General features: G+C 61.9%; 56 protein-coding genes and 1 riboswitch (1 of these 57 cut by a window edge). Of the genes, 34 read left to right on the plus strand and 22 right to left on the minus strand.

Annotation, left to right across the window (positions count from 1 at the left end):
• Positions 1-201 precede the first annotated feature (201 nt).
• Positions 202-2,079, minus strand: coding sequence for a TonB-dependent receptor plug domain-containing protein (locus VJS46_RS00040; protein ID WP_324057181.1), 1,878 nt, complete (start codon positions 2,077-2,079; stop codon positions 202-204).
• Positions 2,080-2,199: 120 nt separating this feature from the next.
• A riboswitch (cobalamin riboswitch) is annotated at positions 2,200-2,399 on the minus strand.
• 38 nt (positions 2,400-2,437) lie between these two features.
• On the opposite strand from VJS46_RS00040, the gene cobU reads away from it, so the two are divergent.
• Together cobU and VJS46_RS00050 are read left to right on the plus strand one after the other, a co-directional pair.
• A complete protein-coding gene (cobU, locus tag VJS46_RS00045; protein ID WP_324057183.1) occupies positions 2,438-2,968 on the plus strand; it encodes a bifunctional adenosylcobinamide kinase/adenosylcobinamide-phosphate guanylyltransferase in 531 nt (176 codons plus the stop codon).
• Positions 2,969-3,005: 37 nt separating this feature from the next.
• Positions 3,006-3,176, plus strand: coding sequence for a hypothetical protein (locus VJS46_RS00050; RefSeq protein WP_324057185.1), 171 nt, complete (start codon positions 3,006-3,008; stop codon positions 3,174-3,176).
• A gap of 1 nt (position 3,177) precedes the next feature.
• Here VJS46_RS00050 and VJS46_RS00055 read toward each other — a convergent pair whose 3' ends face one another.
• The 3 genes from VJS46_RS00055 to VJS46_RS00065 form a co-directional block, all read right to left on the minus strand.
• Entirely contained in the window at positions 3,178-3,975 is a 798-nt protein-coding gene (locus VJS46_RS00055; RefSeq protein WP_324057187.1) for a class I mannose-6-phosphate isomerase, read from the minus strand.
• Positions 3,972-5,636 (minus strand): amidohydrolase, encoded by a 1,665-nt coding sequence (locus VJS46_RS00060; protein WP_324057337.1) that lies wholly within the window; start codon positions 5,634-5,636, stop codon positions 3,972-3,974. The genes VJS46_RS00055 and VJS46_RS00060 overlap by 4 nt, the downstream gene beginning before the upstream one ends.
• Before the next feature lie 110 nt (positions 5,637-5,746).
• A complete protein-coding gene (locus VJS46_RS00065; protein WP_324057191.1) occupies positions 5,747-6,616 on the minus strand; it encodes an NAD(P)-dependent oxidoreductase in 870 nt (289 codons plus the stop codon).
• A 96-nt stretch (positions 6,617-6,712) separates the two neighbouring features.
• On the opposite strand from VJS46_RS00065, the gene VJS46_RS00070 reads away from it, so the two are divergent.
• Positions 6,713-7,963, plus strand: coding sequence for a threonine ammonia-lyase (locus VJS46_RS00070; RefSeq protein WP_324057193.1), 1,251 nt, complete (start codon positions 6,713-6,715; stop codon positions 7,961-7,963).
• A gap of 367 nt (positions 7,964-8,330) precedes the next feature.
• Here the strand turns inward: VJS46_RS00070 and VJS46_RS00075 are convergent, their stop codons facing one another.
• Positions 8,331-8,642, minus strand: coding sequence for a hypothetical protein (locus VJS46_RS00075; RefSeq protein ID WP_324057195.1), 312 nt, complete (start codon positions 8,640-8,642; stop codon positions 8,331-8,333).
• 540 nt (positions 8,643-9,182) lie between these two features.
• Between VJS46_RS00075 and VJS46_RS00080 the strand changes: the two genes are divergently transcribed.
• From VJS46_RS00080 to VJS46_RS00105, 6 genes are all read left to right on the plus strand, one after another.
• Positions 9,183-9,983, plus strand: coding sequence for a hypothetical protein (locus tag VJS46_RS00080; protein WP_324057197.1), 801 nt, complete (start codon positions 9,183-9,185; stop codon positions 9,981-9,983).
• Between the two features lie 76 nt (positions 9,984-10,059).
• Positions 10,060-10,434 carry a hypothetical protein gene (locus VJS46_RS00085; RefSeq protein ID WP_324057199.1) on the plus strand — a complete coding sequence of 125 codons (375 nt, stop codon included), beginning with the start codon at positions 10,060-10,062 and terminating at the stop codon, positions 10,432-10,434.
• On the plus strand, positions 10,415-11,122 hold the full coding sequence (locus VJS46_RS00090) for a C39 family peptidase (protein WP_324057201.1): 708 nt from the start codon (positions 10,415-10,417) through the stop codon (positions 11,120-11,122). The genes VJS46_RS00085 and VJS46_RS00090 overlap by 20 nt, the downstream gene beginning before the upstream one ends.
• 11 nt (positions 11,123-11,133) lie before the next feature.
• Positions 11,134-11,856 carry a hypothetical protein gene (locus VJS46_RS00095; RefSeq protein WP_324057203.1) on the plus strand — a complete coding sequence of 241 codons (723 nt, stop codon included), beginning with the start codon at positions 11,134-11,136 and terminating at the stop codon, positions 11,854-11,856.
• 46 nt (positions 11,857-11,902) lie between these two features.
• On the plus strand, positions 11,903-13,210 hold the full coding sequence (locus VJS46_RS00100) for a transporter (protein ID WP_324057205.1): 1,308 nt from the start codon (positions 11,903-11,905) through the stop codon (positions 13,208-13,210).
• Between the two features lie 185 nt (positions 13,211-13,395).
• Positions 13,396-14,223, plus strand: coding sequence for an arginyltransferase (locus VJS46_RS00105; protein ID WP_324057207.1), 828 nt, complete (start codon positions 13,396-13,398; stop codon positions 14,221-14,223).
• Positions 14,224-14,392: 169 nt separating this feature from the next.
• Here the strand turns inward: VJS46_RS00105 and VJS46_RS00110 are convergent, their stop codons facing one another.
• From VJS46_RS00110 to hemC, 3 genes are read right to left on the minus strand one after another with little or no spacing between them, the layout of a single operon-like run.
• Positions 14,393-15,265, minus strand: a complete 873-nt coding sequence (locus VJS46_RS00110; protein ID WP_324057209.1) for a hypothetical protein — start codon at positions 15,263-15,265, stop codon at positions 14,393-14,395.
• A gap of 35 nt (positions 15,266-15,300) precedes the next feature.
• Positions 15,301-15,975 carry a uroporphyrinogen-III synthase gene (locus tag VJS46_RS00115; RefSeq protein WP_324057211.1) on the minus strand — a complete coding sequence of 225 codons (675 nt, stop codon included), beginning with the start codon at positions 15,973-15,975 and terminating at the stop codon, positions 15,301-15,303.
• Complete coding sequence (gene hemC / locus VJS46_RS00120; protein ID WP_324057213.1) at positions 15,972-16,913, minus strand: hydroxymethylbilane synthase; 942 nt, start codon at positions 16,911-16,913, stop codon at positions 15,972-15,974. Before hemC ends, VJS46_RS00115 begins: the two co-directional genes overlap by 4 nt.
• Positions 16,914-16,957: 44 nt before the next feature.
• Between hemC and tsaD the strand changes: the two genes are divergently transcribed.
• From tsaD to VJS46_RS00150, 6 genes are all read left to right on the plus strand, one after another.
• Positions 16,958-17,992 (plus strand): tRNA (adenosine(37)-N6)-threonylcarbamoyltransferase complex transferase subunit TsaD, encoded by a 1,035-nt coding sequence (tsaD, locus tag VJS46_RS00125; RefSeq protein WP_324057215.1) that lies wholly within the window; start codon positions 16,958-16,960, stop codon positions 17,990-17,992.
• Positions 17,989-18,972, plus strand: coding sequence for an NAD(P)H-dependent glycerol-3-phosphate dehydrogenase (locus VJS46_RS00130; protein WP_324057216.1), 984 nt, complete (start codon positions 17,989-17,991; stop codon positions 18,970-18,972). Before tsaD ends, VJS46_RS00130 begins: the two co-directional genes overlap by 4 nt.
• Positions 18,973-19,050: 78 nt before the next feature.
• Positions 19,051-20,553, plus strand: a complete 1,503-nt coding sequence (locus VJS46_RS00135; protein WP_324057218.1) for a lipopolysaccharide biosynthesis protein — start codon at positions 19,051-19,053, stop codon at positions 20,551-20,553.
• 147 nt (positions 20,554-20,700) lie between these two features.
• A complete protein-coding gene (locus tag VJS46_RS00140) occupies positions 20,701-21,420 on the plus strand; it encodes an alpha/beta hydrolase (protein ID WP_324057220.1) in 720 nt (239 codons plus the stop codon).
• Positions 21,421-21,545: 125 nt separating this feature from the next.
• On the plus strand, positions 21,546-22,619 hold the full coding sequence (locus VJS46_RS00145; protein ID WP_324057222.1) for a Ppx/GppA phosphatase family protein: 1,074 nt from the start codon (positions 21,546-21,548) through the stop codon (positions 22,617-22,619).
• Positions 22,612-23,280, plus strand: coding sequence for an RlmE family RNA methyltransferase (locus VJS46_RS00150; RefSeq protein ID WP_324057224.1), 669 nt, complete (start codon positions 22,612-22,614; stop codon positions 23,278-23,280). Before VJS46_RS00145 ends, VJS46_RS00150 begins: the two co-directional genes overlap by 8 nt.
• Positions 23,281-23,503: 223 nt before the next feature.
• Here the strand turns inward: VJS46_RS00150 and ftsH are convergent, their stop codons facing one another.
• From ftsH to VJS46_RS00185, 7 genes are all read right to left on the minus strand, one after another.
• The gene (gene ftsH / locus VJS46_RS00155; protein WP_324057225.1) at positions 23,504-25,450 is read right to left on the minus strand and encodes an ATP-dependent zinc metalloprotease FtsH; all 1,947 of its coding nucleotides are present in this window, start codon (positions 25,448-25,450) and stop codon (positions 23,504-23,506) included.
• A gap of 69 nt (positions 25,451-25,519) precedes the next feature.
• The gene (gene tilS / locus VJS46_RS00160) at positions 25,520-26,476 is read right to left on the minus strand and encodes a tRNA lysidine(34) synthetase TilS (protein WP_324057227.1); all 957 of its coding nucleotides are present in this window, start codon (positions 26,474-26,476) and stop codon (positions 25,520-25,522) included.
• 52 nt (positions 26,477-26,528) lie between these two features.
• Positions 26,529-27,422: a hypothetical protein gene (locus tag VJS46_RS00165; protein WP_324057229.1), complete on the minus strand. Its 894-nt coding sequence runs from the start codon at positions 27,420-27,422 to the stop codon at positions 26,529-26,531.
• A 212-nt stretch (positions 27,423-27,634) separates the two neighbouring features.
• On the minus strand, positions 27,635-28,444 hold the full coding sequence (locus VJS46_RS00170; RefSeq protein ID WP_324057231.1) for a helix-turn-helix domain-containing protein: 810 nt from the start codon (positions 28,442-28,444) through the stop codon (positions 27,635-27,637).
• Positions 28,445-28,546: 102 nt separating this feature from the next.
• The gene (gene ptsP / locus VJS46_RS00175; RefSeq protein ID WP_324057233.1) at positions 28,547-30,820 is read right to left on the minus strand and encodes a phosphoenolpyruvate--protein phosphotransferase; all 2,274 of its coding nucleotides are present in this window, start codon (positions 30,818-30,820) and stop codon (positions 28,547-28,549) included.
• An 89-nt stretch (positions 30,821-30,909) separates the two neighbouring features.
• The gene (locus VJS46_RS00180) at positions 30,910-31,923 is read right to left on the minus strand and encodes an NAD(P)H-dependent flavin oxidoreductase (protein ID WP_324057235.1); all 1,014 of its coding nucleotides are present in this window, start codon (positions 31,921-31,923) and stop codon (positions 30,910-30,912) included.
• 109 nt (positions 31,924-32,032) lie between these two features.
• Positions 32,033-33,286, minus strand: a complete 1,254-nt coding sequence (locus tag VJS46_RS00185; protein ID WP_324057237.1) for an aspartate kinase — start codon at positions 33,284-33,286, stop codon at positions 32,033-32,035.
• A gap of 76 nt (positions 33,287-33,362) precedes the next feature.
• On the opposite strand from VJS46_RS00185, the gene ubiG reads away from it, so the two are divergent.
• The 3 genes from ubiG to VJS46_RS00200 all read left to right on the plus strand — a co-directional run bounded on the left by ubiG (position 33,363) and on the right by VJS46_RS00200 (position 34,895).
• Complete coding sequence (gene ubiG / locus VJS46_RS00190) at positions 33,363-34,094, plus strand: bifunctional 2-polyprenyl-6-hydroxyphenol methylase/3-demethylubiquinol 3-O-methyltransferase UbiG (RefSeq protein WP_324057239.1); 732 nt, start codon at positions 33,363-33,365, stop codon at positions 34,092-34,094.
• A gap of 233 nt (positions 34,095-34,327) precedes the next feature.
• On the plus strand, positions 34,328-34,504 hold the full coding sequence (locus VJS46_RS00195) for a hypothetical protein (RefSeq protein ID WP_324057241.1): 177 nt from the start codon (positions 34,328-34,330) through the stop codon (positions 34,502-34,504).
• 91 nt (positions 34,505-34,595) lie between these two features.
• Entirely contained in the window at positions 34,596-34,895 is a 300-nt protein-coding gene (locus tag VJS46_RS00200) for a hypothetical protein (protein WP_324057242.1), read from the plus strand.
• 9 nt (positions 34,896-34,904) lie between these two features.
• Here the strand turns inward: VJS46_RS00200 and VJS46_RS00205 are convergent, their stop codons facing one another.
• Both VJS46_RS00205 and VJS46_RS00210 read right to left on the minus strand, forming a co-directional pair.
• On the minus strand, positions 34,905-35,606 hold the full coding sequence (locus tag VJS46_RS00205; RefSeq protein WP_324057244.1) for a DUF4893 domain-containing protein: 702 nt from the start codon (positions 35,604-35,606) through the stop codon (positions 34,905-34,907).
• A gap of 310 nt (positions 35,607-35,916) precedes the next feature.
• The gene (locus VJS46_RS00210; protein ID WP_324057246.1) at positions 35,917-36,288 is read right to left on the minus strand and encodes a glycine zipper 2TM domain-containing protein; all 372 of its coding nucleotides are present in this window, start codon (positions 36,286-36,288) and stop codon (positions 35,917-35,919) included.
• 231 nt (positions 36,289-36,519) lie between these two features.
• Here VJS46_RS00210 and VJS46_RS00215 point away from each other — a divergent pair, with 231 nt between their 5' ends.
• Together VJS46_RS00215 and VJS46_RS00220 are read left to right on the plus strand one after the other, a co-directional pair.
• Entirely contained in the window at positions 36,520-36,840 is a 321-nt protein-coding gene (locus VJS46_RS00215) for a hypothetical protein (RefSeq protein WP_324057247.1), read from the plus strand.
• A 392-nt stretch (positions 36,841-37,232) separates the two neighbouring features.
• Positions 37,233-37,904, plus strand: coding sequence for a glutathione S-transferase family protein (locus VJS46_RS00220; protein ID WP_324057249.1), 672 nt, complete (start codon positions 37,233-37,235; stop codon positions 37,902-37,904).
• Between the two features lie 9 nt (positions 37,905-37,913).
• On the opposite strand, the gene VJS46_RS00225 is transcribed toward VJS46_RS00220, so the two are convergent.
• Both VJS46_RS00225 and VJS46_RS00230 read right to left on the minus strand, forming a co-directional pair.
• Positions 37,914-38,261, minus strand: coding sequence for a GntR family transcriptional regulator (locus tag VJS46_RS00225; protein WP_324057251.1), 348 nt, complete (start codon positions 38,259-38,261; stop codon positions 37,914-37,916).
• A gap of 103 nt (positions 38,262-38,364) precedes the next feature.
• Positions 38,365-38,943 carry a nitroreductase gene (locus VJS46_RS00230; RefSeq protein ID WP_324057253.1) on the minus strand — a complete coding sequence of 193 codons (579 nt, stop codon included), beginning with the start codon at positions 38,941-38,943 and terminating at the stop codon, positions 38,365-38,367.
• A 189-nt stretch (positions 38,944-39,132) separates the two neighbouring features.
• Between VJS46_RS00230 and VJS46_RS00235 the strand changes: the two genes are divergently transcribed.
• The 10 genes from VJS46_RS00235 to folP all read left to right on the plus strand — a co-directional run bounded on the left by VJS46_RS00235 (position 39,133) and on the right by folP (position 49,837).
• Complete coding sequence (locus VJS46_RS00235; protein ID WP_324057255.1) at positions 39,133-40,728, plus strand: peptide MFS transporter; 1,596 nt, start codon at positions 39,133-39,135, stop codon at positions 40,726-40,728.
• Positions 40,728-42,128, plus strand: a complete 1,401-nt coding sequence (locus VJS46_RS00240) for an amidohydrolase (protein WP_324057256.1) — start codon at positions 40,728-40,730, stop codon at positions 42,126-42,128. Before VJS46_RS00235 ends, VJS46_RS00240 begins: the two co-directional genes overlap by 1 nt.
• 113 nt (positions 42,129-42,241) lie before the next feature.
• Positions 42,242-43,513, plus strand: coding sequence for an amidohydrolase family protein (locus VJS46_RS00245; RefSeq protein ID WP_414707945.1), 1,272 nt, complete (start codon positions 42,242-42,244; stop codon positions 43,511-43,513).
• Between the two features lie 5 nt (positions 43,514-43,518).
• Positions 43,519-44,199, plus strand: coding sequence for an NnrU family protein (locus tag VJS46_RS00250; RefSeq protein WP_324057260.1), 681 nt, complete (start codon positions 43,519-43,521; stop codon positions 44,197-44,199).
• Positions 44,200-44,251: 52 nt separating this feature from the next.
• On the plus strand, positions 44,252-45,592 hold the full coding sequence (glmM, locus tag VJS46_RS00255; RefSeq protein WP_324057262.1) for a phosphoglucosamine mutase: 1,341 nt from the start codon (positions 44,252-44,254) through the stop codon (positions 45,590-45,592).
• A complete protein-coding gene (locus VJS46_RS00260) occupies positions 45,592-45,816 on the plus strand; it encodes a DUF1272 domain-containing protein (RefSeq protein WP_324057263.1) in 225 nt (74 codons plus the stop codon). Before glmM ends, VJS46_RS00260 begins: the two co-directional genes overlap by 1 nt.
• Entirely contained in the window at positions 45,813-46,565 is a 753-nt protein-coding gene (thiD, locus tag VJS46_RS00265; protein ID WP_324057265.1) for a bifunctional hydroxymethylpyrimidine kinase/phosphomethylpyrimidine kinase, read from the plus strand. Before VJS46_RS00260 ends, thiD begins: the two co-directional genes overlap by 4 nt.
• Entirely contained in the window at positions 46,558-47,154 is a 597-nt protein-coding gene (locus tag VJS46_RS00270; protein WP_324057267.1) for a ribonuclease HII, read from the plus strand. Before thiD ends, VJS46_RS00270 begins: the two co-directional genes overlap by 8 nt.
• 275 nt (positions 47,155-47,429) lie before the next feature.
• Positions 47,430-48,557: a site-specific DNA-methyltransferase gene (locus VJS46_RS00275; protein WP_324057269.1), complete on the plus strand. Its 1,128-nt coding sequence runs from the start codon at positions 47,430-47,432 to the stop codon at positions 48,555-48,557.
• 158 nt (positions 48,558-48,715) lie between these two features.
• On the plus strand, positions 48,716-49,837 hold the full coding sequence (gene folP / locus VJS46_RS00280; protein ID WP_324057271.1) for a dihydropteroate synthase: 1,122 nt from the start codon (positions 48,716-48,718) through the stop codon (positions 49,835-49,837).
• Between the two features lie 165 nt (positions 49,838-50,002).
• On the opposite strand, the gene truA is transcribed toward folP, so the two are convergent.
• Together truA and fmt are read right to left on the minus strand one after the other, a co-directional pair.
• Positions 50,003-50,749, minus strand: coding sequence for a tRNA pseudouridine(38-40) synthase TruA (truA, locus tag VJS46_RS00285; RefSeq protein ID WP_324057273.1), 747 nt, complete (start codon positions 50,747-50,749; stop codon positions 50,003-50,005).
• A gap of 90 nt (positions 50,750-50,839) precedes the next feature.
• Positions 50,840-51,748 carry a methionyl-tRNA formyltransferase gene (gene fmt, locus VJS46_RS00290; RefSeq protein ID WP_324057275.1) on the minus strand — a complete coding sequence of 303 codons (909 nt, stop codon included), beginning with the start codon at positions 51,746-51,748 and terminating at the stop codon, positions 50,840-50,842.
• A 53-nt stretch (positions 51,749-51,801) separates the two neighbouring features.
• Between fmt and recR the strand changes: the two genes are divergently transcribed.
• From recR to VJS46_RS00310, 4 genes are all read left to right on the plus strand, one after another.
• Complete coding sequence (gene recR / locus VJS46_RS00295) at positions 51,802-52,398, plus strand: recombination mediator RecR (protein WP_324057277.1); 597 nt, start codon at positions 51,802-51,804, stop codon at positions 52,396-52,398.
• An 80-nt stretch (positions 52,399-52,478) separates the two neighbouring features.
• Positions 52,479-54,128 (plus strand): M28 family metallopeptidase, encoded by a 1,650-nt coding sequence (locus VJS46_RS00300; RefSeq protein ID WP_414707946.1) that lies wholly within the window; start codon positions 52,479-52,481, stop codon positions 54,126-54,128.
• Between the two features lie 170 nt (positions 54,129-54,298).
• Positions 54,299-54,856, plus strand: coding sequence for a glycoside hydrolase family 108 protein (locus VJS46_RS00305; protein ID WP_324057280.1), 558 nt, complete (start codon positions 54,299-54,301; stop codon positions 54,854-54,856).
• 24 nt (positions 54,857-54,880) lie between these two features.
• A complete protein-coding gene (locus VJS46_RS00310) occupies positions 54,881-55,294 on the plus strand; it encodes a holin family protein (RefSeq protein ID WP_324057281.1) in 414 nt (137 codons plus the stop codon).
• A gap of 176 nt (positions 55,295-55,470) precedes the next feature.
• Here VJS46_RS00310 and rmuC read toward each other — a convergent pair whose 3' ends face one another.
• Positions 55,471-56,104 carry the 3' end of a DNA recombination protein RmuC gene (gene rmuC / locus VJS46_RS00315; protein ID WP_324057284.1) on the minus strand. The gene runs 758 nt beyond the window's last position, so only the last 634 of its 1,392 coding nucleotides appear in the window; its start codon lies beyond the right edge, outside the window — the gene reads right to left on this strand; the stop codon is at positions 55,471-55,473.

The following is a 56,104-nucleotide window of genomic DNA, read 5'->3' on the forward strand; positions in this document are numbered from 1 at the left end:
CCGCCATGGCCGTAAAGCTCGGCATATGGAAGGATTGGGGCGGCGGTTTTGGTCATGGGGCTATTCACAAAAGCTCTCTCCCTTGAGGGAAAGGGTTGGGTGAGGGTATACGGCGCTCATGGAAAAAGCCGAGGCGTCGAACCCCCTCACCCCGACCCTCTCCCCGCAGGGGAGAGGGAGAGTACGCATCGAATGCGCGGCTCAATAGCTCAACCTCACCCCGGCATAGGCCGCGCGGCCAGGCTGGCCGTAGCGGAAGGCGGTTTCATAGCGATCGTCGAAGAGATTTTCGATGCGGCCATAAAGTTCCACGCTTTTGGTTATGGGCAAGCTGGCGCGCAGGTCGACGAGGACATGGCTTTGGAGCTTTACCGTTTCGAACGTGTCGAAATTGATGTCCGTGCTGGCGCCTATATGAGTGATGGTGGCTCCGGTCTGGAGGCCGAAGGGCCAGCTATAGTCAACGGACATATTCGCGCTGTGGTGCGGGCGGCGGCGCAGGGGTTCGCCGGTGCCGAGGTCTTTGGTGTCCATCCAGCTATAATTTGCCTGGAAAGTCAGATTTTCGACAGGCTTCAGGAGCAGCGAAGTTTCAAGACCCTCTGCACGGGAGCGCGCGACATTTGCATATTGGAGAGTGAAGAAATCGAAATCGATCTGGTTCCTGGTCTTGCGGTGGAACCAGATGGCGCTCACTTCGATGGCGCCGTCCACAAGGCGCTGCGTGATCCCCGCATCCCAGCTTTTTGAAGATTCGGGCTGAAGGTCATCATTGCCGAACATGCTGAAGAGCTGAAACAGGGACGGGGCCTTGAACCCTTCACCATAGCTGGCGCGCAGCGTCGTGCGGCCTTCATTGGGGCTGTAAACAGCATTGGCAGCAAAGATCGTCTGGCCGCCGAAGCTGTCATGATGATCGTACCGGACGCCGCCGGTGGCAGTGAAGCCGGCGAGCGGGGTAACGCTCAACTGTCCGTAAAGGCTTTCAAGCGTCGTTCGCTCTTTGACGGGCGCCGGATTGGGATCGAGGAAAGAGGGAGAAGCGGTCCGCATGCGGGATCTCTCACGCTCCGCGCCGAATGTGGCTTCGATGCCTTGTGAGAAGTCGAAAATGCCTTGATATTCTAGCCGCTCATTAACGCCTTTGCTGTCAAATGTCTGCTCTGGCGTCAGGCTGCGGTCGAAATTGTCACGTTTGATATTGGTATAGGCGAAGGCGAAGCGATTGCGGAAGCGTCCATCGAACAGCGCCAGGTTGAGGCCGGAATAACCGACAAATTCCTTCGATCGGGAATATTCCGGTGTTTCCGCGAGAGTGAAGGCGGGCGGAGGCGAGCCGTCGATATCCGCCTTGCCATCGGCGTACCAAGCGCGCAGGTCGACCGACACCGCATCAGAAAGGCTGATCAGGAATTTCCCGTGAGCCCCGAAATTGCGATAGCCGTCCTTCTCCGTAGCGCCGCGATCTTCGTTGAAGGTGGAGATGCCGTCGGTCCGCAAGTAGCCCGCACCAATACTGGCGGCGACGGGACCAACTTTGCCGGACAGATTGCCCACGAGTTGTGCCGTATCGCGATAGCCATATTCCGCATTGCCATTGAAGGAGAGATCTTCGCCGGGCTCCCGAGTAATTACGTTGACCACGCCTCCGATGGCCTGGCTTCCCCAAAGGACCGACTGCGATCCCCTAACGACTTCTATGCTGCTGACATTGCCGGTCAGCAGGTTGGCGAAGTTGAAGCCTGCGCCGGGGGTCGAGGGATCGTTGATCTTCACTCCATCGATGAGCGCCACCGTCTGCTCGCTTTCGGCACCGCGGATATAGACGGCCGTTTGAGTGCCGATCCCGCCATTGCGGGCGAAGCTGACACCCGGCACCGTGCGGAGCAGGTCGACGACCGCAACGGCCTGCCGCGTTTCGATCTCGTCCTGATTGATCACGCTGATCGACTGGCCAATTTCTGACAGCGGTTTTTCTACGCGCGCGGCGGTGACGACGATCTGTTCACCGTCATCGGCCAGCGCGGGCATGGGCGCGATGATGGCGGCAGAGAGCAATAAATAACTGGAAAAACGCATGAATTCCCCTTTCAACAACGTAAAGAGGCCATGCGCGGATGGTGGTTTTCCCCGCGCGCAGCCCGACTCTGTCGTCACGCGAGGGAATCCCTCGATCGCCCGGCACACCCCGTCCGCGCGATGGATCGACTGCGTCAGGCAGGTCTCCTGGCTCCCGGGTCATCACTCGCGTCCCGCCTTCCCGGATGTGCATCCAGTGGCATGAGGGGCGCGAACTCGCCGGTCACAGTTGCGGGGGCAGCCCCGGATTGTGGACTTTTCGTCCACTTCCGGGTTCCCTTTTCATCCCATCTCTGGGAACCTGTCGCGACGCGCGTCTTAAGGGCAGGCAACATCAAGGGCAAGCGAGAAGAAGCTTATGATCAGGACGACATTGCTGCTGGGCGGTGCCCGGTCAGGGAAAAGCCGTTTGGCGCAGGCACTTGCCGAGCAGGAGGAGGGGCGGCTGATCTATGTCGCTACGGCCGCCGCGCATGACGGCGAGATGGCAGAGCGGATCGCCCGTCACCAGCAGGATCGCTGCGCACGGTGGGAAACGGTGGAGGAACAGCTCGACCTCGCCGGCGTGCTGGACCGCCATGGCCGGGAAGGAAATGTGCTGCTTGTCGACTGTTTGACCTTGTGGCTCAGCAACCTCATGCTGGCCGAGCGCGATCTTGGAGCGGCAGCGGAAGCCCTGGTCACCGCCCTTGCGCGGCAGGAAGGACATGTGATCCTGGTATCCAATGAGGTCGGCTCAGGCATCGTGCCGGAAACCCCCCTCGGCCGCGCGTTCAGGGATGAAGCCGGAAGGCTTAACCAGACGATCGCAGCAAAGGCTGATCGGGTTGCGCTGGTGGTGGCGGGGCTGCCGTTATGGTTGAAATTAGCTGATCGGCGTATGGCGTAGCTTGATACAATACGGCCTTCAGCGCATTTGCTCAGAGGTGACCGCAAAGGCACGTGGAGTCCGCATCGAAAAAGCCTTTGGGGTGTCGATGGATACGCTGATGCGGATGCAGAACAGCTATGACATTGCCCAGACCCGGAAGAGGGAAGGAGAGATCAAGGTTGCTCCTTTCAAGGGCAAGCTGGCTGATCCTCATGCAATGGTTTAGTTCAAAGCCTCGCGACCAGCACGTCCGCCTGCTCATCCACGCTAAACTCGGTCTCGCTCCTGATGAGCCAGCATTCGCTGCCTTGCCAGGGCTGATCGCCGATCTTGCCCGAGCCGCTCAGCGGGATGAACCATGTGGGGGAAGGCAGGGACAATCGGGTGCCGGACTGCAGCGATTGTATCGCCACGGAGAAGGGCTCGCCGGGCATCAACTGCGCGCTTGACCCCAGGGGAAGGCTGCGTTCAGGGAAGGGATAGGGCTCTGCCTTGCTTACCGCCACGCCGTCGTCGAGATGCAATTCGCGCGGGCGGCCATAGTCATAAAGGCGGTAGGTGACGTCCACATTCTGCTGCACCTCCACCAAGCTGATGCCCGCGCCAATCGCGTGGACAGTGCCCGCCGGAATGAAGAAGAAATCGCCGGGCTTCACCGGTTTCCAATCCATCAGCCGCTCTATCGAGCCATCCAGCGCGGCGGCCCTGAGTTCGTCTCCGCTCAAGGCGTGCTTGAGGCCGATGCCGAGCGTCGCATCCGGTTCGGCGTCCAGGATATACCAGCATTCCTCCTTGCCGCCGGGAAGGCCGCGCTCGCGGCCCTCGGCATCATTGGGGTGAACCTGGATCGAGAGCTTCTCGCTCGTGAAGATATATTTGACGAGCAGCGGCGGGCGCTCGCCCTCCGGGCCATCGAACCAGATTTCGCCGATCTTGCGCCCTTCGGGATTGGGAAAGATGGCCGGTATCTGCGTGCGGCCCCAGGGCTTTTCGACATATTTGGTAGTGAGCTTGATTGCGGTCACTGTTCGTCCTTTGGCTTTGCGGGGCTTCCTCCACGGACAAATTGCGGTTTTCCGCCGATCCAGACCTCCTCAATCTTTGCAGTCCTGATCTCGGCCGGCGAAGCTATGCTGATGTCGCTGTCGAGCAGAAGGAAGTCCGCATATCGGCCGGGCTGGAGCGAGCCCAGCCGGTCCTCCGCGCGGGCGGCATAAGCGCCTCCTAATGTGTAGGCTTTCAAGGCATCTTCAAGGGTGATGCGCTGTTCGGGCATCCAGCCGCCAAAGGGTTCGCCCTGCTCATCTTCCCTCGTCATCGCGACGGCGATCCCTGCAAAGGCATTGGCGGGCTCTACCGGTACGTCCGAGCCAAAGGCCAGCGGAACGCCATTGGCCAGCATGGATCGCCAGGCATAGGCGCTCCCCAGCCGCTCCTTGCCCATCCGCGCCTCCGCCATGCGCCAGTCGCTTGCTTCATGAAGCGGCTGCATCGAGGCGATGATGCCGTTGCGGGCAAAGCGGGGGAGGTCGGCTGAATCGACAATCTGGGCATGTTCGATGCGCCAGCGGCGGTCGCCCTTATAGGTTTCGGCAAGCTCGTCGATGGCGTCGAGAAGTTCTGCATTCGCCTTGTCGCCAATGGCGTGAACCGCCACCTGGAAACCGTCCATGGCGGCGCGGCTCATTTGGTTGCGAAGCTGAGCACCGGTCATCAGCGGCAGGCCGGTTTCTCCGGGAGCATCGCCATAAGGCGCCTTGAGCCATGCCCCGCGCGAGCCCAGCGTGCCGTCGAGCGAAAATTTGACGCCCGGCATGCGGAGGTGGCCGTCATAAAGCCAGGGCGTCGGTTCGGATCCGGCAGCGCTCAGCATGGTATCGATGCCGGCGGCATAGGAGATGATGCGGATGCGCAGATTGCCCCGGTCCCCCGCACGGCGAAAGGCCTGCCAGTCGTCCAGGCTGGAGCCCATGTCGGCAATGGCCGTAATGCCCTGGCTTAACAGATTTTGCTGGGCCTTGGAAAAGGCGAGGTCGCGTTCCTTGGGAAGCGGAGCAGGCAAGATCCTCTCAACGAGCGATGTGGCCGAATCTACGAATATGCCGCTGGGGCGTCCCGCCTCCATCTCGATGCGGCCGCCTTCCGGGGCCTTGGTGGCTGCGGTCACTCCGGCAAGCTGCATGGCTTTGCTGTTGGCCCAGGCGGCATGGCCGTCCACGCGCTCCAGCCAGACGGGGGTGTCGGGCACGACCGCGTCCAGATCAGCAGCCGCCGGAAAGCGGCGCATGCCCCAGGCTTCATGGTTCCAGCCCGTTCCGATGATCCAGCGGCGCTGCGGGTTTTGCTCCGCATAGGATTTGACCATCGCCAGGGCTTCAACCAGCGAGGCGGCTTTGCTGAGGTCCAGCGTCAGCGACTGGAAACCCAGCGCCATGACATGACCATGGGAGTCAATGAAGCCGGGCATCAGCGTCCGGCCCTTGCCGTCTGTGCGAAAATCCAGCTTTTCCGGCCGCTTGTCCTTGCGCTGCAGAAGCTTTTCGACCTTGCCGTCGCTGCCGACCAGTAGCCCGTCGAAACGGACCAGCTTGCCGTTCGCATCGAAGGTGATGCCGTTCACATTGTCGACAAGGCCGCTGGCGAGGAGCGGAGAAGGAAGGATGAGGGCGAGGGCAGACAGTAATATTCTTCTCCCCTGAAGGAGAGAGGTGACCCGAAGCCCTGGGAATGACGGTTTATGCGCTCGTGCCAAGATTCTGCCGCCGCTGATGCACGGCGTTTCGACAATGGAACCTGTCATGCCCGCGTCAGCCGCCGGACGAGAGCGCTGGTGTCCTGCCGGTTGCCGCCCATGGCCTGCACATCGGCGTAGAATTGGTCGACAAGCGCTGTGACGGGCAGGGTGGCTCCATTTACCCGTGCCTCTTCCAGCGCCAGGCCGAGGTCCTTCCGCATCCAATCGATGGCAAAGCCGAAGTCGAAACGGTCCTCCGCCATGCTATTCCAGCGATTGTCGAGCTGCCAGCTTTGGGCAGCGCCGCCGGAGATCGCCTCGAACACCTTGTCGAGGTCAAGCTCGGCCGCTTGGGCGAAACGGAGCGCTTCGGAAAGGCCCTGCAGCACGCCCGCGATGCAGATCTGGTTTACCATCTTGGTGGTCTGTCCGGCGCCTGCGCCGCCTACATGAACAATGCGGCCGGCATAGGCCTGCATCACCAGGCGGGCTGCGGCAAAGGCCTCGGGAGTTCCACCACACATGATGGAAAGCGTTCCCTTTTCGGCGCCGGCCTGGCCGCCGGAAACGGGGGCGTCGACGAAGAAAATACCCCGGCTTTCGCCCTCCACGAAAAGCTGCCGGGCGATGCGGGCAGAGACCGTGGTGTGATCGATGAACAGCGTGCCCGGCTTCATCGTGCGGTATGCGCCGTCGCGGCCCAGGGTTACAGAGGCGAGGTCATCGTCGGTGCCAACGCAACTGACGACCACCTCCGCGCCGTCTGCCGCCTTGGCGGGACTGACGGCCGCTTCGCCGCCATGCTGTTCTATCCAGGCCCTTGTCTTGGTCATGGAACGGTTGAAGACGATGAGCTCATGCCCTGCCGCCGCGAGGTGGCCCGCAACGGGGCCGCCCATGACGCCAAGGCCAATGAATGCGATCTTTGCCATAAGCTCCGCATATCGCCTGATTCCTCTGGAGGCTAGGGGCATGAAGGAAACGCGCTGCTTGATTCATCGCCTGCTTCGACCTAGGGCTTTGCGCCCATGAACGAACAGAAGATGCTCCCCGCCGACGCAGCCCCGCTGCCCGTCACGATCGATGATGTGAAGGCCGCACAGCAGCGCATCGGTGCGTCCATCGTCCGGACGCCGACACTGCACAGCCGCACGCTGTCGGAGATTATTGGCGCAAAGGTTTATCTGAAGTTCGAGAATCTGCAGTTCACCGCCGCCTATAAGGAGCGCGGCGCGTTGAACCGGCTGCTGCTGCTCGACGAGCAGGCGCGCAAAAAGGGCGTGATTGCCGCTTCGGCCGGAAATCATGCGCAGGGGCTCGCCTATCATGGCGCACGGCTTGGTGTGCCTGTCACTATCGTCATGCCGCGGACCACGCCTACGGTGAAGGTCATGCAGACCGAAGGCCATGGCGCGACCGTGGTGCTGCATGGCGAGAAATTCGACGACGCCTATGCCCATAGCCGCAAGCTGGAAAAGGAGCGGAGCCTTACCTTTGTCCATCCGTTCGATGAGCCGGACATCATCGCCGGGCAGGGGACGGTGGCGCTCGAAATGCTGGAAGATGCGCCTGACATCGACACGCTGGTCATACCGATCGGCGGCGGAGGCCTCTTCTCCGGCATGGGAATCGCCAGCCGCGCGCTGAAACCGGCTATCGGGCTCATAGGGGTGCAGGCCGAACTGTACCCGTCCATGTACGCCAATGTGAAGGGAGAGGACCTCCCTTGCGAAGGCGACACGCTGGCGGAAGGCATTGCGGTCAAGCAGCCCGGCGAACTCACCCGCAAATTCGTGCAGGCGCTGGCCGATGACATCGTGCTGGTCAGCGAACGCTATCTGGAAGAGGCGGTCAGCCTGCTTCTTCAGATCGAGAAGACAGTGGTGGAAGGCGCGGGGGCCGCAGGGCTGGCGGCGCTGCTGGCCCATAAGGAGCGGTTCAAGGGCCGCACCGTCGGCCTGGTACTGTGCGGCGGCAATATCGACACCCGGTTGCTGGCCAATGTGCTGCTCCGGGATCTGGCGCGTTCGGGAAGGCTGGCGCGCTTGCGTATCCGCCTGCAGGACCGGCCGGGTGCGCTGTTCCACGTCGCGCGTATCTTTCACGAAGAGCAGGTCAACATCATCGAGGTTTATCACCAGCGGGTGTTCACGACGCTTCCCGCCAAGGGCCTCATCACCGACATCGAATGCGAGACTCGCGACCGGGCGCATCTCGATCAATTAATGGCGGCACTGGCGGCCGCGGGTTATGAGGTTTCGCCGGTCGAGCTGGCCTGAGAAATCATGCATTTTTTGGGGACTTGCTCCGTTCTCCGGGCAAAGTCGAGGGACGAGAATCGAAGCGCTTCAAAAGGATTGCCTGCAAGGCAGCGGGGTCCCTGCCTGCGCAGGGACGACGGGGTGAATGGCTGAAAGCGGCTAGAGCATCGTGCGCAAAAGTGGGAACCGGTTTTGCGCGAAAAACGATGCGACAACAAAGAATTAGAGCGCCCGCCCGCGTCAGATTAAACGCAGCGCGCTCTAAATGCCTCTGCGCCTCTCCGTGGATTTTTGACAAGGCTGCATCTTTGAGACCCTCGTCGTCCCTGCGCAGGCAGGGACCCCGCAGCCTGGTATCGAGGGACCTTGGTCTGTTGTTCTAGATCTAGTTTGCGTCGGCAGTATAGCTTGCTGACGCATCCCGGGACGCTGGCCCGTCATTGCCAAGGATCTGCCACGCCATTCGGGCCACCATATAGCGCAGGCCGCTTTCCCGTTGTGCCATCGCGGTAAGCAGGTTGACGGTATTGGCGGCCGCGTCCTTGAACTGGATCTGGGCAGGATCGAACGAACAACCGCTCAGGATCGGCGCAGCGCCGCCGCGATAGATGAGTGTGGCGTTGCGGAAGGTGCAGCCGATGAACCGGTTGCCATCCAACTCGATGAGCCCGGACAACTCCTGTTTGAAAAAGTTCATGATGACATCCCCCTAGTACAGGCGTGACCAGTGGTTCACCCTCACATCAGCCGCGCAGCGCACGAGACTCGGATTCGCGCCCCACTTATGTCCCGGACATCTTTGCACAAAAGCGTAAATCGTGCCGCTGGGGAATGTGGCAGCTATTTACATCAAAGGGTGTATACCTTTGGAGCAGCGTGTTTTTTTTCCGGGGAGGCGGTCATTCCGGCATGAAAACAAGGCTTTAACCAGTTCTGGCTGGCCGTTCGTTACGTCCAAGGTACTATGCTGACTGATTGAAAAGGCGTCTTTTTTCTTCGTCGCTCTTCGCGGTGAGAAAAATCGTTCATCCGTAATCTCACTAACCGGACGTCCTATAGCATCAGTAATATCCGTTCACGCCTTCGTTGAAACCATCCAGGCTGGAGAGTCGCCATTCGGCTTTTCAGAAAGGGGAAGCTTTGATTGCAAGGCGGTACTGGCTCTTCAAATCGTCGGGCAGATGCTGCGCCGCGAGGTGGCAGGGCGCGTGCAAACGAACCAAACAGGAGGAATGTCATGAAGCGTAACCTACTTTTGACGGCGTCGGCGGGTGTGTTGTCATTCTGCGCCCTGGCTGCCATTCCGGCTTTTGCTCAACCGGACGTGGATGTTGAAGCGAATTTGTGGCTGGGGGGGAAGGCCAAGGCTGATGATGGCAGCAATGCCGCGAATAACAGCAGCACGGTCAACAGCACCAAGGTCGACAGTTCCTATGAAAATGAGGCCGAAAAAGGCAGCAACGCTGCCAATAATGGCGGAACTGTCACCAACGACGAATCCGACAATTCAGTCGACAATTCCATTGAAGCGGAAAAGGGCGGAAAGATCGCTCTGGGAAGCAATTTCGCCTCCAAGGGCGGAGTTAATGGCAATAGCGACGAGTCCGACAATTCCGTCTGGGCGAACGCCGAAAAGGGTTCCAACGCCATCAATGGCGGCGGCGCGATCAACGCCAGCGATGCAAGCGGCGCCGGCTCGGCCAATAATGGCGGCACGTCCAACTACGCCTACAGCAATGTTATTTCCAAATCGAAGCTGGGCGGCTTCGTGACGGGCAATTATGTTGCCTATTATGTTCCGGCCAATGGCGGGAAGGGCAGCAGCAACGAAGCCGAAAAGTGGAGCGAAGCCAATTCCGTCGGAGCCGGGGGCGCTGGCGGCAGCCCGATCATCGACAACAGCATTTCGCTCGACAATGGCGCGATGTCGAACTTTGCCGGCCTGAATGCGCAGAACCTCAACACCGGTGTCGGCGCTCTGCAGAACGCAAGCATCAACGTCAGCGCGTCGGTCGGCACGCTGAACCTCGGCCAGTAAGGGCCGCGCTGGATGAGCCGGGGGCGTGGGGCCCCGGCTCATCCTCTCTCCTCTCAACCCTTCGGTGGAGGAAGCAATGTCACGCAAATTTCACATGGCGGCCCTGGCGGCGGGGTGTGCCCTGATCCTTGCCAGCGCGCCCGCGGTATCGGCCGAAGAAGTTCCGGCTTCAGCATCGGGGCCTTTCGGTGCGGGCACGCAGGTGGGGGACGGGGCTCTTGGAGCTATTGCCGGTATGGCCGACATCCAGCTTGAAGAGCAGATCGCCTCGGCAAAAAACAGCAGCATTGTCGCGGGCAACAGTGTCAATGGGCTGTCGTTCACGGGCGAAGTCTCGATCGATGGCCAGTCGTTCCAGAATATGGCCGGACTTTCGATCCTGACGGCGAACACTGGCAACAACGTGTCCGTCAATGCGGCGATGAACGTCAATGTCTCGTTTCACCAATAGTCTTGGGGCGGTGGCACTCTGCGGTCTTGCCGCGGGGGGCTGTGCGCCGCTGCCTTCACAGGGCAGCGGCCTCAGCCTCGCGGGCACGGATTATGTGCTGCCGGTCAAAAGCATGGTGCAGCGGCGCTATCTGACCGTCGTTCGCCAAGCCTATGACTTCAGTTGCGGATCGGCGGCCCTCGCGACGCTTCTTCGCTATCATTATGGCGAAGCGCAGACGGAGCAGTCGGTCTTCGTCGGCATGTGGCGGGATGGAGACCGCGACCAGATCCGCCAACTCGGCTTTTCAATGCTGGACATGAAGCGCTACCTCGCCGCCCGCGACATTGCGGCCGACGGGTACAAGGTCACGCTCGCGCAGATCAAGGCGACGAAGGTGCCCGGCATCGCACTCATCGACACGGATGGCTACCGCCATTTCGTGGTCATCAAGGGTGTAGAGCGGGGGCAGGTGCTGATCGGCGATCCTTCGCTCGGCATCCGCCTCATCGAGGCGCGGAAGTTCGACAGGATGTGGAACCAGATCCTGTTCGTCATCAACGCACAAACCGACAAGGCCAGATCTAGCTTTGGCAGGGAAAGCGAATGGGCGCTGGTGGCGCGCGCCAGGGCGACGAGTTTCATGGAGCCGCTCAGCCTGCAAGCGCTGGCGCTGACAAGGCCGCAGGCCTTTCCTCTCGAATTGTAAGGCGACGTGCCATGGCACCTCTCTGTTATAGAAGCTCTTACCGGCCCCAATCGCTGACTTGGCTGGCGGTGACAGGCATTGGCCTCTCTTGCGTGATCGTGCCTGCAGCCCATGCCAATCCCTTCGGCGCTGCGGCGGCGGTCAGCGATGAGGAGCTGGCCAGTCTGCGAGGGGGCTTTGAGCTTCCAAACGGGATGGACGTGACGGTGGGGGTGCAGATCGATACGCGCGTCAATGGCGACCTTGCGCTCCGTACAGTGCTCAATGTCGCCGACCCCGCCCACGCCTCGCTGCGAGTTTATGCCGCGCCCGTTCAGCAGGGTACGCCGCCCGCCAATGCCAATCCTCCTCTTGCGCAGCCTGCATCGGTGAACTTGCCGGCCGTCTCGGCGCCGCAAGTATCAGTGAATGTTTCGGGTGACCGTGCGGCTGTTGGCGGACCTACGCTCTTGCCAATCGTGCAGGGGGATCAGGTGCAGACTGCGCTCGGCACAGTGCAGGTGGAGCGGGGCGAGTCCGGCACGGTGGTGGTCCTCAGGGGACCCAGCCTGGAGGTTCAGCATGTGACGGGCGGCGGCACGGGCGTTCTTATCGCCAACACCATGGACAATCGCGCGATCGATACGGTTGCGACCGTAAACATTTCGCTGAGCAACTCGGCCGTTCCGATCGGCAATGTCCTGCTCAGGGTCGAAAATGTCGTGCTCGATGCTGTTGGTGGGACAGCATATTGAATTTGAAGGAATTTGTTGAAGCCATTTACTAGAGCAGGGGGTGGGTATGATAAGGTCCTTTACCGGCGGAACATTGGCGTTCGCCCTGACGATGGCTGCGCAGGGCGCTGAGGCCGGGGAGCAGACCGCTGCCGAACCAGTGAGCCTCAATGCCGTCATGGAACAGATACAGATAGAGCGGGAAGAGCTGCAGCGGCAGGAAATGCGTATCGCCGAGCAGCGGGCGCGGCTGCAGCATCTTGAGGACCAGGTGCTTGGCCGCATGCGCGGGACCGGAGCGGGGCCGGGCAGCGGCGTGCCTGCGATGGCCAGCGCTCAGGCCGATGCGCCACCTGCGCCGGGTCAGGTCGAACAGGTCGGGGAACGTCCCGAGGAAAAGACCAGGATGCCCGAGGTGGCGGTGCTTGCCGATCAAGGCGGCATCCTTACCAAGGCGGGGCGGATCACGCTGGAGCCCAATCTTGAATATGCCCGCGCCGACCGCAACCGCTTCGTCTTTCGCGGCATCGAGGTGCCGCAATCCGTGCTCGTTGGCGTATTCGACATCAATGAGAGCCGGCAGGACATATTGACGGCCGCAATGGTGGGACGCTTCGGGGTCACCGACCGGTTCGAGGTGAGCGCCCGCGTGCCCTTCGTCTATCGCGACGATAAGGCGGTGCTGGTGCCGCTGGTGCAGAATCCTCCGCAGTCGGGTGTCGGCACGATAAACACCTCGGCTGATGGAGCGGGGCTCGGCGATGTGGAGCTGTCAGCGCGTTACCAGCTTACCGACGGCACGGGTGGCTGGCCTTTCCTGATTGGCGGTGTGCAGGTCATCGCCCCGACCGGCGAGGACCCGTTCGAAGTGCCCCGCGATGCTTTGGGCAACGCCACGAAGGCAGCCACGGGCGCGGGCTTCTGGGGCGTTGCGCCAAGCCTTACGATCCTGATGCCGAGCGACCCGGCGACCCTCTTCGCTTCGGTGGGTTACACTTATAATTTCGGCAAGGACGTCAACCAGCGGATCAGCGATGCACTGATCGAGCGTGTGAAGCCCGGCGGCGCCCCAAATGCGACCGTGGGCCTTGGCATTGCACTCAACCCGCAACTTTCCCTGAGCCTTGGCTATGCCCATACTTGGCAGTTCGCGACAAAGAGCCGCATCCGTCCCATTTCCATAAGCAACGGAGTGGAGGCTCTCGGCGATCCGATCAGGAGCAAGACCCGAGACCTTCAGGTCGGCCGCTTCCTCTTCGGCATTGGCTATCGGGTGAACCGCCGGACCACGATCAATTGGACCGTTGAGATGGGCGCGACGGACGATGCAAATGACGTGCGCACGACTCTGCGAATCCCGTTCAATCTGAACTGAGCTTCCGGCGAACGGCCGCGCAGCATTTCTCCCCCATTGGGCAAAATGCTGCGCGGAATCTCACCCGAAAGAGGCGAAAAATTGGGGATTGATCATCTTTCGTGGTAAACACGCTTTTCATATATTGATGGTGGCGGCATAGTTGTCTGGTCGGAGTCCAGCAATAAGACGAGGTCGGAGAGACGGTGACAGCGCCCTTTCGGTTCCCGCGATTTTTCGTGACCAATCCCAGTCCCTGCCCCTATCTGCCGGGGCGGAGCGAGCGGAAAGTGTTTACCGAACTCAGCGGCGAGAATGCTTCCGAACTCAATGACGCTCTTGGCCGGATCGGTTTCCGCCGCAGCCAAAACGTCGCCTACCGCCCAAGCTGTGCCGGCTGTACCGCATGCGTTTCGGTCCGCGTTGTCACGCAGGAGTTCGAACCCAATGCAACACAGCGCAAGCTGCTTCGCCGGAACGAGGATCTGGTCGTCACCGCCTGCAAGCCCTGGTCCACCGATGAGCAGTTCGAGCTTCTCCGCCGCTATCTGAAAGCGCGGCATCCGGGCGGCGGCATGACTGAAATGGACGAGATGGACTTTGCCGACATGGTCGAGCAGACGCCGGTCGAAAGCTATGTCATCGAATATCGCGAGCCTTCGGAAACCGGAACGCCGGGACGTCTGGTCGGCGCATGCCTGACCGACCGGCAGAGCGATGGCCTTTCGATGATCTATAGTTTCTTCGATCCGCACCATCCGACCCGTCCGGGGCTCGGCAATTTCATCATCATGGACCATATCCTGCGCGCACGCCGCACCGGTCTTCCCTATGTCTATCTCGGCTATTGGGTCGAAGGTTCAAAGCGGATGCAATATAAGATCCGCTACCGCCCGCTCGAGCGCCTGGGCAAGAATGGCTGGACCCGTTTCGATCCCACGGAACAGGATAATGCCATCCGCGAGGTCGCCATTTCCAGCGTCAATAGCGACCGGCATCTGCCAATGGAACTGGCCGGGATTTTCCGGAAGTAAGGACGGCCTGTTCTTTGATGAGCTTAATTCCGTTCGTGTCGAGCGAAGTCGAGACACGCCGCGCCGACATCCCTCCACTTCGCTCGGAACGAACGGAAATGGTCTCTTCTGAAGAACAATAAGGAAGCTTGGATAGGCTCAGCCCAAGCGGGAAATGGTTCGTGACTGGTCAAGGAGCCAGCGGCGATGCCTGTTCCACGACATCGCCATTCATGCTGCGCAAATGGCGAGACTCCAATATCGCTGCGGTCTCGATAAGGTCCAGCGCCCGCCTTGCCTCTATATAGCGCCGTGCCTGGTCCATCCATTTGGCTCCGCTGCTGCGGCCGGGCATGCGGCTGACCTCGGCGAGGGCGGCATCCACACGGCCCGCCTCCAGCAAGCGCCGGGCGCGGGCCAGGCGCCGCTCGGGTAGGGGGGAGGGGGTGGCGGCGTTCCTGAAAACGACCAGTTCCCCTACTTCCCGCTTCATGTCGGCCCACCAGTTTTCGCTCTTGCCGTGCCCCACCAATTCAGTCGCGATATCTTCGAGCCCACCTTGCAATTCCTGCAGGGTCACTGGCTCACGCGCGGCATTGATGATCGTGGCGACGGCACGGGGCTGCGCCTGGCCGAAGCGCAAGCGAAGCTGCCCCTCGATATAGCCGAGCGGAGCGCCGCTATCGAGTGCGCGGCGGGCGGCGAAGGCGATCAGCAGCCCTTCAGCCCTGGCTGCATTGCCGGAAGCCGCCTGCGCCTGCATGGTGATGCGGGCGATGCGGTCTTCCAGTTCCGACACGCGCGCGGTGAGCGCCTGGGCATGGTCCCCCCGGATCACTGCGGGCGGGCGATGCCTGGCCATGTCTGCGCCGGCATTTGGCGACGCTGCGCCGGGACTGACCTGCGCCGGCTGTTCCCGTCCCATCCAGCCACCCCAGCGGTTCATGACAAAGGCCATGGCGGCCAGACCGCCTGCAAAGGCGAGAAGCAGCAGCAAAGCCATGGCGCGGACCGAATAGGTCCCTGTTCGTGCAGTTGCCCCTGACTGATAGTCACCGCTCATTGTCGCTCGATTTCCCTCTCAGAACTCGCGCGACCTTATTTGCACAAAGCTGCGGCAAGGGCCAGCAGTGCTTCATCGTCGGGCCGGGGGGCGCAAGCGGCCGATGCCCAGCCAGCGCCTGCAGCGTCCAGCACCGCAGGGCTGATCGCCAGAAGATGGAGGTGCCGCCGCTCAATCATGGGGATCAGCCGCGCGAGACGCTTGGCCCCTCGAGGTGAATGGACAAGCGCTACTGCTTCCTGCGGCATGCTGGCGGCGAGACCCTCGGCAGTGCCTGCCTCAACGGCTTCGTAGACGGAGCGGCGGACGATCACGAGCGGACCTGGATTGAATTCCGTGCGGTCGTGGCCCGCCGGATGAAAGACGCGGGAATGGGCGCGGGCGGCCATCAGTTCGGCCATGGCCTGGACGCCCGATCGGCCTACGCCTGCCACGTTGAACCCTAGCTCTCTCGCAGCGGCGGCGGTCTGCTCGCCGACTGCATAGACCGGGAGGTGCCGGTATAGAGCAAGGTTGGGGCCTGCATTGCGAACGGCATTGGCGCTGGTCAGCAACATCGCATCAAAGCCTGCCGGATCCGGCGCTTCCCATGCACAGGGGCGCACTTCGAACAGGGGATAGCGGACCGCAACCAACCCCAGCCGCTGCGCGCGTTGTGCAGTTGCGGTTGCGCCCGGCTCCGGGCGCAGGATCAGAAGCGGAAGGTTCATGCGCCGAAAAGGGCTCTAAGCGATGGACTGGCCCTGTCGAGCAGGTCGCGGCCCACCGCTGCGGCTGCCACTTCGTCTCCCCGCGCAAGCCTTTTTTGCGCGGACACATTCTCCTGGCCATCGCTGCTCAGAATTTCAGCCGATAGCAGGATTTCCTCTCCGTCGATCCTTGCCCATGCCGCGACCGGAGAATGGCAGCCAGCGCCGAGACCCAGCAACATGGCTCGTTCGGCGCGGACACAATGGCTTGTGTCGGGATCGTCGATGACGTTCAAAAGCTCCAGAATATGGCTGTTGGAAGCAAGTGTCTCGATGCCCACGGCGCCCTGGGAGGGAGCCGGAAGCATTGTTTCCAGGGGAATGTCCTTGCCTATTGCCGTTTCACCCAGCCGGATCAGCCCAGCGGCAGCGAGCAGAGTGGCGTCGGCCTCCCCCTTTTCCAGGCGGGCGATACGCGTCGCCACATTTCCCCGGAACAGGACGATCGAAATGTCGGGCCGAAGCCGCCGCAATTGAGCCGCTCTTCGCGGCGAACTGGTTCCGACCTTTGCGCCCTTCGGAAGGGCTTCAATGCTTTCGGCCCCAATCAGCCGGTCGTGAACATCGGCGCGGGGAAGCATGGCGGCGATGACGATTTCCTCCGGACGGATTGTCTCGACATCCTTCATGCTGTGCACGGCAAAATCGATCACGCCTTCGGCAAGGGCGCGGTCGAGTTCCTTGGTCCAAAGCGCCTTGCCGCCGATTTCCGCCAGCGGGCGGTCCTGTATGCGGTCGCCGTCAGTGCGCACGGTGACGATGTCGATCGCCTCCTCACTCCATCCATGAGCAGCGCGAAGGGCGTTCGCCGCCATATGCGCCTGCACCAGGGCCAGAGGGGAACCCCGGCTGCCGAGGCGAAGGGGCCGGGTGAACGGAGGGTTGTCTTCATGCGTCATATCGTTGCTTGCTCTAATCTTTGAGAGCGGTAGAGGGAAGGGCAATGACCATCATCCTTGGCCTTGAATCCAGTTGCGATGAAACCGCGGCCGCTCTTGTAACGAGCGACCGGCGGATATTGGCGCACAAGCTGGCGACGCAGGAAACCGAGCACAGTCCCTATGGCGGCGTCGTGCCAGAGATCGCGGCGCGGGCCCATGTGGAAGCACTGATGCCGCTGGTGGAAGCAGTATTTGCCGAGGCGAAGCTGACGCTGGCGGATGTCGACGCCATCGCCGCTACGGCAGGGCCGGGATTGATCGGCGGGGTGATGGTGGGGCTGGTGACGGGCAAGGCGCTGAGCCTTGCTTCGGGAAAGCCCCTGGTGGCCGTCAATCATCTCGAAGGACATGCGCTTTCGCCCCGGCTGGCGGAACCCGCGCTGGAATTTCCCTATCTGCTGCTTCTGGTGTCAGGCGGGCATTGCCAGCTTTTGCGCGTGGAGGGGGTGGGGCATTACCGCCGTCTTGCCACTACCATTGACGACGCAGCGGGCGAGGCGTTCGACAAGACGGCGAAACTGCTTGGCCTTGGCTTTCCAGGCGGCCCAGCGGTTGAGAAGACCGCTGCGTCCGGCGATCCCCGGGCAGTGCCGCTACCCCGCCCATTGCTCGGCACCAGCGATCCGCATTTTTCCTTCGCGGGGCTTAAAAGCGCTGTCATGCGTGCTGCTCAATCGGGCGAGTGGCGGGTTGAGGATATTACCGCCAGCTTCCAGCAGGCGGTGATTGACTGCCTGGTCGACCGGACCAGGCGTGCCTTGGCCGCAAGCAAGAATCTGTCGGCATTGGTTGTCGCTGGCGGGGTAGCTGCCAACCAGTCGGTCCGTTCCGCGCTTGAGGGGCTGGCAGCGGAGCATGATCTGCCCTTTGTGGCGCCGCCGCTTTGGCTATGCACCGATAATGCGGCCATGATAGGCTGGGCTGGAGCGGAACGCTTTGCCGCGGGAATGACGGACGGACTGGATTTCGCGGCCCGGCCACGCTGGCCGCTTGATCCGGACGCGGAAAAGGCGAGGGGTGCGGGGGTGAAGGCATGAGGATCGGAGTGATCGGCGCGGGTGCCTGGGGCACTGCATTGGCTCAGGTGGCGGCGGCCAATGGCGGGCCGGTGCTCCTCTGGGCCTTTGAGGAAGAAGTCGTCCAGGCGATCAACGGCACCCATTGCAATTTCGCCTATCTACCTGGGATAGCTTTGGATCCGGCAATTGAGGCGACGGGCGATCTTCGTCAGCTCGCATCCTGCGACGCGTTGCTGGTGGTTACCCCTGCCCAGCATCTGGGAGCCATTTTGAACAAGCTTCCGGTCAAGGATATCCCCCTTGTCCTTTGTTCAAAGGGCATTGAGGCCGGGACCCAGCGATTGATGTCGGAGGTGGCGGCCGCCGTTCACCCCGATGCGCCCATTGCGGTTCTTTCCGGTCCCACCTTTGCGCATGAAGTGGCCAAGGGCCTTCCCACCGCCGTCACGCTTGCCTGCGCTGACCAGGCCCTTGGAGAGGCGCTTTCCGTCCGGCTCGCCCGGCCGCAATTCCGGCCCTACCTTTCCGAAGATGTTACGGGTGCCGAGATCGGCGGGGCGGTCAAGAATGTGCTCGCGATCGGCTGCGGCGTGGTCGAGGGGGCGGGCCTTGGCCAGAATGCGCGGGCTGCGCTCATCAGCCGTGGCTTTGCGGAGATGACCCGCTTTGGCCTTGCGCGCGGGGCGAGGGCAGAGACATTGGCGGGACTGTCGGGTCTGGGCGATCTGGTGCTGACCTGCTCCTCGGCCAGCTCGCGCAACTTCTCTCTTGGCAAGGGCCTCGGCGAAGGAAAGCCCGCCGTAGAGCTTCTGGCCGACCGGCGCACGGTGGCCGAAGGGGCGTTTACCGCCCCCGTGCTCCGCGCCGCTGCCAAGGCGGCCGGGGTCGACATGCCGATCACGGATGCTGTTTGTTCGCTGCTGTCGGACGAGCTTTCCGTGGCCAAAGTAATTGATGCTCTCCTGGCGCGGCCTTTGCGTCAGGAGAATGGCCATTAAGCTACAGCATTAATGGCAATTTACATGCAGCGTGTACTTCGCGATAAGCATCCGCTTTAGAGAATAGGGGCAGGCTTTTTGACGGGTGCAACTTCTCCCGACAGCCCGGCCGGTGCGGCATCTCCCGAGAAGGAGGATATTGCTGCGCTTGCCAAGGGAGGGCGCATCAATTTCATCGGTTTCCTGCTGCGCCTGGCCGCGCGCCTGCCATTCCTGTTTATCGCGGGGCGGATCTATGGAGCGGGAACGCTTGGCCGCTTCGCCTACGCGATATTGGTGGTGGAGTTTGCGGCCCAGATCGCGACGCTGGGCTTGAAGCGCGGCCTGGCCGGCGAGCTCGCGCGGACCGATAGGGACCATAGCCATGTGGTCTATGACGCGATGCTGGTCAGCGCCATTGCGTCCATCATTGCAGCCGCGATCCTGTCGATCTTTCCGCAGGCACTGTTCCCCAACAGCAGCGTCAATGACCTGGACCAGCTTCTGCCTCTCATCATTCTGGCGATTGCGGGGTCGGACATCGCGCTTACCGCCTGCGCCTATCGCTACGACATTGCAGCGACGGTGCGGGCGCGCTCGATCATCGAGCCATGGACGATCAGCATCGGGGCTTTTGCCTTTTCCTTCTACTCGCTGCGCGACGGCCTTATTCTTTCCTATGTGCTTTCGATGCTGGCGGCGCTGGTCGCCTCGCTCATTCCGCTCATACGGAGCTATGGGCTGCCGAAGGGTTGGCGGCCCGAACCCATGCGGCTGTGGCGCATGGCCCGGCAGAACATGCCCCTGGCCGCCGCCGACGCAGTGGAATGGGGCTCCCGGCGGCTGGATCTGGCCATTCTCGGTCTGTTCGCGACGCCCTATATCGTCGGGATCTACTATGTTGCGCAGCAGGTCGCCTCGCTGCCGCAAAAGCTGAAGACCAGCTTCGATCCAATCCTGGGACCCGTCATTACCCGGAACCTTGCAGAGAAGAATTATGCCGCCATTGCCCGGCAGGTGAGTCAGGTCGGCTTTTGGATCATCGCGGCGCAAATGGGCATTGCGCTCGCCCTCGGCATTCCCGGCGAGGCAGTCATGGGACTGGTGGGCCCCAATTTCGTGGGGGGCACCGGCGCGCTCGCCTTCCTGCTTGCAGCAGAGGTGGTGGCGGCCACTGCGGTGGTGAGTGAATCGGTGCTTGTCTATATTGCACGCCATCGTAACCTCATGATCTCGCTGGCCATGATCGCGGTGCAGGCGGGGCTGAGCTTTGTCTTCATTCTCGGGTTCCGGCGGCTGGGATGGCCGGAGCTTTATGTGGCGGCCGGACCAGCACTGGCGCTTTGCATCGCGCTTGGCCTTGCTGCATTTGTGAAGGCGCGTTTCCTCTCGCGCCTGCTTGGAGCCCCCGTCAATGCCTGGCGCTGGGCGCTGGTCTGGGCGGCGGCGCTGGCGACGGCCGCAGGCATGGTGGTGACCCAGATTCCCGAATGGGCGGAGCTGACATTGGGCGTGCCCCTTATCCTTGGCGCCTATTGCTGGATGATCTGGTCCAAGGGATTTGGACCCGAAGACCGGAAATTGTTCCGCAAGGCGCGTTAGGCGCCCGTTCGTTGCATGCCGTACCGTCCAGCCTGCCGGAAAGGGTTTCCACCGATTTCCCGCAGCCATTCGGCGATTCCTTAAAGACAGCCGGGAACAATTTCTGTAATAAAAATGTAATTGTAATAAAGCTGTCATGGATAAATCGTGCCCTTGTCTTCGTCCTTCAATCAAAAGCCGACGCATGGAGCCGTAGCTGCGCCGCCATTCGCGCTGCTGCTGCAGGAGGTGCGCTCCCTGACGAGGGTAAGGCGAGCCGGACATGCCGGGCATATCTTCCAAACATCCCATAATGGCCAGAATCATCAGGTGCTGGTTGTGCCGGGCTTCCTTGCTTCGGACCAGGCAACGGCGACGCTTCGCCGGACTTTGAAAGCGGCCAATTACAACAGCTATGGCTGGGGCATGGGACGAAATCTGGGTGTCCGGGCCGACATGTTCGAGCGGCTCGACCGGCGCATGGACCATATCCAATCGCATCGCGGCGAGCCCGTCACCATCATCGGCTGGAGCCTTGGCGGGCTCATTGCGCGGGAATATGCCAAATATGCTCCCGGCCGCGTGGCCAAGGTGATTACGCTCGGCAGTCCCTTTTCCGGCGACCTTAGGGCCAATCATGCCTGGCGCCTGTATGAGATCATCGCGCGGCACCGGATCGACTGTCCGCCGATCCGTGTTGAATTGAACCAGAAGCCGCCGGTTCCCACCTTTGCCATCTGGTCCCGCATGGACGGTGTGGTGGCCGATCATTGCGCCCGGGGTCTTCCCGATGAAAGCGATGAAGCGATCGAAGTGCAGTGCGGCCATCTGGGCTTTACCTCTGCGCCCGACGCCCTCCGGGCCGTGTTCCGCGCCCTTCAGGCATGATCCGGGTTCAGCTCCTCCCGATCCGGTAAAATTCTCCCTCCCTTGCAGTCTGTTGCGCTTGCGCTTAACCTGTGCCCAAGTACCGGCGGGATTGCCCGTTCCGGAAAGCATAAGTGAGTTACGGCATGGCACAGTTTGGATCGCCATTGCCGCGAAGTTCCGGCGCCAGAGGGCAAGATGGCGGCCGGGCCATGGCGGCGCAATTCTCCCGATCAGAAGGGCGTTGGCCTCATCGCCGCGCCTATGCGGCCATCGATCTGGGCACAAATAATTGCCGTTTGCTGATCGCCAAGCCGTCCGCGGGCGGCTTCATCGTCGTCGACGCCTTTTCACGGATTGTCCGCCTGGGTGAGGGGCTTGCGTCCTCCGGACGGCTGAGCGATGCGGCCATCGACCGAGCCATTGCGGCGCTTTCCGTTTGCGCGGACAAGCTTCGCCGCCGCCATGTGACGCTCGCGCGTTCCGTGGCGACCGAAGCCTGCCGCCGGGCCAGCAACGGCGCAGCCTTCATTGAGCGGGTCTATCGCGAAACCGGCATTGCCCTCGATATCATTTCCGCTGAAGAGGAAGCGCGGCTGGCGGTGCTTGGCTGCCATATCCTGCTGGAGCCGGGCGAGGGGCCCGCTCTGATTTTCGACATTGGCGGCGGATCGACCGAATTGGTGCTGGTGGATACCGAGGGCCCTGCTCCGCGCATCCTTGACTGGCAAAGCGCCCCATGGGGAGTGGTGTCGCTCACCGAAAGCGAAGCTTATGATCCTAATGACGCTGAGGCGCGGATCGCTGGCTATGCCCGCATGCGGGCGCGGGTTGCGGATAGCTTCCGTCCCTTCGCGGAGCGCCTGCCCAAACGGCGGGAGGCGGTGCGCCTGCTCGGTACAAGCGGGACAGTGACGACGCTTGCGAGCCTTCACCTTGAATTGCCGCGTTATGACCGGCAGGCGATCGACGGGCTTATCGTTCCGGCGGCATCCATGCGCGACATTTCCATGCGGCTTTCCGCCATGTCCATCGACCAGCGCCGAGAGCTGCCTTGCATTGGGCATGAACGAGCGGATCTGGTGGTGGCGGGCTGCGCGATATTGGAGTGCATCCTCGACATATGGCCCGCGGAAAGGCTGGGCGTTGCCGACCGCGGCATCAGGGAAGGCATTTTGCGCGGGCTGATGGAGCGCGACGGGCTGCATCATCATGGCTAGGGGCGGAGGCGCTGGCCGCGTGCGCGTCAAGACCGCCAAGGGCAGGACGGCGCAGTCCACCCGTTGGCTGGAGCGGCAACTGAACGATCCATATGTGAAGAAAGCCAAGGCTGAGGGCTATCGCAGCCGGGCGGCCTACAAGCTCATGGAACTGGATGAGAAATACAAGCTCATCCGGCAGGCGCGGCATGTCGTTGACCTTGGCGTCGCGCCGGGCGGCTGGGCGCAGGTGGTGAAGAAGCTCAGCCCCAAGGCGAAGGTGGTGGGTATCGACCTGCTGCCGACCGATGCCATCCCTGAGGTGACGCTGTTCCAGATGGACTTCATGGACGAACGCGCGCCGGAGATGCTGCGTGAGGCGCTGGGCGCGGAGCCGGACCTGGTGCTGTCGGACATGGCGGCCAATACCGTCGGCCACGCGCAGACCGACCATTTGCGCACCATGGCGCTGGTGGAGGCAGCCGCCTGGTTCGCGATCGAGAATCTGCAGAAGGGCGGGGCTTTTGTGGCCAAGGTGTTCGCGGGCGGGACGGATCATGACCTGCTCGCCGTGCTCAAGAAGCATTTTGCAACCGTGAAGCATGCGAAGCCCCCCGCCAGCAGGAAGGGCAGTAGCGAATGGTATGTTATCGCCCAAGGGTTCAAGGGGCGGGAGGGTTGACCCTGTCTTTGGGTCGTCGTTTGTCCCCTCTCCAGAGGGAGAGGGATATGCAGACTTTGGCCCACGCAGTCGGACGTGGCCGCAGTTGGGTGAGGGGTTCCACGCTACCGAGAGGGCACAACCCCCTCACCAACTCCGGCTAGGCTGCACGCAGCCACGCCTTCATACCTCTCCCCATGGGAGAGGGAAAACCGACCTTCCGCTCGTCACTTAAAACCGGCCGTCAAGCCCCCTGTGGGGCGGTGTCGCCAAAGGGCCCCTTGCGGCGGCGGGTCTTGGGGATGGAGGAGCCCGCAGCCGGGACGGAGGAGGGCTTTGCCACCACGCCATCATCCCGGTGGAACTCGCCGGTTTCCAGCAAGCTCTTGATTTCCTCACCGCTCAGCGTCTCATATTCGAGCAGCGCATTGGCGAGCAGATGGAGCTGATGCTCCTGCTCCGTCAGGACCGTCTTCGCACGATCATAGCCGGTTTCGACGATGCGGCGGATTTCCTGATCTATCGCCTTCGCTGTCTCGTTGGACATGTGCATGTTCTGGGTGCGGGAATAGCCGAGGAATACCTCTTCCTCCCCCTCGCTATATTGCAGCGGCCCCATCTTGTCCGACATGCCCCAGCGGGTCACCATGTCACGGGCAAGCTTGGTCGCATACTGGATGTCGCCCGACGCGCCCGAAGACACTTTGTCATAGCCGAAGATGATTTCCTCGGCGACGCGTCCGCCCATGGCGACAGCGAGGTTCGCGTACATCTTGTCGCGGTGATAGCTGTAGCTGTCGCGTTCCGGCAGGCGCATGACCATGCCGAGCGCGCGGCCGCGCGGGATGATCGTTGCCTTGTGGATCGGGTCGGATGCAGGTTCATGAACCGCGACGATGGCGTGCCCGGCCTCATGATAGGCGGTCATCTTCTTCTCGTCCTCGGTCATGACCATGGACTTGCGCTCGGTGCCCATCATGACCTTGTCCTTGGCGGCCTCGAACTCGTCCATGGCGACGAGGCGCTTGCCGCGCCGGGCAGCGAGGAGGGCAGCCTCATTGACGAGGTTCGCAAGGTCGGCGCCTGAAAAGCCCGGCGTTCCGCGAGCAATGACGCGCGGATTGACGTCGGGCGCCAGGGGCACCTTTTTCATGTGAACGGCAAGGATCTTCTCGCGGCCATCGATGTCCGGGCGCGGAACGACGACCTGCCGGTCAAACCGGCCGGGGCGCAGCAGTGCCGGATCGAGCACGTCGGGCCGGTTGGTGGCGGCGATGATGATGATGCCTTCATTCGCCTCGAACCCGTCCATCTCCACGAGGAGCTGGTTCAGCGTCTGTTCGCGTTCGTCATTGCCATTGCCAAGGCCCGCACCACGATGGCGGCCGACCGCATCGATTTCGTCGATGAAGACAATGCAGGGCGCATTCTTCTTCGCCTGCTCGAACATATCACGCACGCGGCTCGCGCCCACGCCGACGAACATTTCGACGAAGTCGGATCCCGATATGGTGAAGAACGGCACGCCCGCCTCACCCGCGATGGCGCGGGCGAGCAGCGTCTTGCCGGTGCCGGGGCTGCCGACCAGCAGCGCGCCCTTCGGAATCTGGCCGCCAAGACGGGCGAATTTGGTTGGGTCCTTCAGGAATTCGACGATTTCCTGCAGTTCCTCGCGCGCCTCGTCAATGCCGGCGACATCATCGAAGGTCACCTTGCCCTGCTTTTCCGTAAGCAGCTTGGCCTTCGACTTGCCAAAGCCCATGGCGCCCGAGCCCGAGCCCTTCTGCATCTGCCGAAGGACGAAGAAGGCGATGCCGAGGATCAGCAGGAAAGGCAGCGACTGATAGAGAAGGATCATCCAGAAGCTCGGCTGCTCCTCCGCCTTGCCGCTATATTTGACGTTATAGTCGTCGAGCAGGTTGGCAAGGCCGGGATCGTTCACCGGAACCGTTGAGAATTTCTCATCATTGGTGAGCGTGCCGGTAATGCGGTCGGGAGCTATGGCGACGTCCTTGACCGCGCCTTCCTGCACCTTCTGCCGGAATTCGGAATAGGCGATGGAATTGCCCGCGGGCGCGGCCGATTTGGAATCGAAGATCGACACGAACAGCAGAAGGGCTACGATCACCCCGGCCCAGATCATGGCGCTCTTTATCCAGGGATTGGTCTGCGGGTCCTTTTCGTCGTTCATCTTCGCTCTCTGTTGCCGTCGCCCTTCAAATGTAGGGAATGACGTCCAAATGACAATATCGCGGGCCGGTCATCCGGTGGTCCGCCGGGGCGGAGCTGGCTTCACTGTCCAGTTGCTACCCCCGCACAATAGCAGCGAACCAATTGTATATTTCTTACCAAGCGCGAGCTGAACCAGCGCTTGATCGATCGTGTCTCCCCTAGGGGAGAGGCCGGGATCAAGCCGGGCAAGCATGCGCAATAGCAGCCTTCGCTGAATTTCGCGTGGAAAATCGATTCGGGAAAGCCGGATTTCTTCGCCATTCTGATCGACAAATTGCTCCTCAAAGCCGCTAACCGCCCAATCCAGCGCCATTTCGCACTCGGCAAGCGCAGCGGCGCTGCGGCTGGCGGAGACGGAATCGAGCCAGTCCGTTTGAGCAAGATGCAACCGGAGGGCCGCCCGGTCGTATCGCGGGTCTTTGTTGCTAGGGTCCTCGATGGCCGGACAGCCCGCTTGGCTCGCCACTTCGCCAAGCCCGGCGCGGGTCCAGAACAGCAGGGGACGCAGCAGCCGGTCCGAGCGGGACCTCACGCCAGCAAGTCCGGCAAGGCCCGAACCCCGGTTGAGGCGCATCAGCAGCGTTTCCAACTGATCGTCGGCATGATGCGCGGTGAGCAGCCAGTCGAGTTTCCGCTCATCGCACCATTGCCAGAGCAGCCGGTAACGCTCGGCACGTCCCGCCGATTGCAGATTTCCTGTAATGGGGGCGGGCGGGCGCAACGTCTTGTGCGGAATTCCATGCGCGCCGCACCAATGGGCGACCATTTCCGCTTCGGCGGCCGCCTCCGGGCGGAACCCGTGATCGACTGTGGCGGCCTGAACCTGGCCCGCATAGGCGCTACTAGCCAGCGCAAGCAGCGCCATGCTGTCAGGCCCGCCCGAAACGGCGATTCCGAATTGGTCGTGGGGAGCTGCAGGGCGGCCGAGGAGGCGCTCAATATCGGACCGGAAACGGCGGAGGGCTGACGGCGCGACTAGAGCCACGATGACTTTCCAGCCTTGTTCGTCATCCCCGCGGAAGCAGGGGTTTCTGAAATCACCCCGTGCATTTCGCGCTGACGCGCCCCTTGGCCACAACATCCTTCAGCCCCGCGGAAGCGGTTGGGCCATAGACGTCGTCAAATTCGTCATAGACCTTGCAGGCATCGGCCGGTTTCTTCAACTGGACAAGCGCCTGGCCAAGATAAGCGAGGCTATCGGGCGCGCGTTCACCCTTGGGCCGTTTCTGGTAATTTTCGTAGAAGGCGACAGAGGCGAGGGCCGGCTTTCCCTGATCCAGATAAGCGCGGCCAAGCAGGTTCTGCGCATAGCTGGCGCGGCGGTGGTTCGGATATTTCTCGATGAAGCTTTTTAGCTGCACCTCGGCCTCGGGATAGAATTTCGCCGCCCAGAGCCGATAGCCATAAAGATAAGCGTCCTCGGCGGCATCGCCCGAACTGGGCCGCTCTATGGCGGCAACCGCGGCCTTGCGGGCCTCATTGGCGGGATTGGGAGCGGGCTTTGGTGGAGCAGCGGCGGCGGCACCGGCGCCGGGCACCGGAGCAACGGCCGGCGGCGCTCCGGCATTCATCCGGGCGTCCATATCGGCCTTATATTTGTTGAACGCTTCTTCGAGCTGCCGGAGCTTGAAAGCATTCTGCTCCGCCTGCCCGGTAAGTCCGGCAAGCTGGGACTCCAGGGCATCCACGCGAGAGGTGAGGTCCGCAATGGGTGAAGAGGCCGGGGTCCCCGGAGCAGGCGCCGGAGCGGCGGGCGCTGGCGCGATCTCCGGCTCGAAATATTGTCCGCCACCGCCGGGGAAGACCTTCCGCTGGACAGCCTTCATTTCTTTTTCGAGCTTGCCGACGCGCTGTTCGACATTGGACTGGGCGAGCGCTGGCGCCGCCGGAAGAGCCGCCATGACCAGAGCAATCAGAACAAAGCCGCGCATAAACATCCTCAAAATATGGTTACAGGCCCCACGGAAAGCATAGAAGATTTCCTCGCAGGGTAAAGATTGACCTGTGATGAATTGGATAAGAGAGCAAGGCAAGGATCAGACAGCTCAACCCAATACCGTTCGTGTCGAGCGAAGTCGAGACGCGTTTGCGCTAAGCCAACATCCCTCGACTGCGCCTGGGGACGGGTCGAAATTGCCAACCTCTACGGCTGTGCCGCCGCCGGAGCCGCGCGTGCGTTCAATGCGGTGGCGCTGATCGGGACATCGGAAATCGTCTTGTCAGGCGTTCCAAGCGGCGCAACTTCCTTGCCGCCGATGGTGACCCGCAGCGCCTGCGGGCGTCCGGTGATGATCAGCGGGTTCTTGGCCGTAGGCGGAACGGTGAACTTTTCGCCGGCCTTCATTTCCTTTTCGAACAGCCGCTGCCCGCCTTCCTCATAGACGCGCAGCCAGACAGTGTCCGTGGCGGTCAGCATCACGTCGCCTGCCAGTGCCGCAGGCCGTGCGGGAGCCGAGGGGCGTTCGTGCCCGGTGGGGGCGGGCTTTTGCGCTTCGGCAATCCGGGTCTCGGCAATTTCCTCATCCGTCGGCGCCGTGAAGAACTGGGTGCGCCAGATGCCATAGCCAATGGCGAGGACCAACGCGAGCGCAATGGCTGTCCAGGCGAGATAGCGGGGCGGCACTCGGGCCGGATCAGCAGGCTCAAACGCCTCGTAGCGGGTGCCCGATATGGCATCCTGCGCCTCCAGGTCGGCGCGGACTTCCCGGGAGATCTGCACTTCATCCAGACCCACGGCGCGGGCATAGGCGCGGGAAAATCCGATGCAGTAGGTGACACCGGGCAGCGCCTTGTAATCGCCTTTCTCCAGCGCGCTCAGCAGACGGACGGGAACCCTGGTGCGGGCAGCGATGTCGTCAATGCTGGCCTTCATCGCCTCCCGCGCCATGCGGAGCTTGTCGCCAGGTGCGTGAATGTTGAGCTCCTCCTGAGCCGGCTCATCTTCCCCTGACATCACCCTCTCCCGCAGCACCGGTCATACATATGCTCGGCGGCCTTCTCACACCCAGAGGCGAGGCCTGTCAACGCGGGCAGCAGCAAATTTTCGCTTTCACAATCAATTAAGTTCCACATTTCGCTCGCTCGCCCACTGCGTCAGCGCCGCACGGATATCCATCCGGCCGTTCGCCAGCATGGCCGTTATTTCGGCCTGGAGCGGTTTTGCTTCGAGCGATCGGATCATTGCCTTGACCGGACCCACCGAGGCCGGGGTGATGGAGAGCCGTTTGATGCCGAGGCCAAGCAGCGCCATTGCCTCAAGCGTCCTTCCCCCCATTTCTCCGCACACGCCAATGGGTACTTGATGGTCGCGGCAAGCCCTGGCGATGCGGTTCAGGAAGCGCAGAATGGCGATGCTTAGCCAGTCATAACGCTCTGCCAGCTTTGGGTGAGCACGGTCGGCCGCAAAGAGAAATTGCGTCAGGTCATTGGTGCCAACGGACAGGAAGTCCAGCTCCGGCAACAATATGTCCAGCACTTCGGCCAATGCCGGAACCTCCAGCATGGCGCCATAGCGCACGCATTGGGGCAGCTTCTTCCTTTGCCTGGCAAGCCATTCGCGCTGCGCCTCGAACAGCGCCTTGGCCTGCTCGAACTCCCATGGTTCGGAAATCAGCGGGAACATGACATGCAGCGTCCGTCCTGCCGCCGCCTCCAGCAGGGCGCGGGCCTGTGCCTTCATCAGCCCGTCCCGTTCCAGCGACAGCCGGAGCGCGCGCCAGCCCATGGCGGGATTGTCCTCTATATTCTCGTCATCCTGCCGCATATAGGGGAGGGCCTTGTCTCCCCCTATGTCCACCGTGCGGAAGATGACGGGCCGGTCGCCTGCCGCGTCCAGCACATCCCTGTAGAGCCGCTGCTGCCGCTCGCGCTGGGGCAGGGTGGCGGAAACCAGGAACTGGAACTCCGTGCGGAACAAGCCAATGCCGTCCGCTCCGGTGACGTCAAGCGCCGCCACATCGTCGCGCAGGCCCGCATTCACCATCAGCTCTATGCGCTCGCCGTCCAGCGTTACTGATGGAAGATCGCGCATCGCGGCAAAGGCGGCGCGGCGCTTCTGCGTGAAGGCGAGCTTGGTTTCGAACGCTTCATCCATGGTGGGGGTGGGGCGAATGAACAGGCGGTTCTCGTTGACGTCCATCAGGACGAGATCGCCCTCCGTCACCAGATGGCGAATGTTATGGACGCGCCCCAGCATCGGGACGCCCATGGCGCGGGCGACAATGGTGACATGGGCCGTAAGCGAGCCTTCCTCCAGGATCACGCCCTTCAGCCTGCGGCGGTCATATTCGAGCAGCTCGGCCGGTCCCAGGTTGCGCGCGATGAGGATGGTGTCCTGCCGCAGGCCGAGTTGCGCGGCGGTGCCCAACTGGCCGGACACAATGCGGATCAGGCGATTGGCAAGGTCCTCCAGGTCATGCATCCGGTCCGCAAGCAGAGGATCGTCGATCTGGCGCATGCGCATGCGTGTGCGCTGCTGTACCCGTTCGATCGCTGCCTCGGCGGTGAGGCCACTGTCGATCGCTTCATTGATGCGCCGTGCCCAGCCCTCGTCATAGGCGAACATCTTGTAGGTTTCGAGCACCTCTTCATGCTCGCCGCCAATGCCGAATTCCGACTGGCCGGCCATCCGGTCGATCTGCTCGCGCATTTTCGCAAAAGCAGAATAAACGCGCTGGCGCTCGACCTCGGTGTCCTCTGCAACGGTATGCTCTATGGTGACGCGCGGCTGGTGAAAGACGACATGCCCCCGCGCCATGCCGACGACGAGCGGCAGGCCCGTAAGCATTGTCGGCGCCGTGTCCTGGACCCTGGTATAAGCGGGGCTGTCGTCGATAAGGCCCGCATTGGCGATGAGCTCCGACAGCACCATTGCCACGGTCTGCAGCGCCTCGATTTCCACCTCGTCATAGCGGCGGGGCTCTACATGCTGGACTGCAAGCACACCCACGGCCTGCTCGCGCCTGACAATGGGAACGCCCGCAAAGCTGTGGAACAATTCCTCACCGGTTTCGGGATTGTAGACGAAGTCGGGATGGCTGGTCGCCTCATCCAGGTTCAGCGTTTCGATGTTCTTCGCGATGGTGCCCACAAGACCCTGGCCGAGCGCCAATTTGGTGACGTGCACCGCCTCCTGCTTCAGGCCGCGCGTGGCATAAAGTTCCAGGACCCCGTCGCGCAGGAGGTAAATCGAACAAACCTCGCTTGAAAGCTGCTCGGCGACGATGTCCACGACCTTGTTCAGCTTTGCCTGCGCATTGGTGCGCGACGCCATCACATCATGAAGGCGATTGAGGATTTCCCGGGCGGAAGCAGCGGCGGAAGTAGTCATGCTCCATCGCTATCAGAAACAGGGGAGGGTTTCCAATGGGGATGATGAACGGACTTACAGAAGTGCGCGCAGAAGGAAGGACAGCAGCTTCAGGCTGCCCGCTTCTCCAGCGCTTCGACCGCTTCTGCCATCAGGGTGGCAATGATTTCAGCGACCGGCTCTTCCTTGGTGACCATGCCCACTGACTGTCCGGCCATCAGCGATCCGCCCTCAATGTCGCCGTCAATCACTGCGCGGCGCAGCGCTCCGGCCCAATAATGCTCGATCTGAAGCTGCGCTTCGCCCATTTCGATTTCCCCGGCGTCCAGCCGTGCAGCGACCTCCCGCTGCTTGGCGGTGAAGGCTTCGGTGCCCGCATTTTTGAGCGCGCGGACGGGGATGACGGGAAGGCGCGGATCGACCTGCACGCTGGCGATCGCGTCACGGGCGGAGGCGCGGATGAAGGCTTTTTTGAAATTGGGGTGCGCGATGGATTCATGCGCGCAAACGAAGCGGGTGCCGAGCTGCACGCCCGACGCGCCCATCTCCAGATAGCCCGCAATCGCGCCGCCCTTGGCGATGCCGCCCGCGACGAAGATGGGCAGTTCGTGGGCGAGCTCGGGAAGGATTTCCTGGGCTAGGACGGAGGTCGCGACGGGGCCGATATGGCCGCCCGCTTCCATGCCCTCGATCACAAGAGCATCGACGCCCGAGCGAACGAGCTTCTTCGCCAGCGCCAGCGCCGGGGCGAAGCAGACGACCTTCGCGCCCATGTCCTTGATCGCCTCGATGCTGCCCTTGGGCGGCAGGCCGCCGGCAAGGACGACATGGCCGACCTCATGCTTGGCGCAAACCGCAATAAGCTGGAAAAGCTGCGGGTGCATGGTGATGAGGTTGACGCCGAAGGGCTTGGCCGTGAGCTTCTTCGTCTCGGCAATTTCGGTATCGAGCAGTTCGGGCGTCATCGCGCCGCACGCGATCACGCCGAAGCCGCCCGCATTGCTGATGGCTGAGACAAGGTTGCGCTCGGAAACCCAACTCATTGCGCCGCACATGATGGCGACTTCGCATCCCAGGAATTCCGTGCCGCGCGCCATCAGGCGGTGGAGTTTGTCTTGTGGCATTTCTTTACCTTCTCCCCTCCCGCTGGCGGGAGGGGCGGGGGAGGGTCTGTAATCACGGTGGAGGGACATTCCCTCCCCTAGCCCCTCCCGCTGGCGGGAGGGGAAAAAGTTAAGCTGCTTCCGCATCCAGCCCATAGGCCGTGTGCAGCACGCGGACGGCGAGTTCCGTCTCGTCCTCGTCGATCAGCACGCTGACCTTGATCTCGCTGGTCGAGATCGCCTCGATATTGATACCCCGGTCGGCCAGCGTCTTGAACATGGTGGCGGCGACGCCCGCATGGCTCTTCATGCCGACGCCGACGACCGACACCTTGGCGACTTCGGCATCAGTGACGATGCGGTTGAAGCCGATCACCGCCTTATTGCTTTCCAATATGTCGACGCTGCGGGCGAGGTCAGCGCGGGGCACCGTGAAAGTCACGTCGGTCTCGCCCTGCTGCTTGCTGTCATTCTGGATGATCATGTCCACATTGATCGCCGCGTCCGCCAGGGGGCCGAAGATATGCGCGACTGCGCCCGGCTTGTCGGGAACCCGGGTGACGATGATCTTTGCTTCATTCTTGTCATGGGCGATGCCGGTGATGAGCTGCCGTTCCATATCGCTTCCTTCAATTTCTTCTTCGCTGACGATCAATGTGCCGGGCAGATCGTCCTGATCGGGGTCGTCGAAGGAGGAGAGCACCTGGACGCGCACCCCTTCCTTCATGGCAAGGCCGACCGAGCGGGTCTGGAGCACCTTGGCCCCGACGCTCGCCAGTTCGAGCATTTCTTCATAGGTGACCTTGTCGAGCTTGCGCGCGCGGGCCACGATGCGCGGGTCGGTCGTATAGACGCCGTCGACATCCGTGTAGATGTCGCACCGGTCGGCCTTCACTGCCGCAGCCACCGCGACTGCAGATGTGTCGGAACCGCCACGGCCCAGCGTCGACACGCGGCCATCCTCCATCATGCCCTGAAATCCGGGAATGACGGCGACCTGGCCCGCAGCCATTGCGGCGTTGAGGGCCTCGGTCTCGAAGCTTTCGATACGCGCCTTGGCATGGGTGTCGACGGTGCGGATGGGAAGCTGCCAGCCGAGCCAGCTGCGCGCGTCCACGCCCATGGCCTTCAGCGTCATCGCCAGAAGACCGCTCGTCACCTGTTCGCCCGATGAGACGACCACGTCATATTCCGCCGGATCGTAAAGCGAGCTCGCCTCGCGGCAATAGCCCACCAGCCGGTCGGTTTCGCCCGCCATGGCGGAAACGACGACGGCGACCTCATTGCCTTGTTCCACGACATGCTTCACGCGGGCAGCGACATTCCGGATTCGCTCCATGCCCGCCATCGACGTGCCGCCAAATTTCATCACTATGCGCGCCATGATTTGCGCCTTAATCTTGTCTGTTGCAGATACGCCCCGGCGCGGGGCGCGCCCCTATTAGTCAGCGAGTGAGGCAATGGCAAGCAAGGCTACGACGATCAACCCGGATGAAGCCGCGCATTTCGGCAAACTTGCCGCTGATTGGTGGAATCCGCAGGGGTCCAGCGCGATGTTGCACCGCCTCAATCCCGTGCGGCTGGGCTATATAAGGGCGGCGATCAATGCTCATTGGCATGGCGACGAACATGCTATGCGGCCCCTTTCCGGCAAGCGTGCTCTGGATGTGGGTTGCGGGGCGGGTTTGCTTTGCGAGCCGCTGGCGCGCCTTGGCGCAAGGGTGACGGGTCTTGATGCTGCGCCGGAAAATATCGCCGCTGCGCGATCCCATGCCACCAGGCAAGGCCTTGCCATAGATTATCGGACCGGTGGTATCGAGACTTTGGACGAGGGCGGCTTTGACCTTGTCACCTCCATGGAAGTCATCGAGCATGTGGCCGATCCGCAGTCTTTCGTCGACGGGCTGGCGCGGGCGCTCGCGCCCGACGGGCTGATGATCCTCTCAACGCCGAACCGGACGGTGCTTTCTCGGCTGGCCCTGATTACGCTGGGTGAGGGGCTGGGCCAGATCCCGCGGGGCACCCACGACTGGAACAAGTTTCTCACGCCCCAGGAGTTAGGCGACATGCTGGCAAAGGCGGGATTGGAGGTGACCGATGTAACAGGTCTTTCCGTCAGCCCAGCGCGCGGCTTCATTCTTTCGGATAATATGGCTGTCAATTATTTGATGCGGGCCCGGCGAAAAGGCTGATCCCGTTCTTCGTCCATTTCGCCGATAAACCGTGCAAAATTTGCACCGTAATGACATGGAATGGGGCTTGATGGCTTGTCCTGATGCGTGGCATTTAACTGTTATTGCTGAAAAATTAACCAAGCCGCGTCAGGCGGACATCATAATAAGGTCGGGAGAGGATGCCGTGGCGTGATCCGGATTCTGGATCCGCGCGATGAAGGCCGACGGAAATTGCATGGAGGACGACGCCCATGATTGACCTCTTGTTTAGAAGCAAGAGCCAGCGCGAGCGCGATCTGGACGAATTGGCGGAACTGAAGCAGCACCATGGTAGCCATACGGCGGCGGTGTTGAAGTTGCGGGCTACGGATCTGCGCATGGATCCGCAGAGCCGCAAGAGATGGAAGCGTCTGGTACGGCTGGTTTAGGCGAGGAGGCAGCAAGGAAAATCGCTGCTTTGCTGCCGTTCCGCTGATTGAAAAAATTTCCTTGTATTTCAACGCCGCCCGATGATGCATAATGCGGGTTCTGACCGGCGAACGGACCGATCGGGAGGCGGAGATGGATTTATTCCTGTTCGGAGCAGGGTTGCTCTACCTGTTTCTGCAGCTCGTCAGCCTGATGTTGCTGCGTGGCCGGTGGAGAAGGGTTGCCTGGACCTGCGCAGGAATTATGGCCGTTGCGATCATAGTCGGCCTGCTTGGGGGATATGGCGGCTCTGACATGGCGCCGCTCTGGATCGTGATCGCCATGCCCATTCTTGCGGTGGTGCTGGCGGTCCTGCTGGTCGTTCGCGGGATTATCCGGCTGACGGAGTAGATCCCCCTGTCAGCCGCGCAGCCGCGATTGTCCCCGTGCAAGCGGCGTGATCGGCACAAGCTCCAGTACATCCAGCCGGGAGTCGGTGCCCGGATTGGGCATGACGATCCGCCACTGGAAGGCGTCTACCCGCTCCACATAGCCTGCCAGGTCCCGCGCAGGATCATCGCCATAGGCGACAGGTTCTTTTTCGTCCCCCAGCGCGAGCGCGCCAAGGAATATCTGACGATCGTCGCGCTCAGGCCAAATCCGGCCTGCCGGACGCTCTGAGCCGGTCTGCTTGACGATCCAGAGCCGCTCTTCCTCTGCCTCCACATGACAGGCAAAGCTTTTGTAGGCCATGAAGTTCACCCCCTTCTTCCGGTCCGGATGGCCGAGCTTTACCACTCGGCATTCATAGGGACCGGGCGGAGGCGCCGCGCGGGGAAGGGCGGCCCTGGGGTCCAGCAGGGCCCCTTCATTTCTGACAGCCTTGGAGTAGCCCGCCCGCCGCGCCTGCGCGAGAGCTTCCGTCCAGGCTTGATCGATGCCGTCCAGCCGTGCCTTGTCATTGGGCGAAATGACGCCGCGCCAATCGGCGATTGGATCGGCGCTTTCGACCTCCACGGTCGCAGAAGCCGTCTCGACCGCCTTCGGATGAAGGCCCGTTGTGCAGGCGGAAAGAACCATCGCCAGCGTCAGCGACGCTGCGACCGAACGGAACATTGACATCTCAAAAGGTCCTTTTTGCTGTCCCCCAAGGACACGCCCGAATGTTAAGAAAGCATGAAGTTCAAAACTTAACAAATAGTTAAACATATTGCGATGCAGCAAACTGACGATAGCGTCAAACTAGCACAAATCTGCGAAAAATTCATTTCGCCTGCGGCCTGACGGGCTGCCTGTGCGACGGGTTGCTGGACTATTTGGATGTGCGCGAAAGCACCAGGAGAAAATGGCCTCCCGGTGCAACGGGGAGTAGGACTTTGGCAGGATGGCTGCCGCCGCGTGGCTACGGCGGCAGTCCTGTTTTACGCAAGGCTCAGCGGCAGCGCAGATCGCCGCGATCGATGGCGCGGCCGAGCAAGGCTCCGCCAGCAGCGCCCACGACGGTGCCGACGGTCCGGTCGCGTCCGCCATCAAGCTCCCGCCCCAGCAATGCGCCTACAGCACCGCCGATGATGAGGCCGGTAGTGCCATTGTCCCGCTTGCAATAATAGCGTCCGTCACGGCCGCGCCAGATGCGGTCGTCACGGCTGAGCCTGCGCGGCTCATAATAGCGCCCGTAATCGTCATAGACGCGTTCTTTTGCCCGGCGGCCATGTGCAGGGGCCCAGGGCGGCGGATCGGCCAACGCGGGCGCGGCTGGCAGCATGAGCGCGCCCAGGCAAGCGGTAAGGATCATCTTTCGCATGACTTGGTTCCTCCGGTCATTCCGTTTCAAGAACATTTGCTGCTAGCGGAAGTTGCATGAACCTGAAACTACATCCCGTTCATGAACAGTACATTGCCGGGCCCTTTCCAGGCCGCGGAAAAGCTCGTGAATTTGGCCCGGCCACTCGTCGATTCTGAACGAATAATTCACTCACCGTTCAGTGCTGGAGTCGTTTCCTGTCCTCATGTGAAATGTGAGGGACGCAATGTCATGTTGTTAAAGAAGTTGCTTATTGCTGCTGCTGTCTTTGCCGTTATCCCCGTGGGGACGGCCTATGCCCATGGCGACCATTATGGCGGCCGCTATTGGGAGGGCCGGGACTATCGTGATTATCGCGATCGCCGAGACTATAAGCGTTATCTGTACAGGAAGCACCGCTGGGAGCACCGTCTGGGCTTCCGCAGCGCGCGCGAGCATCGGGCTTTCCACCGCCGGTTGGAACGCGCTTATCCGGGTTATCATCGCGACTATGGGTATAATGACTATCCCCGCTATGACCGCTACTATCGCGACCGCTATTATGGGTGGTGACTTAAGTTTGTAGATACATTGTCGACACGAAAAAGCGCTCCAATGTATCGTTAATGTAGATACATTGGAGCTGTTGATTGGAAGGCACGAAACGCATCCAAGAAAGGTCAGGTTTCGCAATCTATACTTCAGGAAGTACAAGCGAAGATTCGCGCGCTATTGGCAATATAAAGCGGAAGGATTCGCCAATTTCTACCAATTGGAGATTTCATCGCTAGTTTGGGTGCTTCCTGGATGCCGGGAAGAGGATTGAGGATGCGGACAACATTGCTTGGCTGAAGGAGCGGCAGGCGGGGCTTTCAGGGCCGTTGGGGATAGGTTTGGCAGCCTTCCGCCACAGTGGCGCATTTTCTCCGCTGGCATATCGCTGCTTGCGCGCTACATAGAGGCGCATGTGGCAGCTCTACCAATTTCCTCTTTGCCCTTTTTCCCGCAAGGTCAGGCTTTTGCTAGGCGAAAAGGGCATCGGCTATGATCTTATGCGGGAATCCCCCTGGATGCAGCGGGATGAGTTCCTTGACATGAACCCTGCGGGCAGCACGCCGGTCATGGTGGATGCGGAGCGCGGCATTACCCTGATCGATTCCCAGGCGATCTGCGAATATTTCGAGGAAACGGTAGAAAAATTTCCGCTGATCAGCGGCGGTGCGGCTGGCCGGGCCGAGATCCGCCGCCTGACCGCCTGGTTCGACCAGAATTTCTATGGCGATGTCGTTGCGCCGCTATTGCATGAGCGCATGCGCAAACGCCTGGTCGACCGCGCCTCGCCCGACGCCCGCATCCTCCGGGAGGCGATGAAGCGGGCCAATACCCATATGGACTATATGGACTATCTGCTAGACCACCGGAACTGGATGGGCGGCGCGACCATGAGTCTTGCTGATGTGGCCGCCGCAGCCCATCTTTCGGTCGCCGATTATCTGGGCGGCATTGACTGGGCGGGGCATGAACAGACGAAGCGCTGGTATGCCGGGTTCAAGTCCCGGCCTTCCTTCCGTCCGCTTCTTTCAGAGCGGATGGAGGTCATCGTTCCTCCGCCGCATTATGAAAAGCCGGACTTCTGAAGAGAATGTTCAGGCCTTTTCGTTGATCTGCAGATCCTGAAGGCTGATCCCCACCCGCCGCATTTGGGCCGCGACGCCGGGCCAGACATGTTCCAGGAAGTTCTGCCGCTCCATGTCGCGCAGCCGCCTGGTGGCCCCTTCCGCCACGAACATGCCCACGCCGCGTTTGACAGTGATGAGCCCCTCGTCCTGAAAACTCTGATACGCCTTGGCCACAGTCAGCGGATTGGCGGACTGCTGCGCGGCGAAGGCCCTTACAGAGGGAAGCAGATCTCCATCCCTGTATTTACCGTCAAGGATAGAGGCGGAGATGATGTCGCGGAGGCGGAGATAGACAGGTTTGCTGGTGTCGCTCATCACTGCACTAGTGACATAATACAGCGAGTCCGGTCAACGGCGAACTGAACAGATATTGTTTCGAAACGGTTTCAAACGAAACGAAATATCCTTGTGGGCGAAATTATCTATCCCAAACGCTCACGCGCTGATCATATTCTGGACGGGGACGTTCCTCCAGCGGACGTGAGGGCGTGCCGATAAAGATAAAGCCTGCGATGCGCTCATGCGGCTCGCCAAATGCGTCCCGCACCTGATCGTTATAGGTCGGCCATCCCGTAAGCCAGCCGCCGCCGAAACCCAGCGCCGTGGCCGCATGCAACAGGTTCATGCAGGCGGCGCCCGCGGAAAGTTCCTGTTCCCAAAGGGGGATCTTGCTGCCCGGAACCGGCGAGGAAAGCGCCACGACCAGCGTAGGCGCCTGATGGGCAAATTGCTCCATCGCCTCGATCTCCAGCCTGCCCGCCTCGGGTTTTTCCGCGCGATAGGCAGATGTGAGCACATCGGCCAATTTTGCCCGCTGATCCTCGCCAACAATGACGAACCGCCATGGCGCAAGCTTGCCGTGGTCAGGCGTGCGCATCGCGGCCGTCAAAATCTGACGGAGTTGCTCCCCGTCCGGTCCCGGCGCGGCGAGATCGCGGGGCTTGGCCGAGCGGCGGGTAAGGAAATAGCGGATGGGCGAAGAAAAGTCGTTGAACATTGGGCGGGTATAGAGTGGCCGGAAATGCGAGCCAAGTGAGAAACGGCTTCGGCGGTGGGTGGGCTCGATGAACATGCCGTACTGCGCGGGCTTGAAATAATCTTCTTCACAGACGTAATTTTTGGTTTAGTCTGCGCCGCCATCATTGGCAGCCAAGCTGCCCCATCCAATTGGGAGCGGAAAGCCTTCATGGCGACTTCGACCGACAGTTTTCATCCAGAGCAAACCAAGACTTTCCTTGGTCATCCCCGCGGCCTCTTCGTTCTGTTTTTCGCGGAAATGTGGGAGCGCTTTTCCTATTACGGGATGCGCGCCCTGCTCATTTTCTACCTGACGAAGCATTGGCTGTTTTCCGATCAGGACGCGTCGATCATTTACGGTGCCTACACCGCGCTCGTCTACATCACGCCGGTCATTGGCGGTTATCTCGCCGACCGTTATTTGGGACAGCGCAAAGCCGTGCTGTTCGGTGCGATATTGCTGACGTTCGGCCATTTCCTGATGGGCTTTGAAGGGGATGGCGGGCAGCAGGGCTTCGCCATCAACATATTCTGGCTGGCGCTGTCCTTCATCATCGTGGGATCGGGCTTTCTGAAGGCCAATATCTCGGTGATCGTGGGCCAGCTTTACTCGCGAACCGATGTCCGCCGCGATGGGGCCTATACGATCTTTTACATGGGCATCAATCTGGGCGCGGCGCTCGGCTCCTTCTTCTGCGGCCTTATTGGCCAGACCTATGGCTGGGGCTATGGCTTTGGGCTTGCGGGCATTGGAATGCTGGCGGGTCTCATTGTCTTTGTTGCGTTCAAGCCGCTGCTGATGGGCCGGGGGGAGCCACCTGATCCTGTGGCCCTGCGGCAGCCAGTGGCGGGCGTTCGCCGTGAATGGCTGCTCTATCTGCTCGGCGTGGGGGCTGTGGCCGCGATCTGGGCGCTGATCCAGTATCAGCAGTTGATCGGCTGGCTGCTGGGCGGTGCGGGCGCGATCCTCGTCGCCTATGTTCTTTACACGGCTGTCGTGAGGCTTCCGGCAGAGGACCGGGACCGAATTTTTGCGGCGATCTTTCTGATCTTTGGTTCGATATTGTTCTGGGCGCTGTTCGAACAGGCGGGGTCTTCGCTCAATCTCTTCACCGACCGCTACGTCGACCGGGCAGGGGTTCCCGCTTCGGTGTTCCAGGCGGTCAATCCCGTCTATATCGTGCTGCTGGGGCCAGTCTTCGCCTGGACCTGGACAGCCCTGGGGCGGCGCGGTCTGGAGCCGTCGGCGCCCGCCAAGTTCGGCCTTGCCATGGTACAGCTTGGGGCTGGCTTCCTGGTGCTGGTGGCGGGAGCGGCGGCGTTCGGGATGGACAATCTGACGCCGGTCATCTTCATCTTCCTCATCTACCTGCTCCACACGACTGGAGAGCTTTGCCTGTCTCCTGTGGGGCTTTCCGCCATGAACAGGCTTGCCCCGGCCCATATGGCGTCGCTCATCATGGGCACCTGGTTCTTCGCTTCGGCGACCGGCAACTTCGCCGCGGGCCTGATCGCGGCGGCCACTGGCGCGGAAGGGTTGGACGGTGCAGCGGCGGGCAAGGAAACGGTGCTGTCGGTCTATACAACCGTCGGTTGGACTGCCGTGGCCGTGGGTGTTGCCGTGATGGTCATTTCCCGGCTGATCCTGAAGCTCATGCATCTCGATACGCTGCGTGACGCTGACGGCAATCATGTCATGGCCGGCGAACCAGAGCTTGCCGAGCCGGCGGCGGCCGGCGTCAATACGGCGGGCGAGACGCGCTGATGTCCTTCCCCCGGTTGCTTCCTCTTTCGGTAGCGCTGGGATTGGCGGTCTTGGTGGCAAGTGCTGCATCGGGAGAGGGTCGGAAGGAAGTCAGGGACAAGGAGAATCCCTCCGCCGCGCCTGCCGATCCTTATCCGTCCACTTATGCACCCTATCCCTCTCGTCCGACGGTGATCCGGGGAGCGACGATCCTTGATGGGGAGGGCGGCCGGGTCGAAAATGGTGTTCTGTTCCTGTCCGGCGGTAGGGTCGAAGCGATAGGCGGCCCTGACACCCCCGTTTCAGGCGATGCCCTGGTGATCGACGGCAGCGGGAAATTTGTGACGCCTGGCATTATCGACGTGCATAGCCATCTGGGTGACTATGCCAGCCCCGCCGTCGCGGCGCATAGCGACGGCAATGAGATGACCTCGCCGGTGACCGCCGACGTATGGGCCGAACACAGCGTGTGGCCGCAGGATCCAGGCTTTTCACGGGCGCTTGTTAATGGCGGCGTGACGACGCTGCAGATATTGCCGGGCTCCGCCAATTTGTTCGGCGGGCGTTCAGTGACGCTGAAGAATGTGCCTTCTCGCACGGTGCAGGGCATGAAGTTCCCAGGCGCGCCCTATGGCCTCAAAATGGCGTGCGGCGAAAATCCCAAGCGCGTCTACGGTGCCCGCAAGCAGAAACCCAGCACCCGAATGGGCAATATCGCCCTGGACCGCCAGACCTGGATTGCCGCGCGCGAATATCAGAAGAAGCGGGCTGCAAAGAAGGAACAGACCCGCGACCTCGATATGGAAACGCTGGCTGACGCGCTGGAAGGCAAGATCCTGGTCCATAATCACTGTTACCGCGCGGATGAGATGGCCATCGTCATCGATATGGCAAAGGAGTTCGGTTACAAGGTCACCGCCTTTCACCATGCGGTGGAGGCGTACAAGGTGGCCGACCTGCTCCGGGACAATGGCATTTGCGCGGCGATGTGGGCCGACTGGTGGGGCTTCAAGATGGAAAGCTATGACGCCGTCGAGGAGAATATTCCGCTGGTCCATGGCGCGGGAGCCTGCGCCATTGTCCACAGCGATGATGAAAACCAGATCCAGCGGCTCAATCAGGAGGCCGCCAAGGCGCTCGCCAAAGGGCGGCGCTTGGGGCTGAATATAGACGAGGCCGAGGCGTGGCGCTGGCTGAGCTATAATCCGGCCAAGGCTCTGGGCGTGGCAGAACGGACAGGCAGCCTCAAGCCTGGCAAAATGGCGGACGTCGTGCTGTGGAACGGCGACCCCTTCAGCGTCTATACCAGGCCGGAGAAGGTATGGATCGACGGCGCTCTGCTGTTCGATGCCAATGATCCCGCGCGGCGGCCAGTGAGCGACTTCGAACTGGGCCAGCCCGGCGAGGGGGATGTGAAGTGAGGCTGAAAGCCTTTCTCCCGTTCGCCCTGAGCCTGTCGAGGGGCCTTCCTTGCTTTAAGCGGAAGGGGAGGGCTTCGACAAGCTCAGCCCAAACGGTCATTGGATGTTGTGCGCTGGTTTTTTTGGCGGCCCCCGTCTTTGGCCAGACCATCGCCATAACCGGCGGCAAGATCGCCATCGGCGACGGCAGCGCACCCATTGACAATGGTACGGTCGTCATCAGCAACGGCAAGATCGTGGCGGCAGGCCGGAATGTTGCTGTTCCTCCGGGAGCGGAGCGGGTGGATGCCAGCGGAAAATGGGTGACGCCGGGGCTGATCGCGGGCTTTTCGCGGCTGGGACTGATCGAGGTCGAGTCGGAGGGCTCCACCAATGACAGCAGCGCAAAATCGCCGTTCTCGGCGGCCATTGATGTCGCCCCTGCCATCAACCCCCTGGCTTCGCCCGTTGCGGTCAGCAGGGCGGGGGGCGTCACTCGCGCGTTCGTCGCCCCGGCTGTGGATGGCGACATCTTTGCAGGGCAAGGCGCGGTCATTGACCTTGGCGGTGACATGGGCCCGGTCATGCGGGCCCGTGCGTTCCAATTCGTCGAACTGGGGGAGGCGGGAGCCAGCCAGGCCGGGGGCAGCCGCGCGGCGTCCCATCTGCTGTTCCGGGCCATGCTGCGCGAGGCGCAGGATTATGCACGAAACCCGGCAGCTTATGATGGGCGTTCAAGGGACAATCTGCTGCTGCGCGCCGATGCCGAGGCTCTGGGGCCCGTCATCAATGGCTCGGTGCCGCTGTTCATCCATGTCGAACGGGCAAGCGACATCCTGCAGGCGCTGGACCTGCGCAAGGAATTTCCCGCCCTGAAGCCCGTTCTCGTGGGCGCAAGCGAGGGCTGGATGGTCGCGGACCAGATCGCCGCAGCGAAGGTGCCGGTGATTGCAAGCGCGCTCAACGACTTGCCGTCGGTCTTCGAGCGGCTGAACGCTACCCAATCCAATATCGGGCGGATGCGAAAGGCCGGCGTGACCGTCGCCATTGGCATGATCGGCGACAATGAGGCGCATCAGCTCCGCTATACTCCGCAATATGCCGGCAATCTGGTGGCCCTGCAGAAAATGCCCGGCGCGGCAGGGCTGGACTGGGGCGCCGCTTTTGCAACTATCACCTCCGCGCCTGCCGAGGCCGTGGGGATGGGCCAAATGATGGGATCGCTGAAGCCAGGGCGGGTGGGGGATGTCGTGATCTGGAGCGGCGATCCGCTCGAACTGTCTTCGACACCAGAAGCGGTCTATATCGACGGCGTCAAGCAATCGCTTGAAACCCGGCAGACCAGGCTGCGCGACCGCTATCGTTCGCTTGCCCCCGGCCCTCTGCCAAAGGCCTATGACCGGTGAGTGCCATGGCTTCGCTCATTGCTGCCTCGGCGGTATTTGTGGGAAGCCATTTCCTGTTGTCCCATCCCGCCCGGGCGCCGCTCGTCTCGCGCATGGGCAGGGCGACCTTCATGGCCTTTTATTCGCTTGTCGCGCTGATGAGCTTTCTCTGGATGATCTATGCATTCCAGGCGGTTCCGGCGCGCCCGCCCCTTTGGATGGCGGGCGATCTGCTCTGGGGGTTGGCGACGGCCGTGATGCTGTTCGCCAGCATCCTCCTTGCCGGTTCCTTCAGTGACAATCCGGCGCTGCCCGATCCCCGCGCACGCGCCAATGTCACCAAGCCCGCCCAGGGCGTATTCGCCATCACCCGGCACCCGATGATGTGGTCCTTCATCCTGTGGGGCGTGGTGCATATCCTGGTGATGCCCACCGCCGCCAACTTCGTCTTTGCCGGGGCTATCATCTTCCTCGCCTTCTTCGGTTCGTTCGCACAGGACCGGAAGAAGGTGAAGCAGATGGGCACAAGCTGGCAGGGCTGGCGCGGGCGGACGGCCTTTTTTCCGTTCGGGATGCAGATCGCAGGCAAGGCGGGCTGGGACGACGCTATGCCAGCGCCCGGCGTGCTGCTGGGCGGTACGCTGATCTGGCTGGGCGCGACCTGGGTACATGGCGGAATGAGCGCGGGCATCTGGCGCTGGCTTTGAGGGACGTGTAGTCCTTTCGTCAGGGAATCGGTTCAAGCAAGCAAACAGAGTCATGGCACGAAAATTCTTTGGCACCGACGGCATCAGGGGCCGTACCAATGCCTGGCCGATGACGGCCGAACTGGCAATGAAGGTCGGCATGGCGGCAGGTGCGCATTTTCAGCGCGGCACGCACAGGCATCGGGTGGTCATCGGCAAGGATACGCGGTTGTCGGGATATATGGTGGAAAACGCCCTGGTCGCGGGTTTTACCAGCGTCGGAATGGACGTCGTGCAATTCGGCCCCATACCCACGCCCGCCGTCGCCATGCTGGCGCAAAGCATGCGGGCCGATCTGGGCGTCATGATCTCGGCCAGTCACAATCCCTATTATGACAACGGCATCAAGCTGTTCGGGCCGGATGGCTACAAACTTTCCGATGAAGACGAGTTGAAGATTGAGGGGCTGCTGGAGAGCGATATTCCGCTGGCAGCCTCGCAGGACATCGGCCGCGCCCGCCGGGTGGAGGATGCGCGCGGACGCTATATCCACGCGGTCAAATCGAGCTTCCCCGATCATCTTCGCCTCGACGGGCTGAAGATCGTCATCGATTGCGCCAATGGTGCTGCCTATCAGGTCGCGCCTGCTGCCTTATGGGAATTGGGGGCGGAGATCGTTGCCATCGGCATCACGCCCAACGGCCTCAACATCAATGACGGCTGCGGATCCACCGCGCCGCTTTCCTGTCAGGAAACGGTCGTGGCCTCCGGCGCGGACATCGGCATTGCGCTCGATGGCGACGCCGATCGGCTGATCGTGGTGGACGAGAAGGGACAGATCATCGACGGCGACCAGATCATGGCGCTGATCGGCGCTAGCTGGGCGAAGGCGGGAACGCTGCGCGGCGGCGGCCTTGTCGCAACCGTCATGTCCAATCTGGGACTGGAGCGGTTCCTGAACGGGCAGGGAATCGACCTTGTCCGTACCAAGGTGGGCGACCGCTATGTGCTCGAGCAAATGCGCGAGGGCGGCTATAATGTGGGTGGCGAGCAGTCCGGGCACATGATCCTCTCCGATCATGCCACCACGGGTGACGGCACCATCGCGGCGCTGCAGGTCCTGGCGGCGGTGGTGGAGAGCGGCAAGCCCGCCAGCGAAGTGCTGCACCAATTCGATCCGGTGCCGCAACTTTTGAAGAATGTGCGCTATGCTTCTGGAAAACCACTGGAAAGCCCTTCGGTGCAGAAAGTCATTGCAGAGGCGGAGCAGGAGCTGAACGGTTGTGGGCGCTTAGTCATCCGGCCATCGGGGACGGAGCCTGTCATCCGCGTCATGGCCGAGGGCGACCGCGAGGATCAGGTGAAGGCGGTGGTCGAACGCATCTGCACGGCCGTGGCGGAGGCTGCCGCCTGATGCTGGAGATGCGGCCTGACTGCGAACGCTGCGGCGCTGACCTTCCTGCGGATGCGGGCGGGGCTTTCATCTGCTCGTTCGAATGTACTTTTTGCGCCGGGTGCGCGGAGGCACTCGACGACCTCTGTCCCAATTGCGGCGGTGAGTTGCTCGACCGGCCCACCCGGTTGGGCCATTTGCTGGCCAAATATCCAGCCTCGACGGAGCGGAAGGGCCCGGCGTGAGCATTGCGCGCGTCCTGGTGATCGCGGGTTCCGACAGCGGCGGTGGTGCGGGCATTCAGGCCGATATCAAGACCATCACCATGCTTGGCGGCCATGCCATGACCGCGATCACCGCTATCACGGCCCAGAACACTTTGGGCGTGCAGGGCGTCCATCCCGTTCCCGTGGACATGGTGCTGGCGCAGATCGAGAGCGTGGTTTCGGACATTGGTGTGGACGCCGTGAAGATCGGTATGATCGGATCGGCCGAAACCGCGCATGCGGTGGCGGATTATCTGTCCTCATTAGAGGACGAACCGCCCATCATCTTCGATCCCGTCATGATTGCCACAAGCGGTTCGGCACTCGCCGATTCAGGCACCGTTGCCGCATTTGAAAAGCTGATGCGGATCGCCACGCTGGTGACGCCAAACATCCCCGAACTGGAGGCGCTTGGCGGGGATCGGCTGGTCGCCAGCCATGGCTGCGCCGTCCTGGCAAAGGGTGGCCACTCGGCAAGTGACGTGCTGGTCGACCGATTGTTCGACGCCAATGGCGAGATCGCCCGTTGGGAGGATCAGCGTATCGGCACCCGGCATACCCACGGCACTGGCTGCACCCTTGCAAGCGCCATCGCCACGGGCCTGGGGCAGGGAATGGCGCTGGTGGATGCAGTGGCCCGGGCGCGGCAATATGTGCGCGCGGCTCTGGTGGCGGCTCCCGGCCTCGGCGGCGGACACGGCCCGGTCGGAGTGCCGCGCCATGCCTGATTTCTTCCATGAAGACCAGCATGAGGGCCATGTCGCGGGCGTGGACGAAGCGGGCCGGGGTCCCCTTGCGGGTCCGGTGGTAGCCGCCGCGGTCATTCTCGACCGGCAGGCCGTGCCCGATGGCCTGAACGACAGCAAACAGCTTTTGCCCGCGAGGCGCGCCGTGCTGGAAACGGAAATCCGCCGCTCGGCGATATGCTTCGGGCTCGGCATCTGCACCGTTGAGGAGATCGACGAACTTAACATCCTCTGGGCGACGATGCTGGCCATGCGCCGGGCGGTCGAGGCGATGGCGCGGGAGTGCGCGCATATATTGGTGGACGGCAATCGCTGCCCCGAGTGGCGCTGGGCTTCAACGGCGGTCGTGGAGGGCGACGGCAAATGCCTATCCATCGCGGCGGCCTCTATCCTTGCCAAGGAAGCGCGTGACCGGATGATGGTAGAGGCGGCGCGGGCGCATCCGCATTATGGCTGGGAACGCAACAAGGGCTATGGCACGCCCGAGCATCTGGAGGCGCTGCGCCTGCACGGTCCAACGCCATTGCATCGCCGGAGCTTTGCGCCGGTGGCGCAACTGGTTCTGTTGTAACCTCAAGCCAGGCGAACAGATGGGTTGCCGCTTTCGTGCGGAAACGACGATCGACCGAAATTATTGGCCCTTGCACCAAAAAAATTCACTGAGTCCTCACCGCCACACCCACGACATGTTGCGTCTGCCGCATTGCGCTTGACTCCACATGTCGTGGGGACTCCTTTCGTTCTCATAACATTAACCATTTTGTGAGGCTTATCTCCTAAGCTTTTGAACTTGACGGAGGACTCTCAAGGACTCACCCTATGGGCGCAACAGGGGTATTGAAGACTATGGGTGTCATGGAACGCGTTTCGGCGCGCAAGAGCAAGGCTGCGGTCAAAACGGCGGTGGTGGAGGCTGACCGGTTGATCCGGGGCGACTGCATCAGCGCGATGGCGGCACTGCCCGATGCGTGCGTTGACATGATCTTCGCCGATCCCCCCTATAATCTTCAGCTTGGCGGCGATCTTTTCCGGCCGGAGGGCAGCCGCGTCGACGCAGTCGATAACGACTGGGACAAGTTCGACACGCTTTCGGCCTATGACGCCTTTACCCATGCCTGGCTGGAACAGGCGCGCCGCATCCTGAAGCCCAATGGCACGATTTGGGTGATCGGCAGCTATCACAATATCTTCCGCGTCGGCGCGTCGCTTCAGGACCGGGGCTTCTGGATCCTGAACGACATCATCTGGCGCAAGGCGAACCCCATGCCCAATTTCAAGGGCACGCGCTTTACCAATGCGCACGAGACGCTGATCTGGGCGTCAAAGAGCGAGGATGCACGCTATACCTTCAACTATCGCTCGATGAAGACGCTCAATGACGAACTGCAAATGCGGTCGGATTGGGTGATCCCCATCTGCAGCGGGCCGGAGCGCCTGAAGCGTAACGGCATCAAGGCGCATCCGACGCAAAAGCCCGAGGCGTTGCTCTACCGCATCCTGCTCGCCTGCACGAAGCCGGGCGATGTGGTGCTCGATCCATTTTTCGGCACTGGCACGACGGGCGCAGTCGCCCGCCGCCTCGGCCGCCGCTGGATCGGCATCGAGCGGGAGGAGGATTATTGCGAGGTCGCACTGGAGCGCATCGCTGCTTCCCTGCCGCTCGATGAGTCCGCCCTCACCATCATGCAGTCGCCCAAGGCCCAGCCCAAGGTCGCCTTCGGCATGCTGGTAGAGACGGGCTATATGAAGCCCGGCACCGCGCTCTATGACAGCAAGCGCCGCTGGAAGGCCGTTGTGCGCGTCGACGGTTCGTTGGAAACCGATGGCGAGACTGGATCGATCCACAAGCTCGGCGCAACGCTTCAGAAAGCACCCTCCTGCAACGGCTGGACCTTCTGGCATTATGAGGATGGGGATGCCCTAAAGCCCATCGATGCCGTGCGGCAGACCTATATCCTGGCGACGGAGCCGTAACAGGGTCCCGAGCGATTACACCGTCGTCCCAACGAAGGCTGGGACTCCGCTTTTCTCCCGCCGCGCCGTGGCAAGAAGCGGGGGCCTTGCCTGCGCAGGGACGTCGGGCCTTTGCAAGATGCTTTCACCGGAATGACGAAGGGGTGTAAGGCTTACGCATGACTTTACCGGCCTCCATCTCCCTCCCGGCAGACGCCCGCATCTATGTGCGCCCTTGCAGCTTCGTCGATTCCCCCATCGGCCTCGACGGCCGCGCCGAGCGCCTCGCCCATGGCCTCCTCTGGTTCTCCGCTGTCGAACTCACCGCCATGAAAGACGGCAACCGCCTGTACCGCGATATCATTCCGGTGGAGCAGTTGAACGAAGCGCTCGCCGCCCTCCCGGACCGGGGCCGCGCCCACGCCATGCTGGACGGCTTCACCAGGCCCCGCCAACCGCTCACCCTTGGCGAGCGTGTCATCCGTTTCGACACGCCCCATGTGATGGGCATCCTTAACATGACGCCGGACAGCTTTTCGGACGGCGGCAAACATCTGAGCGACCCGTCCGCAGCGGCGGACGCCGGTTTCGCCATGGTTGAGGCAGGCGCTTCGCTGGTCGACGTGGGCGGCGAATCGACCCGTCCTGGCGCGCAGCCCGTCTGGGAAGGCGACGAGATCAAGCGCATCGTCCCCGTCATCGAACGCTTGGCGAAAGGCGGCGTCCCCATATCGGTCGACACCCGCAAGGCCGCCGTCATGGAAGCTGCGCTCGCCGCAGGGGCGCATATGGTGAACGATGTCAGCGGGCTTCTCCACGACCCGCGCAGTGCGGAGGTGGTGGCGAAAGCCGGATGCCCGGTCATACTGATGCACGCGCCCTCCAGCGGGGATAATCCCCATGCAGGCGCCGCCTATGGCGATGCTGCGATCGACGTCTATGACTGGCTGGCAGAACGCGTGGACGCCGCCGTCGCCGCAGGTATCGCGCGCGACAAGATCATGATCGATCCGGGCATCGGCTTCGGCAAATCACTCCAGCACAATCTCGCCATCTGCAACCGCCTGGCCATGTTACAGGGGCTTGGCCTGCCAGTGCTCTTTGCCGCCAGCCGCAAGCGCATCATCGGCGCCCTTTCCAACGAAGCCCCGGCCAGGGAGCGGCTCGGCGGTTCAGTGGCCCTTGCCTTCCATGCCGTGCAGCAAGGCGCGCAAATGGTCCGGGTCCACGACGTTCAGGAGACCCGCCAAGCCCTGCAGCTTTGGCGAGGCTTGCGCGATGCCGCGATCGTGGCGGAATAAGCCGTACTGCGAAGGCGCAAAAGCAGAACTTTTGTATAAATCACTTTGCTCCTCACGTCGTCACCGCGCTGGCGGGGGCCCCGCTTTTCTTCCGCTCGGTAGGAAAGAAGCGGGTCGCTGCTTTCGCAGGGACGATGAAGAAGAATATCCCGCATAGCGAAACCATTACCCCTGCGGATAATCCGCCTTTACGAAATAAAGACCATCTGGCGGCGCGTTAAGACCCAGCGCTTGCCGGTCCTTTGCTTCAAGGGCGGCGCGCAAATCCTGTAAGCTCCACTTGCCGATGCCGACCAGCGCCAGGCATCCCACCATAGAGCGCACCTGATGATGGAGGAAGGAGCGGGCGGCGGCATGGATCAGGATATGTTCGCCCTGGCGCTCGACGTCCAAGCGATCGAGCGTCTTTATGGGGCTTTCCGATTGGCATTGCACCGAGCGGAAGGTGGTGAAGTCATGGCGACCTACCAGTATCTGCGCGGCTTCATGCATGGCATCAGCATCGAGTTGCTGCACGACCCGCCATGCCAGTCCAGCCTGCAGCGTCAGCGGCGCGCGGCGGTTGACGATGCGGTACACATAGGCACGGCCGATACAGGAAAAACGCGCGTGCCAGTCATCCGGCACCACTTCACAGCCGAGGATGGCAATGGGGTCAGGCCGCAGGCGGGCGTTCAATGCCTCCATCAAGCGGAAGGGCGTGATTGGTTTTTCAATGTCGAGATGCGCCCGCATGGCAAGCCCGTGGACGCCGGCATCGGTGCGGCCCGCCGCATGCAGGACGGATCGCTCGCCGGTAATGGATAAGGCCGCTTCCTCAATCGCCTGCTGCACACTTGGCCCATGCGCCTGGCGTTGCCAGCCCATGAAGGGGCGGCCGTCAAATTCCACGGTGAGAGCGAAGCGGGTCACAAGAGCAACCCCGTTCGTGTCGCGCGAAGTCGAGACACGTCCGCTTCAAACCAACGTCCCTCGACCACGCACGGGACGAACGATAGGTAATTAGACATTCACCCTCGTCCCCTGCGCCATTTCATATCCACGCAGCAATTCCCCTGCGCTCATCGCGGCTTTGCCCGCGCGCTGGATCAGCGTCGGCCGGATCGCATCCTTGCCGCAGGCGATCAGTAGGCTGTCGTCGAGCAGCGTGCCGGGCGTGCCGCCCGCATGCTCCACGGCGGCGGCATGGATGCGGAAGCGCTCGCCGCGATATTCGAAGAAAGCGCCCGGCGCCGGGTTGAAGGCCCGGATCTGCCGCTCGATGGCATGTGCATCGCGTGCGAAGTCGATGCGCGCTTCGGCCTTTTCGATTTTCGCGGCGTAGGTGACGCCTTCTTCCGGCTGTGGCACCGGGGGGTGAGCACTCAGATCCTCAAGCACTTCGGCCATCAGTTCGGCCCCAGCCTCGGCCAGCTCCTTTGTGAGCTGCCCTGCCGTCTTGTCCTCGATGGGCGTTACATGCTTGGCGCGCATGGGGCCCGTGTCGAGTCCCGCCTCCATGTCCATTATGGTGACGCCCGTCACATTGTCTCCGGTGAGGATCGCGCGCTGGATGGGCGCGGCTCCCCGCCAGCGGGGAAGGAGTGATGCGTGGACATTGAGGCAACCCTGCTTCGGCGCGGCAAGAATGGCCTTGGGCAGGAGCAGGCCATAGGCGGCCACCACCGCGGCATCGGCATCCAAGGCCGCAAATTCGGCCTGCACCGCTGGATCCTTCAGCGAAATGGGCGTGCGCACCTCCAGCCCAAGTTCTTCAGCCCTCGCATGCACTGGCGTCGGGCGCAGCGCCTTTCCCCGGCCGGCGGGACGGGGAGGCTGGCTGTAAACGGCCACGACCTGATGCCCGGCCTCAATCAGCTTTTCCAGCGCCGGAACCGCAAAATCCGGCGTTCCCATGTAGATTATGCGCATAGTTCCTCTGAAACGCTTGGCACGGGCGAGCGCAACCCCTTATCTGCTTTGCCATGGCATCACCAGAGATTGAGTCCCTGACACAGGCGCTTTCGAAGCTTCCCGGCCTTGGCCCGCGATCGGCAAGGCGTGCGGTGCTCTACCTGCTTAAAAAGCGCGAGGCGGCGATGGGGCCGCTGCTCCGTGCATTGGAAGCGGTGAATGAGGCGCTGGAGACATGTTCCGTGTGCGGCAATGTCGATACCGTCAATCCCTGTTCGATCTGCTCCGATCCGCGCCGGGACGAAAGGGCGCTGTGCGTGGTGGAGGATGTGGCGGACCTGTGGGCGCTGGACAAGTCGCGCCTGTTTCCGGGACGCTTTCATGTGCTCGGCGGGAGGCTGTCGGCGCTGGAAGGCGTCCGGCCGGAGGACCTTAGCATTGATGCGCTTGTGAACCGCATCGCGGCTGGCGGCATCGACGAAGTCGTGCTCGCCATGAACGCGACCTTGGAGGGGCAGGCGACGGCCCATTATATTGCCGAGCGGATCGAGCAATATCCCATCCGCCTGACGCAGCTTGCCCATGGCCTGCCTGTCGGCGGAGAGCTGGATTATCTGGATGAAGGCACGCTCGCCCAGGCGCTGAGAGCGCGGAGGCCGGTCGGCTGAGTGGATGCTCCCTTGCTTCAAAAGGTTACAAATGCAACAAATAGGCATTTGAAATTTATGAGCTATTCCACATGCAGAACATGATCCGAACCTTGGCGCTGCCGCTGGCACTTGCCCTTCCTCTTCCCGTTCCGGCTCTCGCCGCCCCGGCGGACATCCCCCAGATCGATCTTCCAACGCTCAAGGAGGTGACCCAGACCCTTGCGTCGGACGAATTTGAAGGCCGCGCTCCCGGTACGCCTGGCGAGGAAAGGACGCTCGCCTACCTGGTCGATCAGTTCAGCAGGGCGGGGCTCAAGCCCGGCAACAAGGGAAGCTGGTTTCAGGACGTCCCACTGGCCGAGATCACGGCAAAGAATATATCGCCGCTCGCTTTCACCGGGGGCAAGGAGCCGCTTTCGCTCACCTATGGCCCTGATTTCGTTGCCGGCACCTATCGCCTCGCGCCGCGCATCGAGATCAAGGACAGCCCGGTTGTCTTTGCCGGCTATGGCATAAACGCGCCGGAAAAGGGCTGGAACGATTATGCAGGGCTGGATGTGAAGGGGAAGACCGTCATCATCCTGATCAATGATCCCGATTATCAGTCAAAAGGGCTGGAGGGCCCCTTTAATGGCCGCGCCATGACCTATTATGGTCGCTGGACCTACAAGTTCGAAGAAGCCGCGCGGCAGGGCGCGGCGGCCGCGATCATCGTTCATGACACGGAGCCCGCCGCCTATGGCTGGAATGTCGTGCAGTCGAGTTGGAGCGGCGCGCAGCAAGTGGCGGATGCGGAAAACGGCCATATGGACCAGACCATGGCCAATGGCTGGATGCAGCTCGGCGCCGCGCGCAAGTTGATGGCGAGCGGCGGGCAGGATCTGGATGCCTTGATGGCCGCCGCCAAGCGTCCTGGTTTCAAACCGGTGGAGTTGCGGCAAGTGAGAGCATCGCTTTCCTTCGACAATGACATTCGCAAGCACCGGTCCAAGAATGTCGTCGGGCTGTTGCCGGGCAAGAAGCGGCCCGGCGAATATGTGCTTTACACCGCTCATTGGGATCATCTCGGCCGCTGCACGGCAGACGCGTCGGGGGACGACATCTGTAATGGGGCCATCGACAATGCCACCGGCACGGCGGCGCTGGTGGCGCTGGCCAAAGCGCATGTGAAGGCTGGCCCACCCGACCGGAGCATAGTGTTCCTGGCTGTCACGGCAGAAGAATCGGGCCTTCTGGGCTCGCAATATTATGGCGAAAACCCGGTCTTTCCGCTGGCGAAGACGGTCGGCGGCATCAATATGGATGCGCTCAGCATGGCTGGGGCGGCGCGGAATGTGATGGTGATCGGCCGGGGCAAGTCCGGCCTTGATGCCTATCTGGAACGCGCACTGGCGGCGGAAGGCCGTGTGGCGGAAAGCGAACCGACGCCGGAAAAGGGCTATTATTACCGATCGGACCATTTCAGTTTGGCGAAACAGGGCGTTCCCATGCTCTATTTTGAAGGCGGCGAGGATCTGGTCCAGGGCGGACGGCAAGCGGGACTCGCCGCGGTGGAGGATTATACCAGGAACCGCTATCACGGCCCGCAGGACGAATATGATCCCAAGTGGAACTGGGATGGCGCCCTTGCCGACATCCGCCTTTACTATCGGACCGGCCGCGAACTGGCCATGACCAGCGACTGGCCGAACTGGAAAGAAGGCGATGAGTTCCGCGCCATCCGGGACAAGAGCCGGGCGGGGAAGTAGGGATTTTCAGCCCTGAACGGGGTTGTGATGAAACCCATTTGCGTCATCCCCGCGCGAGCGGGGATCCATTCAAGGCAAACTTGCCGTCAGGCCAAAAAGAAAATTCCTCTGTCCTACATATAACCAAATGGGATAAATAGCTAGCCTCAAACTGAAATGGAGGCTGAAGCATGGATATCGACCGGCTGATTGACGAGGTGATTGCGCGGGAGGGCGGCTATTGCAACCATCCCGCCGACAAGGGCGGTCCGACCCGATGGGGCATCACTCAGGCTGTGGCACGCGCGCACGGCTATACGGGCGATATGAGCTGCCTGCCGCGAGACCTGGCGGCCCGCATCTTTCGTCGCATCTATTGGGACGAACCGCGCTTTGCGGACGTGGCGGCCATTTCGCCTGCGGTCGCCGCGGAATTATTCGACACCGGGGTCAATATGGGGCCGGGGACTGCAGTGGGTTTCCTCCAGCGCGCCCTGAATGCGCTCAATCGGCAGCAGTCGGACTATCCCGACATTGTGGTGGACCGAAGAATCGGTCTTGCCACCCTTCGCGCCTTCGCAGCTTTCATGAGAGTGAGGGGAGAGAAGGGTGAAACAGTGCTCCTGAAAGCGATGGAGGCGCTGCAGGGTGCCCGCTACGTCGCCCTGGCTGAGGAGCGTCCGGCCAATGAAGCCTTTCTTTATGGCTGGCTCGCGAACCGCATCGGTCAATCATCGGCGGATGCCTGATCGCAAAATCGAGGGAGAAAACACATGTCCTTTCTTGAAGGGCTGATCGGCCCCATCGCAAAGATCATCGACAAGATCATTCCCGATCCCGACGCGCGCGACAAGGCGAAGCTGGAATTGCTGAAGCTTGAAGGCAGCCAGGAACTGGAGGCGGTGAAGACGCAGCTTTCCGCCATTCTGGCCGAGGCGCAATCGGCCGATCCATGGACGAGCCGGGCCCGGCCGAGTTTCCTTTATGTCATGTACGCGCTGCTGCTCTGGTCCATCCCGATGGGATTGATTGCGGCCTCGCGTCCCGAGATGGCGGAGGCTATCGGACGGGGAATGAATGCCTATTTGGCCGCTATTCCCGAGCCGCTCTATGCCCTCTTCGGGACGGGCTATCTGGGCTATACCGCCGCGCGGACCTGGGGGAAGGTGAAGGGGGTGGAGCGGTAGGGAATCGCCGTCCCTGCAATTCGACTGCCCGCAAAGCGGGCGCTCAGGATAAACTGCGGCTTTCTGCCGCAGGCAGGGGGCCCCGCTTCTCTTGGGCGCCGCTGAGGAAAAGCGGGGCCCCTGCCGCCGCAAGGGCGACGGACATGAGGCAAGACAATGCACTTTGCCATATGTTCCTACTCGGCAGGTCCGGGCAACGCCTCGACCTGCGGTTCCTTTGCCAGGGTGTCGACCCCTTCCACCAATTCTATCTCGCGTGAACCGGCTTCTATGTTCATGTCCCGGAACTTGCGTCCGGTAACCAGCACCCGGCCCTCAAAGCTGGACACGAAGCTGTTATAATGGTTGACGGCGCTGTTGAGGCCGTTGCCGAGTTTCTTCAGATGCCCCGCAGCGACGGCCAACCGCTCGTAAAGTTCCTTGCCAAGCTGTCCGATCGCCTGGGCTTCCTCCGCCAGCTTCTCCTGCCGCCATACGCTGGCCACGGTACGGCAGATCGCCACCAGGTTGGTCGGCGTGGCCAGCAGCACCCGCCGCTCAAAGGCCCATTCCCAAAGCGCCTCATCCTGCTCGAGCGCGGCCGACAGGAAATGCTCGCCTGGAATGTACATCACGACATAGTCCGCCGCCTTGCCGAAGCGCGCCCAATAATCCTTGGCGCCAAGCTGCTGGGCATGGTTGCGGATAGAAGCCGCATGAGCCTTCAGATGCGCGGCCCGCAACATGTCGTCCACTTCATGGGAAGCGTCCAGATAGGCATTGAGCGAGCATTTGGCATCGATCACCAGCTCCCTGCCGCCGGGCAAGCTG

This window comes from Rhizorhapis sp., from assembly GCF_035276005.1.
Lineage (GTDB): Bacteria > Pseudomonadota > Alphaproteobacteria > Sphingomonadales > Sphingomonadaceae > Rhizorhapis.

Coding starts and splice junctions, on each gene's coding strand:
- VJS46_RS00275 (WP_324057269.1), top strand. CDS start 47,430: ATGGGTGTCATGGAACGCGTTTCGGCGCGCAAGAGCAAGGCTGCGGTC.
- glmM (WP_324057262.1), top strand. CDS start 44,252: ATGGCACGAAAATTCTTTGGCACCGACGGCATCAGGGGCCGTACCAAT.
- ubiG (WP_324057239.1), top strand. CDS start 33,363: ATGGCAAGCAAGGCTACGACGATCAACCCGGATGAAGCCGCGCATTTC.
- VJS46_RS00115 (WP_324057211.1), bottom strand. CDS start 15,975: ATGAACCTTCCGCTTCTGATCCTGCGCCCGGAGCCGGGCGCAACCGCA.
- VJS46_RS00230 (WP_324057253.1), bottom strand. CDS start 38,943: ATGTTCAACGACTTTTCTTCGCCCATCCGCTATTTCCTTACCCGCCGC.
- VJS46_RS00210 (WP_324057246.1), bottom strand. CDS start 36,288: ATGCGAAAGATGATCCTTACCGCTTGCCTGGGCGCGCTCATGCTGCCA.
- VJS46_RS00185 (WP_324057237.1), bottom strand. CDS start 33,286: ATGGCGCGCATAGTGATGAAATTTGGCGGCACGTCGATGGCGGGCATG.
- VJS46_RS00110 (WP_324057209.1), bottom strand. CDS start 15,265: ATGAGCGGTGACTATCAGTCAGGGGCAACTGCACGAACAGGGACCTAT.
- VJS46_RS00235 (WP_324057255.1), top strand. CDS start 39,133: ATGGCGACTTCGACCGACAGTTTTCATCCAGAGCAAACCAAGACTTTC.
- folP (WP_324057271.1), top strand. CDS start 48,716: ATGACTTTACCGGCCTCCATCTCCCTCCCGGCAGACGCCCGCATCTAT.
- VJS46_RS00075 (WP_324057195.1), bottom strand. CDS start 8,642: ATGAACTTTTTCAAACAGGAGTTGTCCGGGCTCATCGAGTTGGATGGC.
- VJS46_RS00130 (WP_324057216.1), top strand. CDS start 17,989: ATGAGGATCGGAGTGATCGGCGCGGGTGCCTGGGGCACTGCATTGGCT.
- VJS46_RS00270 (WP_324057267.1), top strand. CDS start 46,558: ATGCCTGATTTCTTCCATGAAGACCAGCATGAGGGCCATGTCGCGGGC.
- VJS46_RS00085 (WP_324057199.1), top strand. CDS start 10,060: ATGTCACGCAAATTTCACATGGCGGCCCTGGCGGCGGGGTGTGCCCTG.
- VJS46_RS00145 (WP_324057222.1), top strand. CDS start 21,546: ATGGCACAGTTTGGATCGCCATTGCCGCGAAGTTCCGGCGCCAGAGGG.
- VJS46_RS00070 (WP_324057193.1), top strand. CDS start 6,713: ATGAACGAACAGAAGATGCTCCCCGCCGACGCAGCCCCGCTGCCCGTC.
- recR (WP_324057277.1), top strand. CDS start 51,802: ATGGCATCACCAGAGATTGAGTCCCTGACACAGGCGCTTTCGAAGCTT.
- VJS46_RS00165 (WP_324057229.1), bottom strand. CDS start 27,422: ATGCGCGGCTTTGTTCTGATTGCTCTGGTCATGGCGGCTCTTCCGGCG.
- ptsP (WP_324057233.1), bottom strand. CDS start 30,820: ATGACTACTTCCGCCGCTGCTTCCGCCCGGGAAATCCTCAATCGCCTT.
- VJS46_RS00225 (WP_324057251.1), bottom strand. CDS start 38,261: ATGAGCGACACCAGCAAACCTGTCTATCTCCGCCTCCGCGACATCATC.
- ftsH (WP_324057225.1), bottom strand. CDS start 25,450: ATGAACGACGAAAAGGACCCGCAGACCAATCCCTGGATAAAGAGCGCC.
- VJS46_RS00310 (WP_324057281.1), top strand. CDS start 54,881: ATGTCCTTTCTTGAAGGGCTGATCGGCCCCATCGCAAAGATCATCGAC.
- VJS46_RS00180 (WP_324057235.1), bottom strand. CDS start 31,923: ATGCCACAAGACAAACTCCACCGCCTGATGGCGCGCGGCACGGAATTC.
- VJS46_RS00080 (WP_324057197.1), top strand. CDS start 9,183: ATGAAGCGTAACCTACTTTTGACGGCGTCGGCGGGTGTGTTGTCATTC.
- VJS46_RS00305 (WP_324057280.1), top strand. CDS start 54,299: ATGGATATCGACCGGCTGATTGACGAGGTGATTGCGCGGGAGGGCGGC.
- VJS46_RS00205 (WP_324057244.1), bottom strand. CDS start 35,606: ATGTCAATGTTCCGTTCGGTCGCAGCGTCGCTGACGCTGGCGATGGTT.
- VJS46_RS00090 (WP_324057201.1), top strand. CDS start 10,415: ATGTCTCGTTTCACCAATAGTCTTGGGGCGGTGGCACTCTGCGGTCTT.
- VJS46_RS00215 (WP_324057247.1), top strand. CDS start 36,520: ATGTTGTTAAAGAAGTTGCTTATTGCTGCTGCTGTCTTTGCCGTTATC.
- VJS46_RS00220 (WP_324057249.1), top strand. CDS start 37,233: ATGTGGCAGCTCTACCAATTTCCTCTTTGCCCTTTTTCCCGCAAGGTC.
- fmt (WP_324057275.1), bottom strand. CDS start 51,748: ATGCGCATAATCTACATGGGAACGCCGGATTTTGCGGTTCCGGCGCTG.
- VJS46_RS00240 (WP_324057256.1), top strand. CDS start 40,728: ATGTCCTTCCCCCGGTTGCTTCCTCTTTCGGTAGCGCTGGGATTGGCG.
- hemC (WP_324057213.1), bottom strand. CDS start 16,913: ATGACGCATGAAGACAACCCTCCGTTCACCCGGCCCCTTCGCCTCGGC.
- VJS46_RS00100 (WP_324057205.1), top strand. CDS start 11,903: ATGATAAGGTCCTTTACCGGCGGAACATTGGCGTTCGCCCTGACGATG.
- cobU (WP_324057183.1), top strand. CDS start 2,438: ATGATCAGGACGACATTGCTGCTGGGCGGTGCCCGGTCAGGGAAAAGC.
- VJS46_RS00300 (WP_414707946.1), top strand. CDS start 52,479: ATGATCCGAACCTTGGCGCTGCCGCTGGCACTTGCCCTTCCTCTTCCC.
- VJS46_RS00170 (WP_324057231.1), bottom strand. CDS start 28,444: ATGTCAGGGGAAGATGAGCCGGCTCAGGAGGAGCTCAACATTCACGCA.
- VJS46_RS00250 (WP_324057260.1), top strand. CDS start 43,519: ATGGCTTCGCTCATTGCTGCCTCGGCGGTATTTGTGGGAAGCCATTTC.
- VJS46_RS00260 (WP_324057263.1), top strand. CDS start 45,592: ATGCTGGAGATGCGGCCTGACTGCGAACGCTGCGGCGCTGACCTTCCT.
- VJS46_RS00095 (WP_324057203.1), top strand. CDS start 11,134: ATGGCACCTCTCTGTTATAGAAGCTCTTACCGGCCCCAATCGCTGACT.
- VJS46_RS00195 (WP_324057241.1), top strand. CDS start 34,328: ATGATTGACCTCTTGTTTAGAAGCAAGAGCCAGCGCGAGCGCGATCTG.
- VJS46_RS00200 (WP_324057242.1), top strand. CDS start 34,596: ATGCGGGTTCTGACCGGCGAACGGACCGATCGGGAGGCGGAGATGGAT.
- tsaD (WP_324057215.1), top strand. CDS start 16,958: ATGACCATCATCCTTGGCCTTGAATCCAGTTGCGATGAAACCGCGGCC.
- VJS46_RS00150 (WP_324057224.1), top strand. CDS start 22,612: ATGGCTAGGGGCGGAGGCGCTGGCCGCGTGCGCGTCAAGACCGCCAAG.
- VJS46_RS00040 (WP_324057181.1), bottom strand. CDS start 2,079: ATGCGTTTTTCCAGTTATTTATTGCTCTCTGCCGCCATCATCGCGCCC.
- VJS46_RS00065 (WP_324057191.1), bottom strand. CDS start 6,616: ATGGCAAAGATCGCATTCATTGGCCTTGGCGTCATGGGCGGCCCCGTT.